The sequence below is a fragment of the Micavibrio aeruginosavorus genome (assembly GCF_051245535.1).
Taxonomy (GTDB): Bacteria; Pseudomonadota; Alphaproteobacteria; order Micavibrionales; family Micavibrionaceae; genus Micavibrio; species Micavibrio aeruginosavorus_D.
Map to the genome: position 1 here is coordinate 283,557 of NZ_CP195303.1, position 55,470 is coordinate 339,026.

Here is a 55,470-nt window from a genome sequence, read left to right on the forward strand (position 1 = left end):
CAACATTGTCTTCAGTCCTCTCCATACAAAGGATGAAATGTGCAAGGGGGTCAGAAATGCCACAGGCGTATGGGCCGGATCAAGGCCGGATTACACGAGAGAGAAATAAACCACAGGAAAATAAAACGCCATATTTATTAGGCTTTGCTTAGGTACTAGCCCTGGATGCAGCGTGGCCCGCCTTTGTTGCACTGGCAATTGCCACATCCGCCTGCACCGGCTTTGGGCGGGGTGCTGTCATTGGCGGCGGGGATGATGATTTGAACGCCGACCCCCAGCTTTTGCGCGATGGCCGCATTGTGGTCGTTGACGATGTCCATAAACGTGGTGCGCAGACATTTGCCGCAATTGGGCTTTTCGCCGTTGGAGCAGATTTCATACAACGCCTTGATATCCTTACGCTCAATCACGCGATCGGGCGCATAAGATTGAATGGCATTTTTAACCGCCGTGTCATTGAACGAATTACAGAGGCAAATCCACATGGCAAAACCCATCCCTTAAAAGCGTGTCCGGTTTAGTCCGAATCTGGGGTGAAGGATAGTGCAAATGCAAAACATTCTCAACAAAACCCTGAAAAGGCATTGTTTTTCATAATGTTATGCTGGGTGGTTCTGTCTATTAAAACACCCGCGCGAAAATCGCATCCCGCCGTGCGATATAGGGCGCGAAGTCGAACAGGGCGTCCAATTCTTCGGTGGTGAAGTGCAGGGCGACGTCCGGGGTTTCTTCCAATGCGGCGCGTAGTGTGATGGCGCCATTGCTGCCCCACACTTTCATGGCGCAGGCCTGCACGTCGCGGTACGCATCTTCGCGGCTGATGCCTTTTTGTGTCATGGCCAACAACACACGTTGAGAGAAGACAAGGCCGCCGAGGTGATTCAAATTGTCCATCATCCGGTCCGGATAGATCAGCAGGTTTTCAACCAACCCCGCCAAACGGTGCAAGGCGAAATCCAATGCCATGCACGCATCGGGCAATACAATGCGTTCAACGGATGAATGCGAAATATCGCGTTCATGCCACAACGTGACATTTTCCATGGCGGGCACAACGGCCGCACGCACCACGCGCGCCAACCCGGTCAGGTTTTCGGACAGCACCGGGTTGCGTTTATGCGGCATAGCGGATGAACCCTTTTGCCCGGTACTGAAAAACTCCTCCACCTCGCGCACTTCGGTGCGTTGCAGATGGCGAATTTCCGTCGCAATGTTTTCGACGGATGAAGCAATCACGCCCAGCGTGGCCAAAAACATCGCGTGGCGGTCGCGCGGGATGATTTGTGTGGAAACGGGCTCGGGTTTTAACCCCAATTTGGCGGCGACGTACTCCTCCACCGCCGGATCGACGGTGGCGAATGTGCCCACCGCGCCGGATATGGCACAGGTGGCAACATCGGCGCGCGCGGCGATCAAGCGGTCTTTCGCGCGGGCAAAGGCGGTGTAATGCCCGGCCAAACGAATGCCGAGTGTGGTCGGTTCGGCGTGAATGCCGTGGCTGCGCCCGACGCATAATGTGTCTTTGTGTTCGAGGCTGCGTTTTTTCAACGCTTCCAGAACGGCATCCAGCCCGGCGATCAGCAGGTCAGCCGATTGCGTCATCTGCACCGACAAGGCTGTGTCCAGTACGTCAGATGATGTCATGCCCTGGTGCATGAAACGCGCTTCGTCGCCGACATGTTCGGCAATGTTGGTCAGGAAGGCGATGACGTCGTGTTTGGTTTCTTTTTCAATTTCGGCAATGCGCGCGACATCGAATTTCGCCCGTTCGCGCAAGGCCGCGGGAACGCCCGCTGGAATGGTGCCCAGATCGGCCATTTTTTCGGCGGCCAGAATTTCAATTTCCATCATGATGCGGAACCGATTGTCCTGGTCCCAAATGGCGGCCATGGCGGGGCGGGTGTAGCGGGGGATCATTTTATTCGTCCTTCTTATTCAACTGCTTTTTTGTCATTCCCGCGAAAGCGGGAATCCATAGTGATTATCCGGTCCATCGTATGGATTCCCGCTTTCGCGGGAATGACACGAGAGATGTGTTCGTTTATGTGTCCAACAACCCCAAATTCTTGAAACTGGTGTGGCCACCCTTGGCCACGATGATGTGGTCGTGAATAACGATGTTAAACGGCTTGCCCGCGGCCACGATGGTATCCGTCATTTCGATGTCGGCGGCACTGGGGCGGGAATCGCCGCTCGGGTGGTTGTGGACCAGAATGATGGCCGTCGCCCCCACCTCTAACGCGCGTTTCATGATTTCGCGGGGGTAGGCGGGGGTGTGGTCGACCGTGCCGCTTTGCTGAATTTCATCGGCAATCAATTCGTTTTTCCGGTTCAGGAACAGGATGCGGAAATGTTCTTTGCGTTCATGCGCCATGCCGGCGGCCAGATAATCCATCAACCGTGACCATGAATTTAAAACCGGCTTGTTCATCATGTCCTGTTTCAACATGCGGTGCCCGGCGGCGGCGATGGACTTCACCATGATGGCGGATGTTTCGGATAAGCCTTCAACCGCCTGCAATTCATTGATCGGGGCGTTCAAAACACCAGACAGGCTGCCGAAAGTTTTGATTAAATCCTTGGCCAGCGGTTTGACGTCACGGCGCGGAATGGCCATGAACAACAGCAATTCCATCAATTCATAATCGGCCAGTGAATCGGGCCCGCCATTCACAAACCGTTCACGTAAACGGTCGCGATGCCCGTGGTAATGGGGCGCTTCTTTGTCTGAACTGTCTTTGGTCGCGGGCTCAGACATAGGGGGGTTTTGTATATCCCTTGGATGACAGGGTGAAAATTTCAAACCCGGTTTCGGTGACGGCCAATGAATGTTCGAATTGCGCCGACAATGACCGGTCCTTGGTAATGGCGGTCCATCCGTCATTCATTACCAATGTTTCCCATCCGCCCGCATTGATCATCGGCTCAATCGTGAAAATCATGCCGGGTTCCAAAATGGCCCCGGTTTTCGGGCGGCCATAATGCAAGACGGACGGCGCGGTGTGAAACACGCGGCCCAACCCGTGGCCGCAGAAATCCTGCACCACCGAAAACCGTGCGTTTTCCGCGACGGTTTGAATGGCGTAGCCAATATCGCCCAGCGTCGCGCCCGGCTTCACGGCTTCAATCCCCGCCATCATCGCGTCGTATGTCACGTCGACCAGACGCTTGGCCTTCACCGACAATTTTTTGCCGATCATGTACATGCGGCTGGTGTCGCCATACCACCCATCCAGAATGACCGTGGTGTCGATATTGACGATGTCGCCTTCGACCAGTTTCTTCGGTCCCGGAATACCATGGCACACAACATGGTTGATGGATGTGCAGATGGATTTGGGGAAGCCCTTGTAATTCAACGGGGCAGGGATGGCGCCGTGGGCGATGATATAATCATGGCACAGGCGGTCCAGTTCCTCGGTCGTGACACCGGGAACGCAATGGGGGGTGATCATGTCCAGCACGTCGGCGGCCAGTTTCCCGGCCTTGCGCATGCCTTCAAAGGCATCCGGCCCATGCAGTTCGATCCCGTCGGGGGAATATTGTGCGGCGCTCTTGCCCATTATGTGTCCATAAATTATTGTCGGTTTACGCGTGCGGGTTGTGTTTTGCCCCGCAACCGGGGCCAATATGCTATAATTGGCTTTCAAGTACAATCTTTCAAAGGGAAATCCGCCGTTTTCCGGCCTTTTTTACGAGTTTTGACCCATGCCGCAATACGAAAACCCCGATTTGTACAAAGCCGCGCTGGTGATTATCGGCAATGAGATCCTGTCCGGGCGGACGGCGGACGCCAACACCCCCTGGATTGCCGAGCGTTTGACCGAACGCGGCATCCTGCTGGCCGAGGTGCGGGTGATCCCGGATATTGAGGCCAAAATCATCAACACGGTGCAACAACTCAGCGCCGATTACGATTACGTCTTCACCACCGGCGGCATCGGCCCGACGCATGACGACATTACCGCCGAAAGCGTGGCCAAGGCGTTCGACCTGCCGCTGGAGCGCGATGACGAAGCGTTCGCGGTGCTGGAGGAATATTACGGCCTCGAAAACCTCACCCCGCCGCGCGCGAAGATGAGCATGGTGCCAAAGGGGTCCACATTGATCCCGAACCCGGTCTCCGGCGCGCCGGGCTTCATCACCAAAAACGTGCATGTCATGGCGGGCGTTCCCCGCATCATGCAGGCGATGATGGACCACGTTCTGGACCAGATCCAAGCGGGCAAACCGCTGCTCTCCAACACGGTCACCTGTTCTCTGCCCGAAAGCAAAGTGGCGGAGGAGCTCACCGCCCTGCAAAACAAATATCCGGATGTTGATATCGGGTCATACCCGCATTATCGCGGCGGCGTTCTGGGCCTGTCCCTCGTCATGCGCGCGACGAACAGCGACAGCCTCGACACCGTGACGCAGGACATCATCGCCCTGATCCGCTCCCACGGCGACGAACCCCGCGCGCTCAGCGTCGGGTCGCACGGGCGTAATCTGGACGTGGTGTAACGTAAAATCCGGGGATTCTGCCCCTTTTACGTCTTTCCACCGCCCTTATTTCCCGCTAATCTGCCCCGGCTTTCTACCGCCCATATCACCCGGCTGGCCCCGTGGCGGAACTGGTAGACGCAAGCGACTTAAAATCGCTCGCTCGTAAGGGCGTGCCGGTTCGATTCCGGCCGGGGCCACCAACTCAATGTGATTTCCTTTTTAGGCGGTCACGTCATTACCCGCACCTAATTTGGTAGCTACTTCTTTTCAATCAAGACATTCAGTGTCGTTACGTGACGTTGTGGTTTGCGGAAAACAGATTTTTCTGCAGCGGTGTTTTTTGTTTCGGGGTGGGGGATATAAAGATCAATTGTCTCGGTCTTTAACGCCGCACTGTCGGGGTATATGAGAGTTGTGTAGCTTGGCTTATTTTGCTGGGAGAATAGGAGTTCGTCCCCCATGCGAAATACAAATTCAGCATCATGCCTTGAAAACGTTGTTTCGATGTTGATGATGGTACCTTGTTCTGGCGATGTTCCGTCGTTGAGAAAGGCAGTGGATTGACAGATGGTTCCATCATCGGTGCATTCAAAGACAAGTATCGATTTATTATCATCAAGCTGACGCATGCCGATTTTGTAGGTGTCGGCATACGCACGCTTTCCTGCGGTGAAGGCAATCAACACAAATGTGCAAATGAAAAGAAGTTTTATTCTACCTTTTATAATCGACATATATGCCCCATTTGAAAATATAAGGAGTGTGGTCTTTACCCGGATATGGGGCAAACCTCCCCTAATTCCCCAACCAACGCCCGCCCCTTGGGGCTGAGTGACAATTCCTTCCGTCGCCGTTCCGTCGCCGAAATATCCACACGGATCAGGCCGTAGGATTTTCCTTTCGGGCGGTGGTCGGATAGGGCACCGACGATGCGCGATACGGTCGATAATGGCATCTGCGTGCGTGTGGCCAGGTCGGAGAGGGAGAGGCCTTCGTCCGCCGCAATTTCGATCAGGCACAGCATGTATTGCAGTGGAAATTCGCCATCAATCCGCTGCCACACCTGAAGCAGGGCACGGCAGCGTGTCAGTGTTTCCAATGTCTGTTGTTTGACCATGATGTGATCCGGTTCCCTTTTCGATGGGTGGGGGCATCCATGGTCGCGATAAAACCCGGCGCGGTGTTAAAACGACCTGACCAAAAGGTATATCGATAATGGTTTCGTTGTTGCAAGTATTTTTTGCAAAAACAGGCATGAATCCGAACCGTCGGTCCAGATCCAGGCTGAGGGCGTACAACCGCCCGAAACGCAGGTAAATCATTGAAATTCTCTCCCTTTTAACCGGCCACACACCGGTCCCATTGCGCAATCGGGTTGCAATGGTATGCACACACAAGCCTATTCATAGATTTTCATAAGGGTGGCCGTCAAGGAAAATTATTGGCCCCCATCATTAACGGCGCGGCCCCAATCTTTGGGTGGGGCGACGTCAGTCGCCGGGGGTTGCGTATCCGCCCCACGCATCAGGCGTAAATGCGCCAGCGCCAGACCATGGCTGGGCGATTTTTCAATCATGCTGTTGGTGCGCATCCATTCCGCAATGGTCATGGCCTTGTTGCCCATGATGACATGCGTGGTGGTAATGGCCATGATCAATGGCCCGCCCAGAATGGTAACGGGTGGGCGATTGATGGGGCAAGGAAGGCCACCCACGTCGACGAACATATTTTTTTCAAAGATATCGCAATCGTGAAAATGCAATTCCAATGCCGATTGTGTATCAAACCCGCATCCCCGGATGACCGCGCCAAAAATATCGGTTCCGCCAAATAAAACGCCACTGAAATCACAATCAATCAAATGGGACTGGGCCATGCAGGCCCCGTGTAGGGCGACGTTTTTGAGCGAAGCCCCTGTCATGCGGCATTCGGATAAATTGGTTCCGGTCATGTTGCTGCCATCAAAATTGACGTGGCGAAAATCGCCACCATCAAAATCGCCATGGCTTAGATCAAGACCGGACAAATCGGCGTGATGCAATGACACACCGTCCATCACCGCGTCCTCAACCGCGGCGCGGTGGTGTGTGCGGTTGCTTTTGTAAATCACGTGCCCCGATGCCGTGCGTAAAATAATCGTCCCCATAATGTGCTTCCCCATTTTTTGTTTTTGTCCCCCGCATGACGTGATCCGGCCCCCATAGCCGGGCGAGGGGCACAGCGTTACAAAAACAGTTGCAAGAATGCAAGTAAAATAATCAACTGTGGGTTGTGTAAGGCTGGATTGGTTAATTTTTGGCTGTTTTCTGCGGGTTCTGTGGGTGATTGCCCCGGTTCCGACAATGGCTTATCTGTATGGCATGGACGAAGAAGGCGAAAATTCTGAACAATCGGATGATGCAACGCTCCCCGCCGCCCTTGCGCGCGGGGTGGGGGTTGTTCGGGCGTTTGTGAAGACGTTGCCGGATGCGCCGGGCGTTTACCGGATGCTGAATGCGAAGGGCGATGTGCTGTATGTGGGCAAGGCCAAGTCGCTGAAAAAACGGGTGGCGAATTATACGCAAGTGGCCCGTCTGTCGCACCGTATTCAACGCATGGTCGCCGAAACATCCGAAATGATGGTGGTGCGCACGCATACAGAGGCTGAGGCCCTGTTGCTGGAATCCAACCTGATTAAAAAACTAAAACCCCGGTACAACGTTCTTCTGCGCGATGATAAATCGTTCCCGTATATTCTGATTACGGATGACCACGAATTTCCGCAGGTCATCAAACATCGCGGCAGTCGATCACGGAAAGGGCATTATTTCGGGCCCTTCGCCTCCGCCGGGGCGGTGAACAGGACCATTGCGGTTTTGCAGCGGGCCTTCATGCTGCGCAATTGTTCGGATTCCGTGTTTGCGCAACGCACGCGGCCTTGTCTGCAATTTCATATCAAGCGCTGCACCGCGCCGTGCGTGAATATGGTGTCGCGCGATGATTACGCGAAGCAGGTGGAACAGGCGCGCGCCTATCTGACCGGCAAAAGCCGGGAGATTCAGGAGCAAATGGCCGCCGCGATGCAGGCCGCCAGCGACCGGATGGATTATGAAGAGGCGGCGAAATTCCGCGACCGTCTGCGCGCCCTGACCAGTCTGCAGACACGGCAGGACATCAATTTTGACGGCATCGGTGATGTGGACGCCATCGCGCTGGCCATGCGCGAGGGGCGCAGTTGCGTACAGGTGTTCTTCTTCCGCGGCGGGCAAAATTTTGGCAACCGGGCGTATTTCCCGCGGCACGAGCGGGATGAGGAGCCAGAGACCATTCTGGCCGCCTTTATTGCGCAGTTTTATGAAAGCAAACCCATCCCGCCACATATCCTGATCAGCCATGACATTCCCGATGCGGACGTGATTGCCGATGCGTTGAATTCGCGGCCAAATGTGGATCGCAAAACGTCAATTGCTTATCCGCAACGCGGGGAACGCCGCCGCCTGATTGATTTTGTGGCGAACAATGCGCGCGATGCGCTGGATCGCCATTTGCTGGAACGGGCGGGCGATGCGCAATTGTTGGACGGTGTAACGGAATTGTTCGGGCTGGATGAACGCCCGGCCCGCATCGAAATTTATGATAACAGCCATATCAGCGGCACCGACATGGTCGGCGCGATGGTTGTGGCGGGGCCGGAAGGGTTCATGAAATCCGCTTACCGCAAATTCAACATCCGCGATGCCAGCGCATCCGATGATTACGGCATGATGCAGGAAGTGATGAGCCGCCGTTTCCGCAAAGCGCAGGAAGAGGGCAACGGGCCGGGGTCGGAAGACTGGCCGGATCTTCTCCTCATCGACGGTGGGTTGGGGCAATTGAATGCGGTGATGGAAACATTGGCCGATATGGGCATTGCCGAAGAATTGAATGTCGTATCGATTGCGAAAGGGCCGGACCGCAATGCGGGCCGCGAAAAATTCTTTATTCCGGGGCGTGAAATGTTCCAGTTGCCGGTGAACAATGCCACCCTACATTACTTACAACGCTTGCGGGATGAGGCGCACCGCTTTGCCATTGGCGCGCATCGGACACGGCGTGCAAAACATATTGGCGCATCACCATTGGATGATGTACCGGGCATTGGCGCGAAACGAAAGAAGGCCTTGCTGCTTCATTTCGGGTCGGCACAGGACGTTGCGCGCGCGGGAATCACCGATTTGGAAAAAGTCGAAGGAATCAGCCATGCCGTGGCCGAGCGCATATACGCGTATTTCCATGAGACGGATTCTTGAAAATACCGGTCAGATTCCCCATAAAACACCCTGTAACGCACTGAAAAATCACGCGAAATAAAGCGGGGGGAAACCCCCTGATTCCGGCTTGTCGCCCTATTGACCCAGTGCTAGTGTCATTATGTTCTCGAAATAAAAACAGGTGAAAAGCAAACAGCGCGCTTTCTTGCGTGAAAGCCGTATTGTCTTTTCCGCGTTTTAAAATGGGCAAGACAGAATTTAACCGTCGGAAACTTTAAGAGGGTAACCGAAAATGAATTTCCACCAGAACCAAAAGGACCAGGCACAGACCATGAGCAACGAAACAGAAAACAACCAAGGCGCATCTTCCAACCAAGCCGCTGGCCAAGCCCGCCCGATCGACATTCCGGGTGGCCAAGCCGCTGGTATGCAGCGCCCGGCCATGCAGCCGCCGCGCGTTCCGGGTGGTGGTTTCCCGGGTGGTCAGTCCTCCTATGGTTCCTCCCCGTACGGTCAACCGGCCGCGTCCTCCAACCCGTATGCTGCTGCTGCCCCGGGCGCAAAAGCTGGCGTGGTTGCTGATGGTCGTCGTCTGGTTATCGGCGAAGGCATCACCATCTCCGGTGAAATCGAAGCTTGCGACGTTCTGATCGTTGAAGGCACGATCGAAGCGGCCCTGAAAGGCGCACGCGTACTGGAAATCGCTGAGAGCGGCGTATTCTACGGTGCCGTTGAAATCGAAGAAGCCACCATTGCTGGCCGTTTCGAAGGCGACCTGACCGTGAATGGTCGTTTGACGATCCGCACGTCTGGTTCCATCACCGGCGCAATCGCATACAAAGAACTGGCTGTTGAAGCCGGTGCAACGCTTGACGGTAAAGTCACCCCGCTGTCCGCCAAAGGCGAAAAGCGTGATGGCAAGCCGGGTCAGGCCCGCACCAGCGGCAAACAAGGCGGTCAACGTGACAGCGGCGCAGAACTGCCGTTCGCTGACAAAACCGCTGCGTCGGCTTAATTGAGGGCCGGTGCCCGTTCATAAACATGAAAAATGGAATGAAGGGGCATCGATCACCATGATTACCAATTTTGAAACATTCGGGACGGGGCGTTTGAACGGCATTATGGGCCGGGCATTCGCCCCGTTCTGTTTCAATTCCCGTTTCCGGGTAACCTTGCGCTGGAATCGCCGTTTGACGTTGCGTCGCTGGCGCCGGTTTATGGTGCTGCCGGAAACGCTGCTGGTTGTGGCGTTGGTGGTGTTTGGTAATACGATTATGCCGGATTTCACACCGGGGCAAGCGGCGCAGGCCGCCATTGCGTCACCGTCCGATGTGGCGATGGTGTCCAAACGCGATGCGCGCGGGGTTCAGGCCCAGTTGCGCAAAGATCCCGCTTTGTTGTCGACCATGAACGCGGCTCAGGTCCTCGGTGCGTTTTCATACGCCGATCTGGAACGTGAAGAAGGCTCGGTGCAGGTTTTGCAATTCCGTGGCCATGAATGTGTGTTGCATGTGGTTGTGGATATGGATGCCGCATTGGTGTCGCATTATGAGTTCAACCCGCGCCAAACCGCCTTGTATGATGGGGCCGCGGGCGAACGCCGTGATGTGCAGGCCAATGATTGCGTGGCCGATATTCTGAAATCGCGCCGTATCTGATTAATATTCCGTTTTATCCTTGAATCCGCACACGTCGCGCACGGGGCATACCGGGCATGATGGTTTGCGCGCCTTGCAAATATAGCGCCCATGCAGGATCAGCCAGTGATGCGCATGGCGGCGGAATTCTGGCGGTACGACTTTCTCCAATTTGGCTTCGACCGCTTCGGGTGTGTTGCCGGGGGCCAGCCCTGTGCGGTTGGAGACGCGGAATAAATGCGTATCAACCGCAATGGTTTCGTGGCCAAACGCGATGTTGAGAACGACGTTTGCAGTCTTGCGGCCCACGCCCGGCAATTTCACCAATTCGTCCCGATCTTCGGGAATCTCTCCGCCATAATCACGCACCAGCATTTCGGCGGCGGCAATCACGTTCTTGGCCTTGGCATTAAACAGGCCGATGGTTTTGATGTGGTCTTTCAATCCATCTTCGCCCAGTTTCAGCATATCCTGCGGCGTCTTGACGATCTTGAACAGCTTTTCGGTGGCCTTGTTCACGCCCTTGTCTGTGGCCTGTGCCGACAGTGCGACCGCGACCAGAAGCGTATAGGGGTTGGTGTAATTCAACTCCCCCTTCGGCTCCGGGTTTTCGGCGCGCAGAATCTCAAAAAATCGTTGAATATCAGCTTTTTTCATACCGCCAATATACCAAAAAACGGATTGGAAGCGAGGCGCTTTCCCGCTAGTTTTATAAAATGAACAAAGATCAGGACGCCATTATTTCAGAATCCATTGATTACATCGCGGCCCATTGGCGCGATCAGCCGGATCTTGATTTTCTGGCGGCGCGGGCGGGGTACGAAGCAACCCATTTCCAAAAACTGTTCACCCGCATGACCGGGGTCAGCCCGAAGAAAATGGTGCAATATATGTCCGCGCACAATGCGCGTGATCTGCTGTTGCAGAATTATTCGACACTGGAAGCCGCGTATGAAAGCGGTCTCAGCGGCAATGCCCGCCTGCACGATGCGATGATCAATATTGTTGCGGCAACACCGGGTGAGGTAAAGCGCAAGGGGCGGGGCCTTGTCATCCGCTACGGGTATCACCCGACCCCGATGGGCGATATGTTGATCGCGCAAACGGATCGTGGTTTGTGCTGGCTGGGCTTTGTGGTGGATGAAGACCGCACGATCCCCATGGCGCGTTTGCGCCGCGATTGGGAATTTGCCGATTTGCTCGAAGATCAGAAAGGTACAGCGGGTACAGCGCGAAAAATTTTGGAAATCTGGCGTGGTGCGGACACGCATTTGACGCTGCATCTATATGGCACGAACTTCCAGCTTCAGGTCTGGCAAGCCTTGCTGAAAATCCCCTGTGGCACGAGCGTCAGTTACAAGGCCGTGGCGGACGCGATTGGTAAGCCCAAGGCATCACGTGCCGTTGGGTCGGCTGTGGGGGCCAACCCCGTATCATTATTGATCCCGTGTCACCGGGTGATTCAGTCATCTGGCATCGTTGAAAATTACGGCTGGGGCACGCCGCGCAAGAAATTGATTTTGGGCTTAGAGGTCCAAGACATCGCGCATTGAGTAAAACCCCGCTGGGCGCCCCTTCATCCACAAGGCGGCGCGCAGGGCGCCCTTGGCGAACAGGCTGCGGTCATGGGCACGGTGGCCCAGCTCAATCCGTTCACCGGAGCCAAAGAAGCTGACAGTATGTTCACCCACAACATCGCCACCACGTTGCACGGCATAGCCGACCGTACCCGTGTTACGCTTTCCTGTGCGATCCGTCGGCGCATTCGGACGGTCCGTGGCGCGGCCCAGCATCAACGCGGTGCCTGATGGCGAATCCATTTTATTGCGGTGGTGCGTTTCCATGATTTCAATATCAAATGTATCACCCAACCGCGCGGATGCTTGCTCCACCAACGCGGCGAGCAGATTGACGCCTACGCTCATATTCGCGGAATACAAAACAGGGCAGGTGGTGGCGGCCGATTTTAAAACCGTCATATCATTATCATTCAATCCGGTCGTGCCGATGATGATCGGTTTTTTATGCGCGACCGCAATGTCAACATGCGCGCGCGTGGCGAGGGGCGTGGTGAAATCAATCACCAGATCGTTTTCGGCAAACAGGCTGTTCGGGTTGTCGGATGACTCACTGCCCGAACCAAAAGCCAATCCCGGCCATTGGCCGGATTGCAATTCATGGACCAGCATCTGGCCCATGCGGCCCCGATATCCTGCAATTCCGACCTTGATCATGGTGATTTTGCCCCTGTGCGGTAAAAGTTCAACCTATTGTAATAGAATGATTTTTGGGCGCAACAGGGGATTTTGTTTGACGGCGGGGGCCAAAATCCTGTTCCATGGTGAGAACAAAGCCATAAAAAACAGGGTGTTGCACATGGGCTACGAAGAATCGCGCTTTATCCGTGAACTGAAAGAAACCTATCGCCAGAGTGCCGAAGGCATGGCCGTCGGCCAACGCTTCATGGGCATTGTCGAAGACATTGAAATTCACGCGGACAAGGGATTGATTGTTTTCGATGCGCATAATGGCGGCATCATTGTTTCATGCGGCATTCCATTTGCCGCCATGGCCAAACACGAAATTCCGATGCAGGGCGATTCCGTTCAAGGATATTTGAACCATGCGGTTGAGCCATTGGATCTGGGCCATCGTATGGTGATGGCCGTTTTGAAATTTGAAAATATTTCGGCGGGGGAACGCTCCCCCGATCCAACCGACCGGCCAACGGGCAATGTTGTCTGGCTGGACAGTTCGACCTTCGCCAAAAAGCCGAAACCGTAGATAAGAAAAAGGGGCCCGCAGGCCCCTTTAATTTATTCCGTCAGATCGCTCCAGATATCTTTCATCTTGCCAAAGAACCCGGAGGCTTCGGGGCTGTGCTTGCTGGCCTCGGACCCGCCGATGGATTTATCCAGTTCTTTCAGCAAATCCATCTGCTTGCGCGACAGGTTCACAGGCGTTTCCACGAACACATCAATGTACATGTCGCCCCGCGAGGTGGATTTCAAAACCGACATGCCTTTGCCTTTCAGGCGCAATTGCTGGCCTGACTGGGTTCCGGCGGGGATTTTGACTTTGGTGCGGCTTCCTTCGATCGTCGGCACTTCGACGTCACCACCCAATGCGGCTGTGGTCATCGGGATTGGCACGCGGCCAAACAAATCGGCGCCTTCGCGTTTGAAGAAACGGTGCGGCTTGATGGCCAGCAGGACGTATAGATCACCTGCGACGCCGCCGCGGAATCCGGCTTCGCCCTCGCCACCCAAACGGATGCGGCGGCCGTTTTCGACCCCGGGTGGGATTTTGATGCGCAGGGTTTTTTCCTTGCGCATGCGGCCCGATCCGCTGCACTTGTCGCACGGGTCACGAATAATTGCGCCTTCACCGTTACAGGTGGGGCAGGTGCGTTCGATGGTGAAGAAGCCTTGCTGCATCCGCACGCGGCCCTGACCGGAACAGGTGGGGCAGTTTTCGGTGCCTGTGCCGGTTTTCGCGCCGGAGCCGCTGCATTTATCGCATGTTTCGGCCAGCGGAACCTTGATGGTGGCTTCCTTGCCGGCGAAGGCCTCTTCCATGGAAATTTCCATGGTGTATTGCACGTCGGACCCGCGTTGCGGGCCACCGGCGCGGCCACGTCCGCCGCCACCGCCATTGCCCATGAAGTCGCCGAACATATCTTCGAAAATGTCGGAGAACGCGCCGCCGAATCCGCTGGCGTCAAAACCGCCTGCACCGGCACCGGGGCGGAACCCGCCGCCTTGTTCAAACGCGCTGGACCCAAAACGATCATAGGCCGCCTTTTTCTGCGGGTCCTTTAAAACGTCATAGGCTTCGTTGATTTCTTTGAATTTCGCTTCCGCGGTCGGATCATCTTTGTTCCGGTCGGGGTGGTATTGCATGGCCAGCTTGCGGAAGCCTTTTTTGATGTCTTCGTCGCTGGCGCCACGTTCGATCCCGAGTGTTTTATAAAAATCTTTGTCGGCCATTTATTTTTCTAACCACAAGGTTTTTCGGACGTTCAGAAAAGAACAGCGCAGAGGAAGGATTGTTATCCGTTTATCCTCTGCGCTGTGCCTTATCGTTTGTTACTTGCTTGCTTTCTTGTCGTCTTCGTCGTCCAGCTCCAGGAAGTCGGCGTCGACGATGTCGTCATCGGACGATTGCGGCGCATCAGCTTTCGCGGATGGTTCTGCGCCATCATTGTCCGGTGTGCCGGCTGATTGTTCCTGTGCACGACGGTACGCCAGTTCACCCAGCTTCATGCTGGCCTGAATCAGGCTTTGCGTTTTTTCTTCCAGCAAAGATTGATCTTCGGTGTCCAAAACAGCTTTCAGATCAGCCAGAGCGGATTCGACGTTGGATTTTTCATCCGCCGGAATGTCCCCGCCCAGTTCGGCCATGGTTTTTTCCGTCTGGTGGATGGTGGCTTCGGCCTGGTTGCGGGCTTCGACAACGCCACGGCGTTTTTTGTCGGATTCCGCGTTGGATTCGGCGTCCTTCACCATCTGGTCAATGTCCGCATCGGACAATCCACCGCTGGCCTGGATACGGATATTCTGTTCCTTGCCCGTGGCTTTGTCTTTTGCCGTCACGTGCACGATACCGTTGGCATCGATGTCGAACGTGACTTCGATCTGCGGAATGCCGCGCGGTGCGGACGGAATGCCAACCAGATCGAATTGACCCAGGAATTTGTTGTCCGCGGCCATTTCGCGTTCCCCTTGGAACACGCGGATGGTCACGGCGCTTTGGTTGTCTTCGGCGGTTGAAAACACCTGAGATTTTTTCGTCGGGATGGTGGTGTTGCGGTCGATCAAACGGGTGAACACACCGCCCAGCGTTTCAATCCCCAGCGACAGCGGGGTCACGTCAAGCAGCAGAACATCCTTCACGTCGCCTTGCAGAACGCCGCCCTGAATTGCCGCGCCATCGGCCACGACTTCATCCGGGTTGACGCCCTTGTGTGGTTCCTTGCCAAAGAAGTCCTTCACCGTTTCGATGATTTTCGGCATACGGGTCATCCCGCCAACCAAAACAACATCATCAATGTCAGACGCCTTCAGGCCCGCATCTTTCAATGCGGCTTTCAACGGATCGATCGTGCGTTTGACCAGATCTTCGACCAGGCTTTCCAGCTTGGCGCGGGTCATCTTCACGTTCAAATGTTTCGGGCCCGACGCATCGGCGGTAATGAACGGCAGGTTCACTTCCGTCTGCGTGGTGGAGGACAGTTCGATCTTTGCTTTCTCTGCCGCTTCTTTCAAACGTTGCAGAGCCAGCTTGTCATTGCGCAGGTCGATGCCTTGTTCTTTTTTGAATTCATCGGCCAGGAAGTGGATGATGCGATCATCGAAATCTTCACCGCCCAGGAATGTGTCCCCGTTGGTGGATTTCACTTCGAATACGCCGTCACCAATCTCCAGAATGGAAATATCGAACGTGCCACCGCCAAGGTCATACACGGCGATGATGCCGGAATTTTTCTTGTCCAAACCATAGGCCAGCGCAGCCGCCGTCGGTTCGTTGATAATGCGCAGCACATCCAGACCAGCGATTTTACCGGCGTCTTTGGTGGCTTGGCGTTGTGAGTCGTTGAAGTAAGCCGGAACGGTAATCACCGCCTGCGTCACTTCGTGACCCAGATAGCTTTCCGCCGTTTCCTTCATCTTCTGCAAAACCATGGCAGAGATCTGGGCCGGAGCGAATGTTTCGCCGTCAATTTCGACCCAAGCATCGCCGTTATCGCCCTTCACAATTTTGAACGGGGCGGTTTTGGACATTTTCTGGACTTGCGGGTCATCGAAGCGGCGGCCGATCAGGCGCTTCACTGCGTACAATGTTCTTTCCGGGTTTGTGACCGCCTGGCGTTTCGCCGGCTGGCCAACCAAACGCTCACCATCTTTGGTGAAGGCAATCATGGAAGGGGTTGTGCGGGTGCCCTCTGCGTTCTCCAGAACCCGGGGGTCCTTGCCATCCATAATGGCCACGCAGGAGTTGGTGGTGCCCAAGTCGATACCGATAATTTTGCTCATTCTTTCCTCACTTTAAGTTTGGCAAATGCAAAGGGCAGCCCGCCAGGCAGCGCCGCCCTCATTCCCTTAAGACCTGAATGTCAGGCTTTACAGAAAGGGAATATAGCACAAAGAGGGGGGCTGACCAGACCCGATCCCCCCGGAATCCCTTGATTTTTGTGTAAAAAAAGGCGGGATTTTCCCGCCTTTTGTGAAGATCGCCGCGAATGGCCTTTTTACCGTGGTGCCGGGCCGCTTTTGGGGGCCGGTTTGGCCACAACCAGATGCAAATCGACGATTTCCGCCCGGGTCAGGCCCAGATCCTTAACGGTGACCTTGCGGGTCACCATTTCGGCCCGAATGGCGGCGCGCAGATCATCGGCCACGTGGGCAATATCGCCGCGAATGGCTTCAATCACATTCCGGGTGCGGACGCTTTCATAGGCGTCCATCCGGTCGTGGGTCGCGCGGCCGGCATATTCCGGGCCGTAATGCGGGCCGGGGTAGGAGATCATGGCTTCGGAAAAGCTGCGGGCGATGGATTTGAAGACGTCCGTGATGCGTTTTTTCAGCGGCAGTTTCGGCGCGGTCAGGGATTCAAGTTCTTCTGCATGGCGGGCCTTCTGAATTTTTTCGGCGCGGTCCAGAACACATAACGCTGCGCCGGGGCATTTGGCTTCTAGTTTGTGCAGGATGGATGCGTTGGGCAGAGCGTCAAAAAGATCGGGTGCTGATGCGTTGTTTGTCGACATATCCAACTCTCCGGTTTTAATGCAGTGAGGGTGCTGTTTTATAATTCTGTATGGCCTTGTTAATGGCGTATTCCGCCATCGGGATCAATGATTGCAGAACCGGGCCAATATCCGTGCTTTCGCGCGTGCTGGCCAGTCGAACCATCGCGTTCAAACGGCTGGATGCCAAATTAAAAATGCGGCTCGCCGCGTGACGGTCTTCGGCGGTGTGTTCGAGAATAATATGAAAGTGGGGCAGGCTCTGCGGCTCGCGAACCGGGATTTGTGTCGCGGCGATAAAGGCGGTTGCGGCGCTCAATGTCGCGCTCAGAGCCGGGTTGGTTTCTTTCAGAATATTGTCGGTCACATTGCGCAGATAGGTGCGGCCCGTATCCGGATCGCGCGCAGCATCCGTCGCCCGATCAACCAGATCGGGGTCGTTGTCGGCCAGTTCGTCGAGCATTTTAAAGATTCTCTCTTGCTCGCTGGCCGGGCGCGTCGCGCTGCGGGAGGACCGTGGCCCACCTTTTTTGCCGGATTTGGATGTCATAATAATATATTCCTTGGGCCGGAATTTACGTAAAACCGGACCGAAATGCAAGTTTTTAAAAATTACGCAGTTTTATCAATATGCCCCGGGCCGGAATCCGGGCCTTCACCGCCATCAACGGCGCGGGAAACGCCCACCCGCGCGGGGCGGAGCAGGCGGTCATTCAGGACATATCCGGCCTCAATCAGCTGGATAATCGTGCCCGCCGGTTTGCCGGGCATGGGGGCTTCGAACATCACTTCGTGCTGGTGCGGGTCGAACGGAACGTTGATTGGCTCGATCTTTTTAATGCCGTTCTTTTCAAAGGCGCGCAGCATTTCGCGCTCCGTCGCCTCAATCCCGGTCAGCAGGTTTTTCAACAATTCATCGCCGCCGTTTTTCATCTCTTCCGGGACGGCATCCAAGGCGCGGCGCAAATTGTCGGCCACGGATAATAAATCACGGGCAAAACCGGTGACGGCGTATTTCGTTGCGTCTTCGCGTTCTTTCGCGGCGCGTTTGCGGGTGTTTTCCCCATCGGCCAGCGCGCGCAGAACATGGTCTTTCAACCGGGCGATTTCATCTTCCAACGCGGCCCGTTCATCGGCCGCGGGCGCACCATTGTCTGGCGCAATATTGTCTTCGCCTGCCGCGGTCGGGGCCAGCGGATCAATGTTGGCGGGATCGTTCGGATTATTGTTGTTTTGATCGTTCATTGGTCTGTGCTTACTTTATTATTGTGGTTTCTTTTGCTTATTCGTTCATACCGGGCTGGCGGCTATAGACGTCCATGGTACGGCCATCAATAACGGTTGTTCCAACGGATACCGGGTCTTTGCCCGCCACCGCGCCCAACGCGCCAGTTCCATCGATATAGTAGGCTTGCCCGGCTTTTCCAGCAATTGCGGAAAAACCATGCATAACGCTGTCCAATCGTTTCAGCCCGTGTTGGGATGCGAATTGGTCCAGCGGGTTGGTGGTGTCCGATCCGGCGGGTGCGGCGGGCACGGATAAAATCACCGTGCCTTTCGGATAGTACCAGAAGGTCAGGCCACCCGTGGCGGAATCCGCGCCGGTGGCGGGCTTCACACGCATCTGGCGGCGGGGCAGCAATTCCAGACGTTCCTCATTCAAATTGACCGTGTAATAATCCATTTCATTGTTCACGGTGAAACGGATTTCGGCCACGTTGTTTCCGTGCAGCAAGGCACGGTCCAGCGGAATATCGGCATACGCATATTGGCGCGCGGTGGCGCAGGCGCCGCGATGTGTCTCCAGATTATTCTGGTCGATGGTGTATCCATCAACCGTGATATCCAGATAAATCGAATTCACATTCATTTCGGTTTTCAATGGGCCAATCACCGGGCAACCGCTGATCGCGCTCGGGGCCATCAGGCGCAGGATCGCCTCACCACTGCCATCATCCGGGCGCAGCAGGCTGATGCCAACCGTGCGCGGGGTGATGGTTTTTACGTTTTCGTCCACCACGTCATCGGTTGCGGCCACAGCACCGCCCGCCATGCCAATCAGCACAGCAGCGGTCAGAAATACGCGATGAAAACGGTTGGAAAACATGGTTGTTCCGTTGCTCACGAATCGAGGTTGCAAACCACACGAAGCTATCGCAGGGGCGAATCGGTGTCCAGCCTTAAGGTCCCTTTGTTATCAATGTGTTGTGAATTTTTTAACCCAGAAGCCGCTCCACGACGCGGGACGTATAATCCACAATCGGGATGACCCGGCCATAATTCAGCCGGGTGGGGCCGATGACGCCGATGGCGCCGATAATGCGGTCTTCGGACCGATACGGGGAAATAACCATCGACCATCCCGAATGGCTGAACATCTGGTTTTCGGTGCCGATGTAAATTTGAATGCCCTGCGCGCCGTGTGTGGCGGACAGCAGACGCATCATCGTTTCCTGTTCTTCTAGGGCCGAGAGCAGGATGCGGGCGTTTTCCAAATCCTCCACCGCGCGCACATCGTCCAGCAATTTGGATTGGCCGCGCACGATGATGACGCCGTTATTTGTATCCTGCATCGGCAGGGCGATGCCGTCGCGGACCAGACGTGTGGTAATGGCGTCCAACTGGGCGCGGTTTTCGGCAATCTCGCGCTCAATCAACAATCGCGCATCATTCAACGTGCGTCCGGCCAGACGGTCATTCAGATAGTTGGCGGCCATGGTCAACGCCGATGGCGTAATGTCGCGGTCAATGTCCATGACGCGGTTTTCGACCAGCCCGTCCTGCATCACCAGAACGACCAAGGCTTGCGTATCCTTCAACCGCACGAATTGAATCTGGCGGATGGGTTTGTCGGTTTTGGGGGCAATGACAATGCCCGCACTGCCCGACAGGCCAGAGATCATCGTGCTGGCCTGTTCCAAGATCTGGTTCACCGAACGGCCCGATGGCACGCAGGATGTTTCGATATATTGGCGTTCATCCGCGCTCAGATGCCCGACCTGCATCAACCCGTCGACGTAGAAGCGCAAACCCTGTTGCGTCGGCATCCGCCCGGCGGAGGTGTGGGGGGCGTAGAGCAGGCCCGCTTCCTCCAGGTCCGCCATGACATTGCGGATGGTGGCGGGGGAGATGCTAAGACCCAGATTCATATCCATATATTGGGCAATGGTCTTCGACCCCACCGGGTCGCCCCCGGCCAGGTAGGAATCCACTATATAGCGGAAGATATCGCGCGATCGTTGGTTCAGTTCCGGGATCATGGAGGGGATAATAATGTGTCCCTCTGGTATTGTCATCCCCGCGAAAGTCACCATTTTTCGTCATACCGGCGAAGGCCGGTATCCATCGGATAGGTCGTATGGACCCCGGCCTGCGCCGGGGTGACGGAGGGAGGGGAGATTGGGTGACAAAATGGCCCGAATATGGTTAAAGTGCCCTCCGTTTCACTATAAAAGGACCAAAAGAATGACCAGACCTTCCGGCCGGACCCCCGATTCATTGCGCGTTGTTGAAATTATCCCGAACGTGTCCAAACATGCCGAAGGGTCATGCATGGTCAAATTCGGTGATACGCATGTCCTGTGCACCGCGACGGTTGAGGAAAAGGTTCCCGGCTGGATGAAAAATTCCGGGGCCGGATGGGTGACCGCCGAATACGGCATGTTGCCGCGGTCGACATCCAGCCGTATGGACCGCGAAGCGGCCAAGGGCAAACAATCGGGCCGGACGCAGGAAATTCAGCGCCTGATCGGTCGCGCGTTGCGCGCAGTGGTGGATATGAAAGCACTGGGCGAACGTCAGGTGCGGATTGATTGCGACGTGATTCAGGCCGATGGCGGCACACGCACGGCGGCGATCACGGGCGGTTATGTCGCATTGTGGATGGCCTGTGAACATTTGACCCGCATTGGTGCCTTGAAACAATCCCCCATCACCGATTCCGTGGCGGCCATTTCGTGCGGCCTTTATAACGGCGTTGCGGTTCTGGATCTGGATTATATCGAAGATTCATCCGCTGATACGGATGCGAATTTCGTTATTACTGGACGCGGCGGCATCGTTGAAATTCAGGGCACAGCGGAAAAAGATCCGTTTACCGAAGATCAATTCATGGCGCTGCTGTCGCTGGCGAAGCAGGGATGCAACGATCTGAAAGCCCTACAACACGCGACGAAACAAGCGTTGAAGGCGGCGTAAACGCCATGGCTTTGCCAACAATCGAAAAGCTGATTATGGCCACGCATAATGCGGGCAAGGTTGCCGAAATCGGGGCGATGTTGGCTCCGCTCGGCATCCATGTTGTGTCGGCCGGGGAATTGGGCTTGCCCGAGCCGGACGAAACCGAAACCACGTTTGTGGGCAATGCGTTGCTGAAGGCCCATGCGGCGGCGAAGGCCACCAACCTTCCATGCCTGGCGGATGATAGCGGTTTGTGCGTGAATGCCCTGAACGGCGACCCCGGCGTGTATTCCGCGCGTTGGGCCGGACCGGGCAAGGATTTTGCCATAGCGATGCAAACCGTGCATGACAAACTGGGCGCGAATGATGATCGCTCCGCCTATTTTATCTGCGTTCTGGCGCTGGCCTATCCGGACGGGTCCGAATATGTGTTTGAAGGGCGTGTGAATGGCACGCTGGTCTGGCCTGCGCGTGGTGTGGGTGGGTTCGGCTATGACCCGATGTTCGTGCCGGATGGCGACACCCGCACTTTCGGTGAAATGAACCCGGCGGAAAAAAAGAAATACAGCCACCGCGCCATCGCCTTTGCTGCGCTGGTTGATGCGTTATGATGATCGTCCCGGATTCATCCGATCTGTTTGGTGTTTATATTCATTGGCCGTTCTGCGCGTCCAAATGCCCGTATTGCGATTTTAATTCCCATGTCCGTGAACGCATTGACCATGCCGATTGGCGCAATGCGCTGGTGCGGGAAATTGAACATTATGCGGGTCTGACGCGGGGGCGGCGCGTGACGTCCATTTTCTTTGGTGGCGGTACGCCGTCATTGATGGAACCGGAAACGGTGCAAGCCGCGATTGATGCGGTGGTGAAGAACTGGCACGTTGCCAACGATCTGGAAATCACGTTGGAAGCCAACCCGACCTCCATCGAAATTGAAAAATTCCGTGGGTTTAGATCCGCTGGCGTGAACCGTGTGTCGGTGGGCGTGCAATCGCTGCGCGATGATGATTTAAAATTTCTCGGGCGGTTTCATTCCGTTGAAAACGCGAAGGGCGCATTGGATATCGCGGCCAAGGTCTTTGACCGCTATACGTTCGATCTGATTTATGCGCGCCCCGGTATGACCGTGGATGCATGGCGCACGGAATTGGGTGAGGCGTTGGCCATGAATGGCGGGCATCTCTCCCTCTATCAACTGACCATTGAACCCGGCACGCCGTTTTTCACACGGCACCAACGCGGTGAATTTCAGATCCCGGATGAAGACACCGCCGCCGATCTGTATGAATTAACGCAAAGCATGATGGCCGATGCCGGATTGCCCGCCTACGAAGTTTCAAACCACGCCGTGCCGGGGCAGGAATCGTTCCATAACCTGACCTATTGGCGCTATGGCGATTATGTTGGTGTGGGGCCGGGGGCGCATGGGCGGTTGACGTTGGATGGTGTAAAAACCGCCACGCGCGCGCACCGCGCGCCGGAAATCTGGCTGGACCGGGTGCGTGATTCCGGGCACGGGTCACATGATTTTGAACCCGTTTTGCCGGAATCCCGATTGAATGAATGTGTGATGATGGGCTTGCGTCTGGACGAGGGTGTGCCCATCGCACGCATTGAACGCGAAAGCGGCATGGATTTTTCATCCGCCATCGACCCCGCCAAAATCACCGCCATGGTGGGCGAGGGGTATCTGATCCAAACCGATACCCACATCATCGCCACGCCCAGCGGGCGGCAGCGGTTGAATGCGTTGTTGGGCTACCTTCTGGCCTGATTACGGCTGTTTCATCAGGCTGGGCAGGGTGGTCATATCCGTGCCGTTCATCAACATCTGGCCTTCTTTGGTCAGTTCGATATCATAGGTGCGCACGGCGCGGCCCTTGGCATCGGTGCCCGGTTGTTGTTGTCCCACCATTTGCAACATGGTCAGTCCGGCCAGAACTTCACCCGCCTGTTTTTTAACCGCGGGGTCGGTGGCGGTTTCGGATTGTTTTTTCACTTCCGCGATCAGCTTGTCCATGCCCGCCACTTCAATCCGGGCCTTGCCCGTGGCGCTTAAAACACTTTGCATGTTGGCAATAACGTCACCGTTCATTTTTAAACCGTACAGGTCGTTGCCAAAGGTTGTGTCCTTAATATTCACCGACGTTCCCGCATTGGTCAAAAGTTGGGGGATCAGCATCAAGGCTTGCAGCCCGGCCAGTTCCGCACCGGCCCCGCCCGTCATGCTGCTCTTTAATGTGGAGCGACCCAGTTCGGTCAGTTCGTTATACGGGACTTTCTTAATCGTAATATCCACACGGCTTTCGGTTGGAATGGTTTCGGCCTGATCCAGTTTTGGTTCCGCCGTAAAGCCATTGTAATCCAGCGCCATGTTCAGGCTGACATCATTGCTGCGGAAACCCTTCATGCCAAAGGCGGCGCTGATGGTTTTCAGGCCGAATTTTTGGGCGGGCTCTTCGCCTTTGGCGGGCGCGTTCACTTGGAAATCATGCACGGAAAATTGCGTGCTCATGGAATCGCAGATATTGCCGATATAGGTCAGGACCAGATCATACATGCCCTGCACATGGCCCGCACTCGGCACGGCACCGGTGGTGGCCATGCTCTCGCTCATGGCGCTGATTTTGTCTTCGAAATCCTTGGCCATCGCGGGGGAAAAATCGGTGATTTCACCAATGGCGTCAATCTTGCCGATTTTTACAAAACCCGGCTCCTGCGGGCTTTCCACGGTGATGTTGCTGGCGGTGTAGTGGCTGGGGCCGGACCAATTGCCGTTGGCCCCTTGTTTCAAATTGATCCCGAAACGCGCCTCCGGCAGGGTGACGGTGACGTCGGGCGCATTCTTTTCGTCATAAACGGTCGTAACGATATTCTTATACTGGGCGTTCAACTGCACGAACGTGTTGATATCGGAATGCCAGACGCCGCTGAGGGCCTGATCATCAAATGTGACGCGGGCTTCGGGCTTTTTATTGGCCCCGATCATCGTCATCGGCTGGGGCAGGGCCCAAGTCATTTTCCACAAATTCGGCGCATCACCCGGTGTAATATTGGCGGTGATGGTGCCAATTTCAAAGACGCTGCCATCATCATATTGAATGCTGATATGCGGCAGGGTGGTGGCGTAATAATCGCCCGCGGGTTTGACGGTAATGTCACCCTTGGTCACCATGGTCATATCGCCATCGGCGTTGATGGTGTTTTTCTGATTATCCAGATAATTGGCAACCAGTTTTTTCACCGCATCTGCCCCGGCGGGGTCCACGGCGGCGGATGCCGGGGCCGTTGAAATCATCAAAACGCTCAACAGGGACAGGGAAAACAAACGCGCGGTCATCATGGGTGCGGACTCCGATGGATTGGGAAAAGGCGGGGGAAAGACTAGCAGAAAGGAAACCGTGCATATAGCCCGCGAAGGGGCTTTTTCGGCTGATAATCCCGGAAAATATCGTATATCAATAGAGATTATGACAGGGACGCGAACAAACACAGCCGTACGCACACCCGGGCGGATTCTGGCCGTTTTGGGGCCAACCAATACGGGAAAAACATACACGGCGATTGAACGGATGCTGACACACCATAGCGGTGTGATCGGGTTTCCGTTGCGCCTGCTGGCCCGCGAAAATTATGACCGTATTGTGGAGCGTAAGGGCGTGCAGGCCGTGGCCTTGGTCACGGGCGAGGAAAAAATCATTCCGCCCCATGCGCGCTATTATGTTTGCACCGTTGAATCCATGCCGGTGGATCAGAAATTTGATTTTTTGGCGGTCGATGAAATCCAACTGTGCGGCGACCCGGAACGCGGGTTTATTTTTACCGACCGCCTGTTGCGGTCACGTGGCATCGTCGAAACCATGTTCATGGGCGCGGAAACAATCCGCCCGTTGATGCAGGCGCTGATCCCCAATATCGAATTTGAAAGCCGCGCTCGCCTGTCGCAATTGACCTATCGCGGGTACAAAAAACTCACCCGCTTGCCAAAACGCACGGCGGTGGTGGCGTTTTCGGTGGATGATGTGTACGCCAATGCCGATTTGATCCGACGGCATCGCGGTGGTACGGCGGTGGTGCTGGGTGCGTTGTCCCCACGCACGCGGAACAAACAGGTTGAAATGTATCAATCTGGCGAGGTTGATTTTCTGGTCGCCACCGACGCCATCGGCATGGGGTTGAACATGGATATTCACCATGTCGCTTTGGCCGCCACGCGGAAGTTTGATGGCGCGCATATCCGGTCATTGGACAAGGCGGAGATCGCGCAAATCGCGGGCCGCGCCGGACGCCATGTGCGCGATGGCACGTTCGGAGTCACGGGCCCGGTGCCGGGGTTGGACCCGGATATGGTCGAGGCGATTGAACATCATATCTTCGATCCACTGCCCTTCATCTACTGGCGGAACGCCGATCTGGATTTTTCGACCATCCCGAATCTGCTCCGGTCGTTGGAGGTGGGGTCGGGGTCCAGCCTGCTGCAACGGGGCCGCCCGGCGGATGATTACGCCGCTTTGGCCCATCTGGCCCAGCGGGAGGGCATTTTACAGGCCGTTCAGGGGCCGGAGATGATCCAGCTCCTGTGGGAAGTCTGCCAGATCCCGGATTTTCGCAAAACCCTGTCCGAATCGCACCAAGCCTTTGTTGAACAGGTGTTTTTACACCTGAAAGGCCGGGGAACCCTGCCCGAAGACTGGGTGGAAACCCACATTTCCCGGCTGGATCGTGTGGATGGCGAGGTCGATTCCCTGATGGCCCGCATTGCACATATTCGCACCTGGACGTATATTACGCATAAATCGGAATGGCTGCAGAAAGCTGCCCCGTGGCAGGCACGAACACTGGCGATCGAAGATCGCCTGTCCGATGCCCTGCATGATTGTCTGACCCAGCGTTTTGTCGATCGCCGTTCGGCGGTGTTGATGCGCTCGCTGGAATCGGGTGGTCCTCTTCTGGCTGGTGTGCGGGGCGATGGCTCCGTCGTGGTCGAAGGGCACGAGGTCGGGCATTTACAGGCCTTCCGTTTTATTCCAGACGAAGCCGCCGGCGGATCAGACCGCAAGGCGGTGATGACAGCGGCGCGCAGCGCCCTGAAACCGGAAATAGAGAGAAGATTAAAGATTATGCTGAATTCCGTACCGAAACAATTTCGCCTGACCGATGATGGTCAAATTTTCTGGCAAAAGGATGCAACCAATCCGTTGCCGGGCGAAGCGGTCGCGCGCGTGCGCAAGGGCGCATCTCTGATGAAGCCGGATGTCGACGTGATCGACAGCGATTTGCTGCAGGGACAGGACAAGGTCGCGGTGACGGATCATATCCGTGAATGGCTGCACACGCACCATATCGCCACTGTGCTGGAGCCTTTGAAAGCGCTGGAAGCCGAAGATGACAAAATCAACGCATCCGTACGCGGTATTGCGTGGCAGGTGTATGAAGGGCTGGGCATCGTTCCGCGCGCACAGGTCGAAGAATTGATCGGCACACTGACCCCGGAAGATCGCGCGGCGCTGCGTGCACGCAAAATCCGTCTGGGTCCTGTTCTGGTGTTCCTGCCCGCGCTGAACAAACCGGCGGCGGTGCGCTTGCGTGCGTTGCTCTGGTCGTTGTGGCACGACAAAGCCTTGCCCGCCGATGTGCCGAATGACGGCATGGTGTCAAAAATTATTGATGAAGCCGCGATTGACCCGGTGTATTTCCGCTCCATCGGGTATCCGGTCTATGGCGGCCGCGTGATCCGCGTCGATATGCTGGATCGTTTGATCAGCGCGATTTACGATAACGCCGTGAAGGGTGAGTTTCAGGCCAAGCATGAGATGGCCGAATGGCTGGGTTGCTCCATCCCTGACCTGTACAAGGTTCTGGAATCAATGGGCCACAAAAAGGTCGAAGACAAACCGGCTCCGGTTGAAGTTTCTGCTGAAGTCCCGGCTGAGGCTCCTGCCGAAACGCCTGTGGTTGAGGTAACAGCGGAAGCGCTGATTGCCGAAGTCAAATCGGATGATACGGCAGAGGTAAAAACGGAAGAGGGCAAGGCCGAAGTGGCTGCGAAGCCGGTTCTGGCCACGTTCCGCTTGAAACGCGGCAAAGCCAATGAATCCCGTCCGCCCCGCCGCGAACATAACGAAAAACGTCCGCACGGCGACCGTAAACCGGGCGGTGAAAAGAAATTCGGCGATAAAAAACATAGCGATCGCAAGCCGTTCAATAAAGGCAAAGGCGGCAAGCCGGAACCGCGTGAACGCAAAGAATATGTGATTTCCGCCGAAGCCAAAACCAAGGCGGATTCACCGTTTGCAATCCTGCAGCAATTGAAATCCGGCGACGGCAAATAATGGTCGCACCAACCATCAAAACCCTCTTATGGGCGGCCACGATGGTTGCGGTTCTGGGCGTCGGCGCATCCGATGTCCGGGCCGAAGGCGCGCGGTTTTCCGGGGCCTATCTGCGCTACGTCTGTGGTGTTGATGGTGAGGGCAAGGAAGCGGTGCGCGGCGGTCATGCGGCGTGTCAGGCGTATATTTCCGGCGTGGTCGATTACCACAATCTGATGCTGTCCATGAAAATGGCACCCGAGGTGCGCTTCTGCCTGCCCGTGAATACATCGATGAACCGTTTGCATGCCGTTGTTTTGGCCTATCTCAATAAAAACCCGCAGCACGATACATTTGTCGCGGCCCCGGCGGTTGTGATGGCATTGTATGAATCGTTCCCCTGTGGCGGGAAGAAGAAAAAGTAATGTTCTCGCGTCGCCCGCAAAAACAATCATTTGATATACAACCTGATGAAAACGCGCGGTTTGTGCCGCGCGATTTTTACGACATCATTGTCCGCCGCTATCTTCCGGTGGTCAGCCTGACTTACATTGCCTCCATCATCGGCATCGCGTGGCGGGTCGATGGGTGGGGTGGGTTCCTGCATTATTTGTTCGAAGATTCCTTCGCCTATAACACGGCGTTGTGGATGGCGGTGTTTGTGTCTATTCCGGCCTTGTTCTGGATTTTCATTCGCGTGTCGGTGCGGTTTTCCGATTATGCCGATGTCTGGTACAAGGGCATGGCGGGCCTGTTATGCCTGACTTTGATCATCAGTTTGGTACTGTTCCCTGAATGGAACATGGTCACGGGCTTGCGCCTGCGCATGTTTATGGTCGCATCCATCCCGATGTTTTTCATCCAGTACTGGTTTTTCGTGCGCGGTGGTTTACCCGGCAGCGTGGCGTGGCCTCTGACGATTATCGCCAGCGTGTTGCTGATTTATGGCTTGGTGATTGTTTAAACCCTTGCTGTGGCATCCCCGCGAAAGCGGGGATCCATACGGAACGGCGGATAGCCCCCATGGATTCCCGTTTTCACGGGAATGCCCAACGGGGTGATGTTAACCACCCGCCCCGAACTGGTTCATAATCCACCCCAGCACCAGAATTTGCGGCACGGTCAGCAGCGGCAAAGACAGCGCAATCTTCCACGATTTCGTCATATCGCGCAGGACCATCATCTCGGTATAATCCGTCGATACCCCGGCCATCAGGAAGGCAAAGCCATTCCCCGGCGCGGCGGCGCGTGTGACTAGATCGGCCCCGATCGGTGTGGACCCTTCGGAACACACCTCAATCAACGTCGTGGCGAGCAGGGTCAGGAACAAACCGGCAATGGTCGGGCCAAACCATGTGGCGAATGTATCCATCGGCACAAAGGTGCGGATCAACGCGGCCAGAACAATACCGAACGCCAGCCACCGCAAAACCATTTTCCCGTCAATCCAGCCATGGCGCAAAACATCCACGGCAAAGGCGCGGGTGAATTTAAAATGTTTCAAACGCGCTTTGGCATCCGCCATCATGTTAAACCCGTCCGGCAATTCCGTTTTATGCGGGTTCTCCGGCAAAACACCCGCGCGGGTCAGGGCGAGATACATAAAGCCCGTTACAATCGCGATGACGGCAGAGGCCGCGATAAACACCAAGGTCCATTTCACCCCAATCATGGCCAGCAGGATCAGTGTCAGTGAGAACGAGTTCCACGGGCTGGCGATCAGGAAGGTCATGACCTGCCCCAAACTGGCCCCGCGTTCATACAATTTCGCGCCCACCATCAAAATACCGTGGGAGCAGAGGTCGAGCAGCAACCCGGCGGCGGCGGCACGGAAAATGCCACCCACGCTGTCGCCACGGCCCAGCATGGCGGTGAAATATTCACGCGGTACACGGCTCATCAAACCAACGGCGACCAAGCCCAGAATAACACCCCACCACATCATGCTGGCCAGTTCGAGAACCGAATGGCCAAAATGGTGAATCAATGGTGCATCAATGCTCAGGCTGTTACAGATCAGGTGCGCGGATATACCGCCCACGATAATCGTGCCAGACCCCCAGAGCAGGTAATCCGGCCGTTGTTTATCCGACGGCATGGCGCAGCACCCGGCGGTGTCAATCGGGGCCGGAGGCGCGGTTTCAAATACATCTTTGCCGGAGCAACAATTTTTCATGATTTAATCCAGTTCAAAACGCTTAAACAAGTCTTTGATTTCTTCGATCATTGTCGCGGCTTCGTCTTTGTCGCCGCTGGCAATCGTTCCGGCGACACAGGAATGCAAATGCCGCTCCAGAATATTGGCTTCGATGGTTTTGATCGCGGCGCGAATGGCGCGCAATTGCGTGATGATGTCGGGGCAATACCGCTCTTCGACAATCATCTTCTTCACCCCTTCGACCTGTCCGGCAATACGGTTCAGGCGCGGAATCTGGTCCGTGTGGGCGGCGTGTTCGTGGGGATGGGCGGCATCACTCATTGGTTCTCTCCCTATGCCCTTATTATATACCCTCTGGGGGTATATCGGTCAAGTACCCCCGGAGGGTATATAATAAGGCATATGAAGGCACAAAAAGCCCCCGGTTTTGCGCCGGGGGCTTTTGAAGGGATTATGCGCCGTGGTCTATTTCATGAAATGAATGACCGTACGGCGGTTTTGCGGTTCGCGAACATTATCTTCCGTGGGCACTTTCAGGTCGTTTTGACCGTGTGCCTCCAGATCCATGGCCGTGTTCGGAATGCCGCGTTTGGTAAGCGCAGCAGACACCGCCATAGCCCGGTTGGCTGATAACTGATCGTTATAAGCGGGGGTACCGGATGTGTCCGTGTAACCCGCAACCACAACGCCACTGGGTTGATACAACGCAATGTCGGACGCGGCTTTATCAACCATGGCATGGGCTTGCAGATCCAGAGCCGTGCTGTCCAGCGGGAAGAAAATTTCATAGCTGGACACGACTTGCGGCACAGGGGCCGGTGTCGGAGCCGGCGGCGGTGGTGGATCTGGGATTGCTACGCGGTGATACAGCTTACAATCCACGTACATTACCTCTGCCGGTAATGTGCGGTAATTTTGGCATGGTTCACGTTCTTCATAATCTTTGTAGATGCGCAACATGCCACGTTCTTTTTCGGAAACGCTTTGCAGATATTGGTAATCAACGCGCTTCCATTCATACCCGGCCGCATTGGCCGCCGTCGATGCCAACAGCATCACAGCCACCACGCCGGGCAAAATATACGCTGGTCTAAACATTTTTTTGTCCTTTCGATCTTCGGTGTACACCTGATATCGACCATTAAGGGTAGTACGTTCAGTCTATAGGGAAACCTTAAGGATAATATTTCGAGGGATAGGTTTCTTGCGTGACCGTTGCATTTTTCACACGGTGAGGCGAATGGCGCAGAAATCTGCGGCATTCGGTGGTCATGTTGTGATGGCTTGAATTTGTTTCAAATGTTTGTGAATGCGCTTGTAATGCGCATTTTTTGATGGGCCTATATTTGACCCATCAACATCAGAACAAGAAGGACGATGAGAGCAAGGCCCAAACCGCTGCTGGGGTACACACCCCAATTGCGGCTGTGAGGCCAGCTTGGCAAAGCGCCAATCACCATCAACAATAAGACAATGATCAATAATGTTGTGAGGCTCATAATAATTCCTTTCTACCGCTACGATGAGAAACGGTTACTATTTTCTCCAGACGGGTTTCCCAAGATCAATGTCATCTTCGTCCGTCAGGCCACCAGCCGCTGCGCCGACAGCACCACCAATGACAGCCCCGGTCAGCGCACTGCCACCGGTTACGGAACTACCAACCGCACCAACGCCCGCGCCAATGGCACCGCCGCTGATCGCGCGGTCTGATGTCGATGTTCCGCAAGCAGAAAGTATGATCACAAGTCCCGAATAAATGATGAGACGTAACATATTAGGCCTCCTCTGGTTCTGGGTTTGAATGGTTTGTGTACACCAACGCACAGAGCCATGCTTTCGTTCCATACGCGAAAGCGGCAACACCGATCAAATTCGGCATTGCAAATTCATGTTCAACAAAAAGGGGGCAATATTGTCGGTGCGGCCAATACGGTCGCGCATGAACCAACGATGGTGTCAGTTATTTATATAGGGCGAAATGGATGCGTATGAACAACGCGGTGCGGCGCCAACATTTTCGCGGAAAGATGCAATAAAAAAGCCCCCAAACGGGGGCTTTTTTATAAATGGTCGGGGCGAGAGGATTCGAACCTCCGGCCTCTACGTCCCGAACGTAGCGCTCTACCAAGCTGAGCTACGCCCCGATCCAAGCAAGGCCAGAGAGGTAGCGTAAATCGGGGCGGGCTGTCAATTGGCTTATTGAAAAACAGGGCAAAAAGGCCATGAAAAAACCCCCTGATCCGGGGGTTTCATCGGTTTTCGCTGTATGGCGGGCTTAGCGTTTCAGCTGATACACGAAATAAGAGCCGCTGCGGTTGTCCTGCGGGACGGAGCATGTGCCGGCGTCACGATCAACCGGGAACGCTTTTTCCGTGCCTTCGCGGAGCAGGGCGCCATCAAATGCGCTGATAATCTGCACCGGGTATTTGGCGTCGTTGTCGATCTGGCAGAAGGCTTTGTCGGCGGATACATCGCTGTCGCCACAGGCCACAAGGCCGCAGGCCAAAGCAAAGACGGAAGCCGCGCCGATCAATTTGTTGTTTGCACTCATAATACGCACCCTCGGTTGGAAATTTTGTTTAACATAATACAGATTTTTCCGCACTGCAAGCGTTTTTATAGGCTTTCGTGGGCTCCGGCCATAAAAAACGTTGAAAATCTGCGGTTTATAGCCCTTGGCATAGGGGGAGGGCTTGGGGAGCGGATTTTAAGGTTTGGGTAACTTAATGGGCCTATATTTATGTAAATTTTGACAATCCTCTCTGCGTAAGTGAGTGCCCATGGAAAAAGACGAGAAAGACCAATCCCCTGCGCCGGCCAGCCCTCCGGTCTCCACCGGCCCGCTGCAAATGCCGATCTCGCCGAGTGGCAACGTCACATTACAATTTGAAGAATCGCAGGTGTCTGTCGGTCCGAAGGGCGATGGTGTGCGTGTCGGCCTTAACGGCGACAATGCGCCGGAAGTTTTTTACCAACGCGGTGGCGCGGATGGCAAACTCGCGCAGGGTGGTGTGCTGATTGGCACGACGGGTGATTTCAATTCATCGATCAGCCTGTCCAACGACCCGTTTGAACATCATGCCGAATCCGAAACATTGGTGGGGGCGCGTCTGTCCGATGAAACATTTCTGGGCAGGGCGTTCCGCGCATCGGCCACGGCGGGCGTCACAGTGGATGGCACGGCGCACGCCAGCGCCAATATTCGCAAAACCCATGACGATTTTCTGGGTGTGGATGCCGCCGTTGCATCCAGCGCGGCGCAAGTGTCGCTGACAGAAAAAGATGGCGTGCGTGTCGATGTGCGTGAAGGAGCGCAATACCAATTCAAAACCCCATGGGATACAAAAGCCGAAGCAACCGTTGCGGCACAGGCGACGTTCAGCGAACGGCGTGGCACGTCCTATACCGCATCCACCGATCTGGATGTGCGTCTGGGCAAGGAGGGCCGGATGGAAAAACTGTCTGCCGTTTTTGGGGCCAGCGCCGGATCAGAAGGCGTGGGCGCGCGGGCGGGTGTGTACCACGATGTGGGCCCGGGCCGTGCGGGGCTGGAGGTCGAGCAGAACAAAGACCACGGCACGACCGTGGGGTTCGCGATCAAGGCCGGGTTCTAGGGGCTATTCAATATTGATCATGCACCAAAAATATTGTCATGCCCGCGAAGGCGGGCATCCGGCACAATAACGTGCGCGGCGTTGCCGCGCGCATAACCGGATCCCCGCCGTTTAAGCCCCGCTGGCGCGGGGCCGCGGGGATGAGGGCAGGGGACAATCTATCACTTAATGATCACGCCCAACGGCGAACGACAAAACGTCATCCAGCGCATCGCGGATGGCGTTTTTCGGGGCGGTGTGCAGGGCGGCGCGCGCTTTGGCTTCGTATTCGCGGGCCAGCGCTAATCCACGGTTCAGCGCATCATGCTTGACCAGCAGGGCTTGCGCGGTGGCCAGGTCGGCATCGGTTTGTTCGCGGCGTTCCATCGTGCGGGCCCAGAATTCGCGTTCGGTCGCATCGGCGCGTTCCAATGCCATCAATACGGGCGCGGTCAATTTGCCTTCACGGAAATCATCACCGACGGTCTTGCCCAATTTTTCGCGGTTGGCGCTGTAATCCAAAACATCATCCGCAATCTGGAACGCCATGCCGAGGTAATACCCGAAATCGCGCATGGCTTTTTGCGCCGTTGTATCCGCGCCCGCAATAATCGGGCCGACTTCGCACGCGGCGGCGAACAGGGCAGCGGTTTTGGCCTCGATAATTGCCGTATATTTTTCCATGCCCGTGGACAAATCATTGGCGGCGGAGAGTTGTAGCACTTCGCCCTCGGCAATGGTCGCCGATGCGTCGGACAGGATGCGCAACACGTCAATCGATCCGTCCGCCACCATCAACTGGAACGAACGGCAGAACAGGAAATCACCGACCAGCACGCTGGCCTGATTGCCAAACACCATGTTGGCGGAGGGTTTGCCCCGGCGCTCAACACTCTCATCCACGACATCGTCATGGAGCAGGGTGGCGGTATGGATAAATTCAACGGCGGCCGACAAACCAAACGGGCGGTCGCCGGTGTATCCGTAAAGACGCGTGCAGCCGAGTGTGAGGAGCGGGCGAATGCGTTTGCCGCCCGCGGCGATCAACCATGCTGCCAGTTGCGGGATCAGGGCCACATGGGAATCCATGCGCGCGATAATCAGCGCGTTCACCTTGGCCAGATCATCGCCCAGCAATGACGACAAATGATCCAGCGGGTGGATCGTTTCGGTATCGTTTTTGGGTGCGGCTTGTGGCGTCATCATCATGCCCAAAGTGTTAATGGATGGGGGGCGTTTAATCAAGCCACCCTAAATTATGTGCTGGCCTGCACGGCCTGTCCCGTGGCAATCAGGAAACATTCAATGTTCCATAAAACGAGAAGGATGGAGAACGCGGGCGCGGCGGCCTGGCCATCCTGGGTGCGGACGGCCAGGAACCAGTAACCGATCATGGCCATCAAAGCGGGGATGATCACGGTGATAAACGTGACCGCCGTCGTTGCTAAAAACCCCATCAGCCAGGCCTCATTGCCCGTCACAATATCATAGGCTCCGGCGGCGATGCCAAGGGCGGTGCTGAGGATCGCGGTCCACAGGGCGGTGGTGCCCACATGGCTGTCCAGTGTGACTCTGCTTTTTCTATGTAAATAAACGGCGGGACCAAAGCAGAGCAGGGTGAGGATTCCCAGGCTGGTCAGCAACCCCATCTTGGTTCCGTCCAGCATGAAGGCCTTTACGGCCCCGACCTCGGCGGTGGCGGCTTTGGCCACCTGTGGGGCCTGAAAGGCGAAGCACAGGATAAGGGGCACGAAAATAATCGCGGCCATGATCAGCCAGGCCAGCAGGGATTTTCCGGTGAAGAGCGTTTTGAGTGTGTTCATGGTTTTCATGCGTCCCTTTAATGCTCCTCAAAAAACAAACCCCTCGCCCCCTGTCAAGGGGGAGAGGGATGCGGCGGCTTAGGCGGTACGCCTTAGCCGGAGCTGGGTGAGGGCGCTCTATCCCCCCACCCAACCCTCCCCCCTTTCCAAGGGGGAAGGGCTCGTTTTATAGTGAAGGCATGAAAGCCGCACCTGAAGAGATTTATGTCCTCAACCAATCCGTCCGTCTGTTGCAACCGGGTGAGGGTGGGTTCCGCACGTCTTTGGATTCCGTGATGCTGGCCGCTGCGTGTCCGGCGAAGGCGGGCGACCGGGTGCTGGACCTTGGATGCGGGGTTGGTGGAGCGATTTTCTGTGTTCTCAAACGCTTGGCCGGCGTGTTTGGCTGCGGGATTGAGATTCAGGATGAATATGTTGAATTGGCACGACAAAATGCGGCCCTGAATAACAATACGGATCGGTGCGAATTTATTCATGGCAATATTGCTGAATTCGAAGTTTCTGATCCAAAACAACGCTTTGACCATGTGATCTTCAACCCACCTTTTATGGAGGCGGGAACGTGGACTCCATCGCCCGATACGGGCCGCGCCACGGCGCTGGGCCATGCGGATTTTGATCTGGATATCGGTGTGTGGGTGGATTGCGCGTTCCGGAATTTGAAATCCGGCGGGTCGATGACCATCATCCACCGCGCCGATCGGACCGATGAAATCATTCAGGCCATGTGCGGGCGGACGGGCAATCGGCGGTTTGGTGCGGTGGAAATTTTCCCCCTCTGGCCCCGGGATGGGCAGGCGGCGAAGCGGGTGGTGATCCGCGCGGTGAAGGACCGGAAGACCCCGGCGACAATCCATGCCGGGCTGATCCTGCACGAAGCCAATGGTGATTATACGGAAAAAGCCGACGCCGTGTTACGAAACGGTGAACGGTTGTTCTGATGCCTGTTTAGGGGTGGGGGCGAATCTGGTATGAATCGAAGCATGAACGCACATGATGATTTTGACCGGAATGACCATGGGGATTTTGACCGCGACACAGGCCGCGACGATCCCCCAATGATCAATGTGAAAAAGGCCGAAGGCTTGCCCGTCATCGGGCCGCTTCTGGCGAAGATTTTCGATAAGGGCTCGCGCGTCGGCGTGGTGCGCCTGTCCGGTGTTTTGACCGATATGGGCGGAATGCGGAAAAACACCCTGTCCTATGCCCGCGTGTCCAAGGCGGTGGAGAAGGCCTTTTCCATCCGCGGTGTCCGCGCCGTGGCGCTGGTGATCAATTCCCCCGGCGGCGCGCCGGCGCAAGCCTCCCTCATTGCCGGGCTGGTTCGCCAATTGTCGGACGAAAAAGACATTCCCGTTTTCGCCTTTGTCGAGGATGTGGCCGCGTCGGGCGGGTACTGGCTCGCCTGCGCCGGGGACAAGATTTACGCGCAGGATTGTTCCATCGTCGGGTCCATCGGCGTGATTTCCGCCGGGTTCGGCATGGACCGCCTGATCGCCAAATTTGGCGTGACCCGCCGCCTGTACACGGCGGGGCGGGACAAATCCATGCTCGACCCGTTTTCGCCGGAGAAGCCGGAGGATGTGGAGCGGCTGAAGGATCTTCAGGCGGGCATCCATGAACAATTTATCGACTGGGTGCGGTCGCGCCGTGGCGATGCCATTCGCGCCGCCGGACCGGAATTGTTCGAAGGGCGGTTCTGGATCGGCCGGCCTGCCATCGATCTGGGCTTGATCGACGGCATTGGCGATGTGCGCGGCGTGATGCGCGAAAAATTCGGCCCCGATGTGCGGTTGATTGAAACCAGCGCGAAACCGCCGTTCATTCCGGCGTTTCTGGCGGCCCGTGGCGGTGGCATTGCGTTTGATGAATCTGCGCTGGTCAACGGCGCGATCGCCGCGATTGAAGACCGCAGCCATTGGGCACGCTACGGGTTATAAGGGGCGGATATTGCCATGAGCTTTTACACCAATATCTTTACCGATGCGGCTGGCTTGATGGCCATGGCGGCCAAGCACCCGGACAATCAATTTATCCTGTCGCCCGCATCCAAGCGCGGCACGCCGGACCCCATGCCATTACTGCAGATGGATCACACGGCGCTGTATGCGTTGCGCGTCAATGATGCCGGGGTGATTGTGGCGGCGGCGACGTATAGTGATGAATCGTCCCAGAACATTTTGAAATTACAGCAGGTCAGCACACGATCCGGTTATAAGCGGGCCGGGCATGGCAGTGTGATGGTCCATTTAATGTTTGGACATGCGGCGGGGGCCGGACGTGTACTGGCCCTGACACCGTTTGAACAGGACGGCGCGGCAGCCGCTGTACCGGGATTGCCTGATCTGCATGTCACGCATTATCCAACTTTGAAAATTCTCTATGATGGGCAAACCACGCCCGTTGCTGGCCGCAGCCGCTATCGGCTGGAATACACGCCCTGTGGGTTGGTTCCGGTTTTTTAAGCGGTCAATGTCGTAATCGTCATTTTTGCTTTTCACATTTCACCCCGCCTTCATTGTCATACCGGCGAAGGCCGGTATCCATTGGATGGATCGTATGGATTCCCGCCTTCGCGGGAATGACGAAGAAGAAAAATAATGCACAAACCTCGTGGCGTTCGTCGCGCCCGTGGCGGTTAAATCTTAATCTATTTTGATGAAGATCCCGGCCTGCGCCGGGATGACGATGGGGTGGGTATGACACGCAATCAAAAAACACATCCCCCGGACAAGCCGGGGGATGACGATATTGGATAAAATTTTTGTGTCGAGCTTCGTTACATGCTCATCCCGCCGGATTGGGTGATCTGGCGATCCCATCTGCGGTTTTGTTCGCTGTCCGATGTGTTGGCGCGATCCAGCGCACTGTCGACATCTTTCAACAATTGCGGTGTGACATCGACGGACTTCACGGCATCGGCGGCTTCTTTAAATGATTCTTTGGCTTTGCCGACCAGTTCATCCAAAAATCCCGGTGTGCGTTCAATCCCGGCGTAACAATTCGCCACATCGGTGCGCACGGTCTGGTACTTGTCGGTGTCGTATTGGTCGTTGATCTTTTTATCGATCGCGCTGTAACCGTTTTCGTCGACCTCACCCATGGCCAGGGCGCGGCTTTCGTTATCGGTGGCTTCGCAGGCTTCGGCCTTTTCGATTTTGGCCTGATACTCTTCAAAACTCTCTGCCATCACGGCCCCCTTCAAACCCCTGATTCCGGGTTTTGGTGTATAGAACTGGCCCTATTATGGGGGCAAGGGGGTGAAGTTATGGTTAATATTTGGCGAAAATCGGCCTGTTCCATGGGATAGGCATGAAAAAAAGCCCCCGGCCAAGGCGAGGGCTTTTTTGAAAGGCTGAAACGCTTAAAGGCTGCGAATATTTTTCCGCAAATACTCGGCCACATGGTCCAGGCCAATACGCTCCTGCGACATCGTGTTGCGTTCGCGCACCGTCACGGTTTGGTCGGATACCGTCTGGTCATCAATGGTGAAGCAATACGGCGTGCCGATTTCGTCCTGACGGGCGTAGCGTTTACCGATGTTTTGTTTGATGTCCAGATCCACCGCAAATTCGTTGCGGATATCCATGTACAGTTTCGTGGCGATGACCGGGTGCTGGTCCTTCGCCGTCAACGGCAGGATGGCGGCCTTCTTCGGTGCCAATGCCGGGTGCAGGTTCAAATACACGCCGGACGGACGGTTCGGGTCCGGGGTATAGGCTTCGCACAGCAGGGCCAGAACGCCGCGGGTCAAACCGGCGGCGGGTTCGATGACATCCGGAATGAATTTGTTTTTCGGGTCCATCGGGTCGGTGTATTCCATTTTAACGCCGGAATGCTTCTGGTGCTGCGTCAAATCGAAATTGCAACGGTGGGCAATGCCCTCCAATTCGCCAAAGCCCGGCGCGGTGAAGGGGAAGCGATATTCAATGTCGGCGGTGCCCAGACCTTCCTTCGCATAGTGGGACAATTCATCCTTGTCATGATCGCGCATGCGGACATTTTCGCTGACCAGACCGATGGCGGTCCAGAATTTCTGGCGCTGTTCAAACCAGAAATCGCGCCACATTTTGGCTTCGCTCGGGTGGCAGAACCATTCCATTTCCATTTGTTCAAATTCGCGGGAACGGAAGATGAAGTTGCGCGGGTTGACCTCGTTGCGGAAGGCCTTGCCCACTTGCGCAATACCAAACGGCACGCGCACGCGGGATGAATCCAGCACGTTTTTGAAGTTCAGGAAGATGCCCTGCGCCGTTTCCGGGCGCAGATACGCCTTGTTATCATCGCCGCCCGTGGCGCCGACGAAGGTGTGGAACATCAGGTTGAATTGTTTCGGTTCGGTCAGGGTGCCGGGCGTTTTCGTGTCCGGGCCGACGATGGTGGCGTAGGCCGTAACCGGCAGGTTGACCAGCGGGGTGGCTTCGAAATTGCCAATGCTCTTGCCACCGGACAGGTTTTTGATGCGCTTGGCGATCACATCTTCTTCTTCATTTTCCATGAAGGCGTAACCGTTGCCTTCGCCGTTCTTCGGCATGTATGCAATCAAATGGTCGGCGCGATACCGCAATTTGGTTTCGCGGCAATCCACCATCGGGTCGGAGAATCCGCCGACGTGGCCCGATGCTTCCCATGTTTTCGGATTTTGGATGATCGAGGAATCGAGGCCGACAATATCCACCGGCTGGCCATCTGGGCCAACGGGCGGGCAGGTGACCATCCATTTCCACCACAAATCGCGCAAATTGTTTTTCAGCTCAACACCCAGTGGGCCGTAATCCCAAAACCCGTTCAGGCCGCCATAAATGTCGGACGCCGGAAAGACGAAGCCACGGCGTTTGCACAGGGCGACGATTTCCTTCATATCCTTTACGGAATTGGCGATTTCTGCGGATGTTTTTTCTTGAGCGACAGACATGGTTTTCCTGCGGTTTTTGCAATAAATTGGGAACCGACACATTACCGTTTCGGGAAAACCCTGTAAAGCGGGTTTGCGCCCCGCACAATGGGCAAAAATATAAGGGAAACAAGGCGATGGCCGAAACAATCACAATCCGCATGGCCATTGATGCCGATGGGACCGCTTTAAACGCCCTGCGCCCGCAGATGGACCGGGTGCGGGATGATCGATATTTCGCGCAATGTATGGGTGAAATTGCCGCCGAATGCCGGGTGATGTTTGTGGCGGAAACGGGCGCGGGCATCGTCGGGTATGTCATGCTGAATCGCCAATCGCGCTATCAACCGTTCCGCAGCGCCGGGATCTATGAAATTCAGGATCTCTACGTCCTGCCCGATCACCGCCGTGGCGGTGTGGGCGAACAATTGGTGCAGGCGTGCGAAGATCAGGCGCGATCAGAAAAATGCGACATGATCGGTCTGGCCGTGGGCCTGCATGCCGGATTTGGCTCGGCCCAACGCCTGTACACACGGCGCGGGTATGTGCCGGATGGTTTCGGTCTCGTCTATGACATGGACCGCGTATCCGAAGGTGCGTTTGTGTGCGTGGATGATGATTTGAATTTGATGATGGTGAAAGATTTTTAAGGGCTGTGGTTTTTTTGACCACGAATAAACACGAATACAGGGGCATAACATCCAGAGGCCGTCATCCCGGCGAAGGCCGGGATCTTCCAGCCATAATGGACGAAGACCCCGGCCTTCGCCGGGGTGACGAAATTCATTTGTGTTTATTCGTGTCCATTCGTGGTTTGAAACATTGAATTTTCCCATATTCCAGATGTGGAAAACCTCACCGCAATATCCCCCGTCTCTGCCCCGAATCGGATAGGATAACCCCGACATTTTTCGATCCGGGGAGATCATGCCAATGACCACGCAATGGGTTTACAGTTTCGGTGCCAAGGAAAGCAATGCGCGGCCGAATACGCCGGGGCCTGTAAAAAACTTGCTGGGTGGCAAGGGGGCCAATCTGGCCGAAATGGCGTCGTTGGGTTTGCCCGTTCCCCCCGGTTTCACGATCACGACCGAAGTGTGCACGGCGTTTTATAAAAACGCTGAACAATACCCCGCCGCATTGCGCGCGCAGGTGGATGCGGCGCTGAAGAAAATTGAAAATGCCGTCGGTGTAAAATTTGGCGATGCCAAAAACCCGTTGCTGCTCTCTGTCCGGTCCGGTGCGCGTGTGTCTATGCCGGGCATGATGGATACGGTTTTGAATCTCGGTTTGAACGATGAAACCGTAATCGGCTTGGCCACATCGTCGGGCGATGAGCGGTTTGCGTGGGATTCATACCGCCGCTTCGTTCAAATGTATGGCGATGTTGTTCTGGGCGTATCGCACCATGATTTCGAAGACATTCTGGATCAGCAAAAACGCGACGATAACGTGTTCAACGACACCGATTTGTCGGCGGATGCGTGGAAAAGCGTGGTCGCCGCCTACAAGGCTTTGGTGAAGCGGGATACCGGTGCCGATTTCCCGATGAACCCGGTTGACCAATTGTGGGGTGCCGTTGGTGCCGTATTTAAGTCATGGATGACGGCGCGCGCCGTTTCATACCGTGCCATTCACGATATTCCCGAAGATTGGGGCACCGCCGTCAACGTTCAGGCGATGGTGTTTGGCAATATGGGTGATGATTGCGCCACGGGCGTGGCCTTCACCCGCGATCCATCCACGGGTGAAAATTATTTCTACGGCGAATATTTGATCAACGCGCAGGGCGAGGATGTCGTGGCCGGTATCCGCACGCCGCAATCTCTGACCATTCTGGGGCGTGAGAAGGAAGGGTCAAACCTGCCGTCGATGGAAGAAACCATGCCGGGCGTGTTCAAACAATTGGACGACGTGCGCAAGGTCTTGGAAAAACATTACCGCGATATGCAGGACATTGAATTCACCGTGCAAAGCGGCACGCTGTATATGCTGCAAACCCGCACCGGAAAGCGCACCAGCGCGGCGGCCCTGAAAATCGCCGTGGATATGGTGGGCGAGGGGTTGATTACCAAGGAAGAGGCCCTGTTGCGTCTGGAGCCGCAGGCGCTGGACCAATTGTTGCACCCCACATTGGACCCCGCCGCGCATAAAACGATTTTGACACGCGGCCTGCCGGCATCGCCGGGCGCAGCCAGCGGCATCGTGGTGTTCAGCGCCGATGATGCCGAAGCGATGGCGAAGGACGGGAAGAAAGTTATCCTCTGCCGCCGCGAAACCAGCCCGGAAGATATTCACGGCATGCATGCCGCCGCCGGTATCCTGACCACGCGCGGTGGCATGACCAGTCACGCCGCCGTCGTTGCGCGCGGTATGGGCCGGGCTTGTGTCGCCGGGGCGGGCGCGTTGCAGATTGATTACGAAACCGCAACCATGCGCGTCGGCGACCGTGTGGTGAAGGCGGGCGATGTCATCACCATCGATGGCGGAGCAGGCGAAGTAATGCTGGGCGCGGTTCCGACCGTGCAAGCGGAATTGTCCGGTGATTTTGCGAATGTGATGCAATGGGCGGATGATGTGCGCCGCATGGGCGTGCGCGCGAATGCCGAAACGCCGCTGGATGCCAAAACCGCGCGCGGGTTCGGGGCGGAGGGGATCGGTTTGTGCCGGACCGAACATATGTTCTTTGACCCGACACGCATTCAACATGTCCGCGAAATGATTTTCGCCAACAATGCGCCCGCGCGGCGTGATGCGCTGGCGAAATTGTTGCCCGCGCAACGGGGTGATTTTGCCGAATTGTTTGAAATCATGCGCGGCCTGCCCGTCACCATCCGTTTGCTGGACCCGCCATTGCATGAATTCCTGCCGCAAAGCGATGCGGATATTGCGGAATTTGCTCGCATCGCCACTATCGGCGCGGATCAGGTGCGGATGCGCCTGCGCGAACTGCATGAAACAAACCCGATGCTGGGGCATCGCGGGTGCCGTCTGGGCATGACCTATCCGGAAATTTATGAAATGCAGGTCCGCGCGATTTTCGAAGCGGCGATCAAGGTTGATGTGACGCCGGAAATCATGATCCCGTTGATCGCCACGCACCGTGAACTGGCCGTGTTGAAAAAACTGGTCGATGAAACGGCGCAGGCTGTATTTGGCGAAACCGGAAAAACAATATCCTACACGGTCGGCACCATGATTGAATTGCCGCGCGCGGCGTTAACGGCGGATGAAATCGCCCCCGATGCCGCGTTCTTCAGCTTTGGCACAAACGACCTGACGCAAACCACATTGGGCCTCAGCCGCGATGATTCCGCCACGTTCATGAATGATTATTTGCGCCAAGGCGTATTCGCGCGCGATCCGTTTGCCACGCTGGACATTGACGGGGTGGGGCAGTTGGTGCGCATCGCGGTGGAAAAAGGTCGTAAAGCCCGCCCGGATATCAAACTGGGCATTTGCGGCGAACATGGCGGTGACCCGGCCTCGATCGCGTTCTGTGAATCGGTGGGGTTGGATTATGTGTCCTGTTCCCCGTACCGCGTGCCCATCGCACGACTGGCCGCGGCACAAGCGACAATTCGGGAGAATACCGGAAAAAAGCCTGATGCCGTCAAACGGGCGGCGTAGGTTCTCTCAATGTCATTCCCGCGAAGGCGGGAATCCATGGTGATTATCCGTTCTACCCTATGGATCCCCGCTTTCGCGAGGATGACAATGGAGGGATTAGAGGGGAAGAACGTGGAGTGGCGCTAAGCGATCCACCGCATCTCTTTTTATCAACGCTAATCCAATCGTCCTGCACGAACTGCGCATTTCACCAATCTCCCCAGCGTCATCGGCGATGATGGTGCCCGGTGTCGGCGGTGTGCCGGCGAAGGAGAGGGCCATCAAAACCTTCTTCCCCAAATTGCGGTGATACATGCGGGCGGTGATTTCTTGGCCGACGAAGCATCCTTTGGTGAAGGATACGCCGTGCAACAGGTCCATATTATTTTCCATCAACAAGGATTGTTCCGGCACCAGATCGCGTGACCCGTCGGGGATGCACAGGCGGATGCGGTGGTCATCCCAGCGGGAAAAATCGGCTGGCGTGTCGTTGGTGGGGGCGGTGGGTCCGCGCCAACCCAGATCCGCATGGCGGGGGTCGGTGTAATTTCCATCGGGAACCGGGCCGGTTCCGGCGTAAACGGTGATGACGGGTTCGCAATCCAGCGTCACGGCGGAGCGGAGTTTATAGCGTTTCAATCGCGCGGCCAGATCCTCCGCCCGCGTGCCGCCTTCGCATTCCAACAGGTAATCATCCCCCTGTTTTGTCACAAAAAAATCGTGCAGGAAGCGGCCTTGTGCGGTGAGGAGGCAGGCATAAACGGCCCGGGTTTCCGATGCGGCTTCAATATCCCCGGTGACAAGATCCTGTAAAAACCGGGTGGCATCGCTTCCGCCAACGCGTGCGCGGCCCCGGTTTGGCATCTGGCAATAAAAATGGTTCATGCTACAATCCGCCCTTATGAACATTCTTTTTATCACATCCAACCGTTTGGGCGATGCGGTTTTATCAACCGGCATTCTCGACCATCTGGCCAAAACCCACCCGGATGCAAAAATCTGTGTCGCGTGTGGCCCGATCCCGGCGTCTCTGTTCGAAGGGGCGCCGAATGTGCGGTGTGTCATCCCGTTTAAAAAAGAGAAATATAATCTGCACTGGTTCAAACTCTGGCGCAAGCTGGTCGGGACGCGGTGGGACATTGTGGTCGATCTGCGCAATTCGGCCGTATCGCGCGCGCTGACGGCGAAGAAGCGTTATATCTACGGCAAACATATCGATGCGAAGAAGCATAAGGTGGAACAGAACGCCGCCGTTCTGGGGTTGAAAACAACCCCGGCCCCGAAACTCTGGCCCACCAAGGGGCAGATGGAGAAGGCGGAAAAAATCGCCCCTGCCGGCGGCCCGATTCTGGCCATTGGCCCAACGGCCAACTGGCGCGGGAAAACGTGGCCGATTGACCGTTATATTGAACTGATCCGCGTACTCACTGCGCCGGATGGAATTTTACCCGGAGCCCGCGTCGCCGTTTTCGCCGCACCGGGGGAAGAGGCACAAGCCAAACCCGTATTCGACTCCATCCCCGAAGATCGTCGCATTGATGTGATTGCCAAGGGTACGCCCGGTGATGTGGCGGCGGTGTTGAAACGGTGCGCGTTGTTCGTCGGGAATGATTCCGGATTGATGCATTCGGCGGCGGCGGTGGGTATTCCGACCGTTGGGCTGTTTGGGCCGAGCTGGCCATATCTGTATCGCCCGTGGGGCGCGCACGCGGCCTATGTCCGCACGCCGGAAACGTTTGATGAGTTGATCGATATTCCGGGTTACGATCCGCGCAAGGTGAAGTCATTGATGACCACCCTGTCGCTGGATGCGGTGGTGCGCAGTGTCGGGCAATTCTGGTATCTGCACCATCCGAAGAAGTCGGCGTGATCAAACCACATTAAATCTATGTCGTCATTCCGGCGAAAGCCGGAATCTTCCAGCCATAAGGGATGAAGACCCCGGCCTTCGCCGGGGTGACGAATATGGGTGCAATAAAAAACCCCGCCGAAGCGGGGTTTTTCTTTATTCGTTGACCTGATATTGCGGCGCGGTTTTGGGCTTGGTGTTTTTGCCCATTTCGTTCGAGCGGCGTTTTTGGTCGATGATGGTTTCGACATAGGTGTCGCGTGCTTCGTCCGCAATCTTGTACGGCATGTATTCTACGCGTTCCCATCCCTTGGCCTGCATGCAGGTTTCGAAATCATGGTAATCCAGATGTTCGGCGTACAGGTGGCCATCACGCTCCGGTGAATCCCACTGGGCCAGACGACCTTCCGGTGTGTTGGTGTCGGGGACGTTGCCGTTTTTATCGTTGTCGCCCGGCATCGCGGTGCGGATCGCGCCGAGGCGTTGCAATTCGCGGATTTCACCGGTGCAACGGGCAATGTCCTGATTCAGCATCTGCTGTGCCTTCGGCCCGCGCATATACAGAGCGGATGTCGTTTCCGCCCGTTGCCAGTATTGGCCGTTGGCCTTGGCCAATTGGTCTTTGGTTGACGGGGTGGTGCTGTGGCAGCCTGCAATCGTAACCAAGGCCGCGCCGCAGAGGGCAAGTGTAACCAGAGAGCGTTTCATGAATTCATGGTCCATATAGGAGAAAGGTGTCAGACCCGGAAAATGTAGCAAGACCGGGCCGGGTACTCAAGCCGGGAAAGGGGGAATTAAGGGGTTTTGCCCGATTCGTCCCACCATGTTTCCAATACCATACCATAAAGCGGCATGGTTTCCGGGTGTTTCAGGGTGGCCCGGCGGGCCACGAAATCGACCCCGGGGTGGAACAGGGGGATCATATACCGCCCGGACATCAAAACCCGGTCCAGCGCCCGGGCGGCGGTGATCAGCCCGTCCCGGTCGTTGGCGGTCGCAATCTGCATGCTGAGGGCATCGACCACCGGGTCACAAATCCCGGCATAATTCCAACGCGCGGGTTGTTTGGCGGCTTCACATCCCCAATACAAAATCTGTTCCGACCCCGGCGACAGGGTGGACAGCCAGAAATACAACACCATGTCGTAATCATATTCGTTCAGGCGACCCAGGAACGCGGCGGAATCCAGAACACGCACCCGGGCATCAATACCCAACCGTTTCAAACCACGGGTGAAGGACAGCGCCAATTTTTCATCATCCGGTGATGACAACATGATTTCGAAGGTGAAGGGCGCGCCAGTTTTTTCATTCACGCGCACGCCGTCCTTAACAATCCATCCGGCGTCTTTCAACAACGTATCGGCACGCAGCATGGCGTCGCGCCCCGTCGGGTCCGGTGTATCGGCGTCAAAAACACTGGCGCGCAATTGGGCGCGATGGGGTTCCAGCAAGGCCAGTTCCGCCGCATCCGGCGCGGCCGCTGGTGCGCCCAGTTCGGCATTGGGGTAATAGGAATCAATGCGTTTATAAAGCCCATGGAACATATTCTGGTTGATCCATGGCGCATCGAGGGACAGGGATAACGCCTCGCGCACACGAATATCATCGAACGGGGCCTTGCGCGTGTTGAAGATCAGCGCATTGGTGCGATCCGGCCGGCCATGGGGCAGGGCTTCTTTCACAATCTCCCCCCGCGCTACGGCGGGAATGTCGTATCCCTTGGCCCATTTTCCGGCGTCCCATTCCCGGCGCAAATCCATGCCGCCGGATTTGAAAGATTCAAACGCCACGGAATCATCGCGATAATAATCGAACACGATGCGGTCGAAATTATAATGGCCGACATTGACGGGCAGATGGGCGCCCCAATAATTCGGGTCGCGTTCATAGATAATTTTGCGGCCCGGCTCGACCGATGTGATTTTGTACGGGCCGCTGGCCACCGGAACATCCAGCGTGGCGGAGTCAAACGAACGGCCCGACCACCATGCTTTGGATAATACGGGCATCATCGCGATAATCATCATGGTTTCGCGGTCATAGCCTTCGCCAAAGGAAAACTTGATCGTGTGCGCATCAATTCGGTCGACGGATTTCACCAGCTTGTACACGCGGCGCATGTTCGGGCGGCCATGGTCGCGCAGCGTTTCAAAGGTGAAGATGACGTCGTCGGCGGTAATCGCGCTGCCATCCTGAAACTTCGCGGCTTTGTTCAGATAGATGGTGATGGAAGAACGATCCTCCGGCACATCCACTTTCTCAGCGATCAGGGGATAGAGGGTGAAAGCCTCGTCCCACACCCGGGCCATCAGCCGGTCATGGACGAAGGCCAGCCCTTGCACCGCCGTGCCCTTGATGGCGTAGGGGTTCAGAGAGTCGAACGATCCAATCGCGGCCTGCGTCAACGTGCCGCCTTTGGGGGCGTTCGGATTGGCGTAATCCAGATGGGTGGCCTCGGTTCCGTATTTGGGGGTTCCGTGCATGGCCAGACCGTAATATTCTTCTGCCCATACAGCCCCGCTGGCGGATGAAACCGTCAGGAAAAAGGCCATTACCATAAAGGTCTTGCGTAGGATCGTTTTCATGTCTGAAGTGATAGCAGAGGGCCAGAGCCCTTCCAACCACCATCTGATCAACCGGATCGATCTGATCCACGGGGATTTGGTGGCACAGGACGATGTGGACGCGATTGTGGCGGCGATTCCCCATAATCTGGATATGAGCGGGTCCCTCAACCGGGCGATTCTGGGCGCGGCGGGGGAACAGATCGACAATTTTATTCTGGAACACATCTACAAACCCCGGCCCGGGGATGTGTTTGCCGTGCCACCCTTTGGGTTGCCCGTATCGCATATATTGTTTGCCGTGACGCCGGATTGGAACGATGCCATCACACGCGAAGATCGCGATTTGACCCGCTGTTTCCGCGGCGCGATGCAGGTGGCGGCGCAAATGGGGCTCCAGCGTGTGGCGTTCGCCGCGTTGGGGACGGGCAAACATAAATTCCCCGTCATGCGCGCGGCGCGGCTGGGGTTGAATGCGATTCTTGATCGTCTGGATGATCGCTTTGTCGAGGTGCGGATCGTCGCCAACCGTGATGACGTTTTCGCCGCATGGAATGAACGGCTGCACCATCATGGGTGGACGGGATACTTTGATCCGACGGCGTAATATATAAACAACACGACGCCCACGACGGGCACAACGATATTGAGAAGAAAACCGTCGTGATCGTCGTGGGCGTCGTGTTTAAAGATCTCGCTTACGCGGCCTTCGCAACTTTCGTTACGAAATCGGCATAGGCCATTTCCGGGCGCGGGCCCATGTGGCTGATCACTTCGGCGGCGGCCAGTGAACCCAGTTGGCCGCACATCTGCATATCCATGCCTTGCGTCAAACCATACAGGAACCCGGCGGCGTATTGATCGCCTGCGCCTGTGGTGTCCATCAATTGCGCAACCGGGGCGGCGGCGATTTCGATGAATTCGCCATTGGCCACAATCACCGATCCTTTTTCACTGCGGGTCAGGGCGGCGATGCCGACTTTCCCGGCAACGATTTTGGCGGCCTGTTCGAATGTTTCGGTTTGATAGAGGGAGATGATCTCCGCCTCGTTCGCGAACAGAATGTCGGTGTGGTTCTCAACGAAATTCTGGAAGTCTTCGCGGTGACGATCAACACAGAACGGGTCGGACAGGCTCAACGCCACGCGGTTGCCGGATTTGTGGGCAATGTCGGCGGCGGCGCGGAACATGGCTTTGGCCTGTTCCGGGTCGAACATGTATCCTTCCAGATATGTGACTTGGGCATTCTGGATCAGCGATGAATCCAGATCATCCACGCCCAGTTCCAGACACGCGCCCAGATAGGTGTTCATGGTGCGTTGGGCATCCGGTGTTACGAACACGAGGCACCGCGCCGTCGGCGCACCAACGATCAGCGGGGTGGTGTTGTACACAACGCCCATATCGCGCATTTCCTTGCGGAACACTTGGCCCAGCGTATCGTCGGCCACTTTACCGATATACGCACCCTTGCCACCGAAGGACGCCACGCCTGCAATCGTATTCCCGGCCGACCCGCCAGAACGTTCAACCGTTTCGTTCATCAGCGCATACAGTTCCACCGCGCGCGATTGCTCGATCAGCATCATGGCACCCTTGATCATGCCGGATGCGGATTGCGACTGGATGAAGGCTTCGTCTGCGTGGGCCAGAACGTCAACAATGGCGTTACCAATGGCAACAACGTCAAAAGAACGGGTGGACATGGGTGGTTGGTCCTTGTTTTAAAACGGGTTTAATGGTTTGATTTTACGCGTCATTCATAAGGGATTAAGGGCATCATGGCCAAGAAAAAAGCGCAGGAATCCAAGAAAAAAACCGCACCCAAGGTGGCCCCAAAGGCCAAAAAGGCCCCGGTTTCCGCCATTCCTGTGCGCACGATCCCCATTCGGGACCGTGTGGTCCATGCGGCACTGGCGCTGGCCGCCGATTTGCGCTGGGTCGATGTCAGCCTGAATGACATTGCCCGCCATGCCGAAATTGATCTGGCGACCTTACGCGAACACTTCATGGACAAGGACGATATTCTGGTCGCCTATGGCCGCATGGTCGATTGCATCGTGCTGGACCGTTTTCCCGCGGGCACGTTCGATGCCGAAACACCGCACCGTGATCGCCTGTTCGATATTCTGATGGAACGCTTCGATGTGCTGAACGATGACCGCGATGCGGTTTTATCCTTCCTCGATTCATTCAAGGGCGACCCGAAACAAGCCATCATCGGCCTGCCACATCTGGGCCGTTCAATGGAATGGATGCTGGCCGCCGCGGGCATCGATATGCCCGGCTGGATGGGCGCGGTGAAGGTGACGGCGGTGACGGGTGTTTACCTCTACGCCGCCCGTGCATGGATGCACGATGACAGTGCCGACCTGTCCAAAACCATGGCGGCGTTGGATCGTGGTCTGGCGCGGATTGATGGTTGGGCGGAACGGGTTTTTGGGCGTTAACCTTCCAAATTTGTCATACCGGCGAAGGCCGGTATCCATAGGATAGATAGTATGGACCCCGGCCTGCGCCGGGGTGACGATGGATGGTTTACATCGCTGATGAATTATGCCGCCGCGTACTGCGCCACGTGCTGTTCTTCCCACAAATCGCGCAGGATGTCGGCGAAGGCGTCGACTTCGTCCAGGCTGTGGGCTGCGGTGGCGGTCAGGCGCATGCGTTCGGTGCCTTTGGGCACGGTCGGGTAGTTGATCGGCTGAACATACACATTGTATTCGTTCAGCAGAATATCGGTCACCAGTTTGCAGCAGCTTGAATCACCCACGACCAGCGGCACGATATGGCTTTCACCCTGCATGAACGGCAGATTGTCGCGGGTCAGGCGGTCTTTGAACCGTTTGACGTTGGCGCGCTGGCGTTGGCGTTCGATGGATGAATTCATCAGATATTCCACGCTGGCCTTCGCGCCCGCCAGAACGGCCGGGGGCAGGGAGGTGGTGAAAATAAAGACGGAGGCGAAAGAGCGCACGGCATCAACAATCGAGGCGCGGCCCGCGATGTAACCGCCGATCAGGCCATAGGCTTTGCCAAACGTGCCTTCGATAATATCGATGCGATCCATCAGGCCGCGTTCTTCGGCCACGCCAGCACCGTGCGGGCCATACAGGCCGACACCATGCACTTCGTCCAGATAGGTCAGTGCGCCATATTTTTCAGCCAGTGCGATGATCTCCGCCATCGGGCAAATATCACCCTCCATCGAATAGACGGATTCAAAGGCGACGATTTTCGGGCGCTTCGGATCGGCTTTCTGCAACAACTCTTCCAAATGCGCCAGATCATTGTGGCGGAAGACGGCTTTCTCCGCGCCGCTGCTTTTCATGCCATGGATCATGGACGCATGGTTCAGCGCGTCAGAGAAAATAATACAGTTCGGCAACATGCGGCCAATGGTGCCGAGGGCCCCTTCGTTCGCGGTATAGCCGGAGGTGAAGACGAGGGCCGCTTCCTTGTTGTGCAGGCGGGCCATGGTGGCTTCCAGTTCGACGTGATAGCGCGTCGTGCCGGAAATATTGCGCGTGCCGCCCGCACCGGAACCACATTCATCAATGGCTTCGTGCATGGCGTTCAGGACAACGGGGTTTTGCCCCATGCCCAGATAATCATTGCTGCACCAGATGGTGACTTCGCGGGATGTGCCGTCGGGGGCGTGGTACAGGGCTTGCGGAAAACGGCCGGCAATGCGCGACAGGGTGGCGAAGGTGCGGTAACGCCCTTCGGCTTTCAGCTCAGTGATGCGGTCAGCAAAAAATCCGGTGTAATCAAAGCCAGTCATACGCGTGGGCCCCTCTATTTTTATGCCTGCACCGTAACCAAAACATCCCGAGAAAACAACATTATGATGACCTCTCATATAGGGGCATTGTGGGGCACAAAGCGGACCGATTTGGTCCCCATTGCGGGGCGCGGGACGGAGAGGTACACTTTTCCCCGTATTTGAAGGATTTACCCCGGCAATTTCAGGCCGGAGAAAAGTAGTTGAGAATGCTTATCATTTTCGGTTCAGTGAACATGGACATGACCCTGCCGGTGCCGTCGATGCCGATCCGGGGCGAAACCATGGTGATTCCCGCGTACGAAATCACCCCGGGGGGCAAGGGCGCGAACCAGGCGCTGGCCGCCGCGCGTATGGGTGTGCAGGCCGTTTTGGTCGGGCGCGTGGGCAAGGATGTCTATGCCTATGACACGATTACCACCATTCGGCGTCAGGGCGTGATTACATCCGGCGTGTCCGAAGATGAAACATTGCCCACGGGCACGGCCGTGATTTTGCGTGAACCGGATGGTGCCAATCGCATCATTGTGGCCAACGGTGCGAACAAGGCGTTGGAACATGATCAAGTTCCCGATGAAATTTTAAAACCAACCAACATGCTGTTGGCGCAGATGGAAGTGGCCCCGGAACAGGTCTTCACCCTGATCCGCCGCGCGCATGAAAAGAAGGTGAAGATTCTTCTGAACGCGGCACCCGCCTGTGATATTCCGGCGGATGTTTTGCGCATGGTTGATGTCTTGATCGTGAACGAGGTCGAGGCGGCGCGTCTGGCCGATTTTTGTCGATTGAAACATGACAACACACCCGAAGGCATGGCGCATGCGCTGGCCGGGGTAACGCATAAAACATGCATTATTACACTGGGTCCGGATGGATCGGTGGCGGTGCTGGATGATGGGTCGGTTGTGCGTGTTCCGGCGTTGCCGGTTGACCGCGTGGTCGATACGACCGGAGCAGGGGATGCGTATTGCGGCACGCTGGCCGCATTGCTGGCGGATAAGATGGCGATGCGCGAAGCCTTGCGCTGGGCTGCGGTTGCGGGCTCGCTCGCCTGCACGAAAAAAGGCGCATTGAGCGCCTTTGCCTATTCCGATGATATTCGTGATGCGTTGAAGGATTTGCCGCTTGTATAAATCACGCGGCGATATTCACAGCGGTGCCGCGGGACGTGGATACCGGAACGGATGCGACAGATTCCTGTAACATCTGCACCATCTGTTGCTGCATGTCGGCGGCTTGTTTGATCATTTCCAGCGCCATGGCTTGTTGCGTCATAGCCATATTGGCGGCGATCATTGCGGGCAATTCAGTCATTTCAACCAATCCTTGGTCATTCAAGACGTTCTGTTGAAATTATATTAGCAGGGTCTTAACAAACGCTAAACCCCTGAATTATGCCTTTTTAATCTGATGCTTACGGTAATAGCGTTTGCACGCGGAATACAGCTCCTCGGCCAGTGCCCGGCCTTCTTTCCCGCCGGGGCCCTTCAGATTCGATGTGGCGATGACCGTCATGCTTTTGTGGTGAATGGACACAATATCCAGCGCGTCTTTATCCAGCCGCTCGACGCTTTCAAGAAAATCCAGCAACACACCAGCAATTTCCGACATCAGACGATAGCCGAACATGCCGCCTCCGGCTTTGAGTTCCATTGTCGGGCGGCTGAGCAGGTCGCGGCATTCCGGTGTTGGTGTTTTCAAACTCTGTGAAATGCGCCGTTCCAGTTGCGATAGATATTCGCGGGCATAGGGCAGGAAGTCGAAATCATTGGTTTCAATAAATCGTTCGGCCCGTTCCATGCGCAGGGCATCAATGCCGCCATGGCCAATTTTTTGGCGCAGGACATTGGGCGGTGTGATGTAGCGCACGCCGTCGGGTTTGTGATCATCCGTGGATGAAAAATCGCTCATTCGCCTGTTCCTGTGACGTCTTTTGTTTCCTGCCGCAGACGTTTCAGAATGTTCTGAATACGCTCATCATTCGCGGTTTTGATCGTGTCTGTATGCCGATCACCACCGCGTTTAAAGGGGCCTTTGAATTCATCATTTTTACGGCGGCGGCGGTCGGGGCCAAAAAATTCGTTGGCATCAACGAAGCGTCGCGGCTTTTCAATCAATTGTTCAATGCGGGTGTACAAATCTTTGGCCGTGAACGGCTTGACCAGAAATTCGGTGATGCCGACATCGCGCGCTTGTTCCACACGCACACGGGCGCTGTACCCAGTCATCAGAACAATGGGCACATACGGGTTGGGGCATTTGGGGTCGGTGCGAATGCGATTGCATAAATCGATTCCGTCCTGCGGCTCCATCAACCAATCGGTGATGACCAGATCGGGATTGTTGACGCACATGACGGCAAAGGCCTCGTCCGCATCGACAGCCGTATAGACATTTTTGAATCCAAAAATTTTCAAAAGGGATGCGGTCAGCGCCAGCATGGGGCGCATATCATCAACGACCAGAACGGACGCCTTTTCAAATTGGTAGGTCATTGTCGGAGCATGTTCCGTTAAGTCTGAAAATATAGTATTGGTCAGTATCCGATGGTTGGCTGATGAAACCGTAAATGTCGGGCAAATTCAGTCAGTTGGCTGGGGAAAACAATAATTTTTAAGGGACGGACGGGGCAAAAATGGCGGAAATCAAGGGAAGCGGCGGATTGGTTCTGGTTGATGCACTGCACCGTTTGGGTGCGCGGCGAATCTCCTGCGTGGCCGGGGAAAGCTATCTGCCGGTTCTGGATGCCCTGTTGGATTACCCAGATATTGACGTTATCACCTGCCGTCACGAAGGTGGGGCCGGGTTTATGGCCGAAAGCTGGGGCAAGCTGACCGGGCAGCCGGGTATTTGTTTTGTCACGCGCGGGCCGGGTGTGTGCAATGCGTCCATCGCCGTGCACACCGCGAAACAGGATTCAACGCCGCTGATCGTTTTCATGGGACAGGTGCGCCGTTGGGAACGCGGCCGCGAAGCGTTTCAGGAAGTGGACGTGCGCGCCGTGTTTGGCGATCTGGCCAAATGGGCGGTGGAAATTGATGATCCATCCCGCATTCCCGAAATCGTCAACCGTGCGTGGCATGTGGCGACGACGGGGCGTCCGGGGCCTGTGGTCATCGGCCTGCCCGAAGATATGCTGAGCGAAATGACCACAGCGGTGCAGGCGGATTATGCCGCGCCGGAACCCATCGGCATCACGCCCGCGGCACTGGATAAAGTGGCAACGATGATCCGTGAATCATCGCGCCCGCTGGTCATTATTGGTGGAGCCGGATGGGATGATGCGGCGTGTGCCGAATTTGCAAGTTTTGCCAGCGCGGCACATTTGCCCGTTGCGGCGGCGTTTCGTCGCCATGATCTGATTGATCACCGTCATGCGTGTTATGTCGGTGAATTGGGTACCGGGCCGAACCCGAAATTGCTGGACCGTGTCAAACAATCCGATCTGCTGATCGTTGTTGGCGCGCGGCTGGATGAAATCACGACGCAGAGCTATGCGCTGATCGACGCGCCAGTACCAACGCAGAAACTGATCCATATTCATGCCGATGCGGCGGAGTTGGGTAAGGTCTATACGCCGACATTGGCCATTCAGGCCGAT

At 56.0% G+C, this 55,470-nt stretch carries 59 protein-coding genes and 2 tRNA genes (1 of these 61 cut by a window edge); 24 read left to right on the forward strand and 37 right to left on the reverse strand.

Features of this window, described 5'->3' with window-relative positions; all coding sequences use genetic code 11:
* Window positions 1-155: 155 nt before the first annotated feature.
* From ACSC94_RS01420 to map, 4 genes are all read right to left on the reverse strand, one after another.
* On the reverse strand, window positions 156-485 hold the full coding sequence (locus tag ACSC94_RS01420; RefSeq protein WP_435641292.1) for a hypothetical protein: 330 nt from the start codon (window positions 483-485) through the stop codon (window positions 156-158).
* A gap of 136 nt (window positions 486-621) precedes the next feature.
* Window positions 622-1,917, reverse strand: coding sequence for an adenylosuccinate lyase (gene purB, locus ACSC94_RS01425; RefSeq protein ID WP_435641293.1), 1,296 nt, complete (start codon window positions 1,915-1,917; stop codon window positions 622-624).
* A gap of 124 nt (window positions 1,918-2,041) precedes the next feature.
* Entirely contained in the window at window positions 2,042-2,758 is a 717-nt protein-coding gene (gene radC / locus ACSC94_RS01430; protein WP_435641294.1) for a RadC family protein, read from the reverse strand.
* Window positions 2,751-3,563: a type I methionyl aminopeptidase gene (gene map, locus ACSC94_RS01435; protein ID WP_435641295.1), complete on the reverse strand. Its 813-nt coding sequence runs from the start codon at window positions 3,561-3,563 to the stop codon at window positions 2,751-2,753. The genes radC and map overlap by 8 nt, the downstream gene beginning before the upstream one ends.
* A gap of 145 nt (window positions 3,564-3,708) precedes the next feature.
* Here map and ACSC94_RS01440 point away from each other — a divergent pair, with 145 nt between their 5' ends.
* Both ACSC94_RS01440 and ACSC94_RS01445 read left to right on the forward strand, forming a co-directional pair.
* Entirely contained in the window at window positions 3,709-4,503 is a 795-nt protein-coding gene (locus tag ACSC94_RS01440) for a competence/damage-inducible protein A (protein WP_435641296.1), read from the forward strand.
* A gap of 95 nt (window positions 4,504-4,598) precedes the next feature.
* Window positions 4,599-4,685: transfer RNA gene (locus ACSC94_RS01445), tRNA-Leu, on the forward strand.
* A gap of 57 nt (window positions 4,686-4,742) precedes the next feature.
* Here ACSC94_RS01445 and ACSC94_RS01450 read toward each other — a convergent pair.
* The 3 genes from ACSC94_RS01450 to ACSC94_RS01460 form a co-directional block, all read right to left on the reverse strand.
* Window positions 4,743-5,219, reverse strand: a complete 477-nt coding sequence (locus tag ACSC94_RS01450) for a hypothetical protein (RefSeq protein ID WP_435641297.1) — start codon at window positions 5,217-5,219, stop codon at window positions 4,743-4,745.
* A 35-nt stretch (window positions 5,220-5,254) separates the two neighbouring features.
* Window positions 5,255-5,602 (reverse strand): MarR family winged helix-turn-helix transcriptional regulator, encoded by a 348-nt coding sequence (locus ACSC94_RS01455; RefSeq protein WP_435641298.1) that lies wholly within the window; start codon window positions 5,600-5,602, stop codon window positions 5,255-5,257.
* Window positions 5,603-5,923: 321 nt separating this feature from the next.
* A complete protein-coding gene (locus tag ACSC94_RS01460) occupies window positions 5,924-6,646 on the reverse strand; it encodes a pentapeptide repeat-containing protein (protein ID WP_435641299.1) in 723 nt (240 codons plus the stop codon).
* Window positions 6,647-6,827: 181 nt separating this feature from the next.
* On the opposite strand from ACSC94_RS01460, the gene uvrC reads away from it, so the two are divergent.
* The 3 genes from uvrC (at window position 6,828) to ACSC94_RS01475 (ending at window position 10,372) form a co-directional block, all read left to right on the forward strand.
* The gene (uvrC, locus tag ACSC94_RS01465) at window positions 6,828-8,753 is read left to right on the forward strand and encodes an excinuclease ABC subunit UvrC (protein ID WP_435641300.1); all 1,926 of its coding nucleotides are present in this window, start codon (window positions 6,828-6,830) and stop codon (window positions 8,751-8,753) included.
* Window positions 8,754-9,045: 292 nt separating this feature from the next.
* Window positions 9,046-9,729 carry a bactofilin family protein gene (locus ACSC94_RS01470; protein WP_435641301.1) on the forward strand — a complete coding sequence of 228 codons (684 nt, stop codon included), beginning with the start codon at window positions 9,046-9,048 and terminating at the stop codon, window positions 9,727-9,729.
* A gap of 58 nt (window positions 9,730-9,787) precedes the next feature.
* A complete protein-coding gene (locus tag ACSC94_RS01475) occupies window positions 9,788-10,372 on the forward strand; it encodes a hypothetical protein (RefSeq protein WP_435641302.1) in 585 nt (194 codons plus the stop codon).
* Here the strand turns inward: ACSC94_RS01475 and nth are convergent, their stop codons facing one another.
* Window positions 10,373-11,008, reverse strand: a complete 636-nt coding sequence (gene nth, locus ACSC94_RS01480) for an endonuclease III (RefSeq protein ID WP_435641303.1) — start codon at window positions 11,006-11,008, stop codon at window positions 10,373-10,375.
* 59 nt (window positions 11,009-11,067) lie between these two features.
* Between nth and ACSC94_RS01485 the strand changes: the two genes are divergently transcribed.
* On the forward strand, window positions 11,068-11,904 hold the full coding sequence (locus ACSC94_RS01485; RefSeq protein WP_435641304.1) for a methylated-DNA--[protein]-cysteine S-methyltransferase: 837 nt from the start codon (window positions 11,068-11,070) through the stop codon (window positions 11,902-11,904).
* On the opposite strand, the gene dapB is transcribed toward ACSC94_RS01485, so the two are convergent.
* Window positions 11,878-12,585, reverse strand: a complete 708-nt coding sequence (gene dapB / locus ACSC94_RS01490) for a 4-hydroxy-tetrahydrodipicolinate reductase (RefSeq protein ID WP_435641305.1) — start codon at window positions 12,583-12,585, stop codon at window positions 11,878-11,880. The genes ACSC94_RS01485 and dapB overlap by 27 nt on opposite strands.
* 142 nt (window positions 12,586-12,727) lie before the next feature.
* Between dapB and ACSC94_RS01495 the strand changes: the two genes are divergently transcribed.
* Entirely contained in the window at window positions 12,728-13,135 is a 408-nt protein-coding gene (locus tag ACSC94_RS01495) for a hypothetical protein (protein WP_435641306.1), read from the forward strand.
* A 32-nt stretch (window positions 13,136-13,167) separates the two neighbouring features.
* On the opposite strand, the gene dnaJ is transcribed toward ACSC94_RS01495, so the two are convergent.
* The 7 genes from dnaJ to hrcA all read right to left on the reverse strand — a co-directional run bounded on the left by dnaJ (window position 13,168) and on the right by hrcA (window position 20,356).
* Window positions 13,168-14,340, reverse strand: coding sequence for a molecular chaperone DnaJ (gene dnaJ / locus ACSC94_RS01500; RefSeq protein ID WP_435641307.1), 1,173 nt, complete (start codon window positions 14,338-14,340; stop codon window positions 13,168-13,170).
* Between the two features lie 99 nt (window positions 14,341-14,439).
* Window positions 14,440-16,386: a molecular chaperone DnaK gene (dnaK, locus tag ACSC94_RS01505; protein ID WP_435641308.1), complete on the reverse strand. Its 1,947-nt coding sequence runs from the start codon at window positions 16,384-16,386 to the stop codon at window positions 14,440-14,442.
* Between the two features lie 215 nt (window positions 16,387-16,601).
* Complete coding sequence (locus ACSC94_RS01510; protein ID WP_435641309.1) at window positions 16,602-17,117, reverse strand: hypothetical protein; 516 nt, start codon at window positions 17,115-17,117, stop codon at window positions 16,602-16,604.
* 16 nt (window positions 17,118-17,133) lie between these two features.
* Window positions 17,134-17,646, reverse strand: a complete 513-nt coding sequence (locus ACSC94_RS01515) for a hypothetical protein (RefSeq protein WP_435641310.1) — start codon at window positions 17,644-17,646, stop codon at window positions 17,134-17,136.
* Window positions 17,647-17,708: 62 nt separating this feature from the next.
* Entirely contained in the window at window positions 17,709-18,341 is a 633-nt protein-coding gene (gene grpE, locus ACSC94_RS01520; protein WP_435641311.1) for a nucleotide exchange factor GrpE, read from the reverse strand.
* A 37-nt stretch (window positions 18,342-18,378) separates the two neighbouring features.
* Window positions 18,379-19,203 (reverse strand): hypothetical protein, encoded by an 825-nt coding sequence (locus tag ACSC94_RS01525; RefSeq protein ID WP_435641312.1) that lies wholly within the window; start codon window positions 19,201-19,203, stop codon window positions 18,379-18,381.
* 109 nt (window positions 19,204-19,312) lie between these two features.
* The gene (gene hrcA / locus ACSC94_RS01530; protein ID WP_435642136.1) at window positions 19,313-20,356 is read right to left on the reverse strand and encodes a heat-inducible transcriptional repressor HrcA; all 1,044 of its coding nucleotides are present in this window, start codon (window positions 20,354-20,356) and stop codon (window positions 19,313-19,315) included.
* A 205-nt stretch (window positions 20,357-20,561) separates the two neighbouring features.
* Here hrcA and rph point away from each other — a divergent pair, with 205 nt between their 5' ends.
* The 3 genes from rph to hemW are packed head-to-tail and all read left to right on the forward strand — an operon-like array spanning window position 20,562 to window position 23,052.
* The gene (rph, locus tag ACSC94_RS01535; RefSeq protein WP_435641313.1) at window positions 20,562-21,293 is read left to right on the forward strand and encodes a ribonuclease PH; all 732 of its coding nucleotides are present in this window, start codon (window positions 20,562-20,564) and stop codon (window positions 21,291-21,293) included.
* A gap of 5 nt (window positions 21,294-21,298) precedes the next feature.
* Window positions 21,299-21,886 (forward strand): RdgB/HAM1 family non-canonical purine NTP pyrophosphatase, encoded by a 588-nt coding sequence (gene rdgB / locus ACSC94_RS01540; protein WP_435641314.1) that lies wholly within the window; start codon window positions 21,299-21,301, stop codon window positions 21,884-21,886.
* A complete protein-coding gene (gene hemW / locus ACSC94_RS01545; protein ID WP_435641315.1) occupies window positions 21,883-23,052 on the forward strand; it encodes a radical SAM family heme chaperone HemW in 1,170 nt (389 codons plus the stop codon). The genes rdgB and hemW overlap by 4 nt, the downstream gene beginning before the upstream one ends.
* On the opposite strand, the gene ACSC94_RS01550 is transcribed toward hemW, so the two are convergent.
* Window positions 23,053-24,621: a hypothetical protein gene (locus ACSC94_RS01550; RefSeq protein WP_435641316.1), complete on the reverse strand. Its 1,569-nt coding sequence runs from the start codon at window positions 24,619-24,621 to the stop codon at window positions 23,053-23,055.
* A 58-nt stretch (window positions 24,622-24,679) separates the two neighbouring features.
* Between ACSC94_RS01550 and ACSC94_RS01555 the strand changes: the two genes are divergently transcribed.
* The 3 genes from ACSC94_RS01555 to ACSC94_RS01565 are packed head-to-tail and all read left to right on the forward strand — an operon-like array spanning window position 24,680 to window position 28,553.
* The gene (locus tag ACSC94_RS01555; RefSeq protein WP_435641317.1) at window positions 24,680-27,610 is read left to right on the forward strand and encodes a helicase-related protein; all 2,931 of its coding nucleotides are present in this window, start codon (window positions 24,680-24,682) and stop codon (window positions 27,608-27,610) included.
* The gene (locus ACSC94_RS01560) at window positions 27,610-28,014 is read left to right on the forward strand and encodes a Rap1a/Tai family immunity protein (RefSeq protein ID WP_435641318.1); all 405 of its coding nucleotides are present in this window, start codon (window positions 27,610-27,612) and stop codon (window positions 28,012-28,014) included. The genes ACSC94_RS01555 and ACSC94_RS01560 overlap by 1 nt, the downstream gene beginning before the upstream one ends.
* Window positions 28,014-28,553: a hypothetical protein gene (locus ACSC94_RS01565; protein WP_435641319.1), complete on the forward strand. Its 540-nt coding sequence runs from the start codon at window positions 28,014-28,016 to the stop codon at window positions 28,551-28,553. The genes ACSC94_RS01560 and ACSC94_RS01565 overlap by 1 nt, the downstream gene beginning before the upstream one ends.
* Window positions 28,554-28,652: 99 nt before the next feature.
* Here ACSC94_RS01565 and ACSC94_RS01570 read toward each other — a convergent pair whose 3' ends face one another.
* The 7 genes from ACSC94_RS01570 to ACSC94_RS01600 all read right to left on the reverse strand — a co-directional run bounded on the left by ACSC94_RS01570 (window position 28,653) and on the right by ACSC94_RS01600 (window position 32,301).
* Window positions 28,653-29,765 (reverse strand): permease, encoded by a 1,113-nt coding sequence (locus ACSC94_RS01570; protein WP_435641320.1) that lies wholly within the window; start codon window positions 29,763-29,765, stop codon window positions 28,653-28,655.
* 3 nt (window positions 29,766-29,768) lie between these two features.
* Entirely contained in the window at window positions 29,769-30,068 is a 300-nt protein-coding gene (locus tag ACSC94_RS01575) for a metal-sensitive transcriptional regulator (protein ID WP_435641321.1), read from the reverse strand.
* 144 nt (window positions 30,069-30,212) lie between these two features.
* Window positions 30,213-30,845 carry an OmpA family protein gene (locus tag ACSC94_RS01580; protein ID WP_435641322.1) on the reverse strand — a complete coding sequence of 211 codons (633 nt, stop codon included), beginning with the start codon at window positions 30,843-30,845 and terminating at the stop codon, window positions 30,213-30,215.
* Between the two features lie 242 nt (window positions 30,846-31,087).
* Window positions 31,088-31,246, reverse strand: coding sequence for a DUF3309 family protein (locus tag ACSC94_RS01585; protein WP_435641323.1), 159 nt, complete (start codon window positions 31,244-31,246; stop codon window positions 31,088-31,090).
* Between the two features lie 37 nt (window positions 31,247-31,283).
* Entirely contained in the window at window positions 31,284-31,523 is a 240-nt protein-coding gene (locus ACSC94_RS01590; protein ID WP_435641324.1) for a YMGG-like glycine zipper-containing protein, read from the reverse strand.
* 294 nt (window positions 31,524-31,817) lie between these two features.
* Window positions 31,818-31,894: transfer RNA gene (locus tag ACSC94_RS01595), tRNA-Pro, on the reverse strand.
* Between the two features lie 131 nt (window positions 31,895-32,025).
* Window positions 32,026-32,301 carry a hypothetical protein gene (locus ACSC94_RS01600; RefSeq protein ID WP_435641325.1) on the reverse strand — a complete coding sequence of 92 codons (276 nt, stop codon included), beginning with the start codon at window positions 32,299-32,301 and terminating at the stop codon, window positions 32,026-32,028.
* A gap of 229 nt (window positions 32,302-32,530) precedes the next feature.
* On the opposite strand from ACSC94_RS01600, the gene ACSC94_RS01605 reads away from it, so the two are divergent.
* On the forward strand, window positions 32,531-33,364 hold the full coding sequence (locus tag ACSC94_RS01605; RefSeq protein ID WP_435641326.1) for a hypothetical protein: 834 nt from the start codon (window positions 32,531-32,533) through the stop codon (window positions 33,362-33,364).
* Between the two features lie 165 nt (window positions 33,365-33,529).
* Here the strand turns inward: ACSC94_RS01605 and ACSC94_RS01610 are convergent, their stop codons facing one another.
* Both ACSC94_RS01610 and ACSC94_RS01615 read right to left on the reverse strand, forming a co-directional pair.
* Window positions 33,530-34,552, reverse strand: a complete 1,023-nt coding sequence (locus tag ACSC94_RS01610) for a polyprenyl synthetase family protein (protein ID WP_435641327.1) — start codon at window positions 34,550-34,552, stop codon at window positions 33,530-33,532.
* Window positions 34,553-34,599: 47 nt separating this feature from the next.
* Window positions 34,600-35,166 carry a hypothetical protein gene (locus ACSC94_RS01615; RefSeq protein ID WP_435641328.1) on the reverse strand — a complete coding sequence of 189 codons (567 nt, stop codon included), beginning with the start codon at window positions 35,164-35,166 and terminating at the stop codon, window positions 34,600-34,602.
* Window positions 35,167-35,345: 179 nt separating this feature from the next.
* On the opposite strand from ACSC94_RS01615, the gene ACSC94_RS01620 reads away from it, so the two are divergent.
* Genes ACSC94_RS01620 through ACSC94_RS01630 form a run of 3 tightly spaced genes read left to right on the forward strand, consistent with a single transcriptional unit; the run spans window position 35,346 to window position 37,631 of the window.
* Entirely contained in the window at window positions 35,346-36,107 is a 762-nt protein-coding gene (locus ACSC94_RS01620) for a tRNA1(Val) (adenine(37)-N6)-methyltransferase (RefSeq protein ID WP_435641329.1), read from the forward strand.
* Window positions 36,108-36,149: 42 nt separating this feature from the next.
* Window positions 36,150-37,106, forward strand: a complete 957-nt coding sequence (locus ACSC94_RS01625) for a S49 family peptidase (protein ID WP_435641330.1) — start codon at window positions 36,150-36,152, stop codon at window positions 37,104-37,106.
* 15 nt (window positions 37,107-37,121) lie between these two features.
* On the forward strand, window positions 37,122-37,631 hold the full coding sequence (locus ACSC94_RS01630) for a signaling protein (RefSeq protein ID WP_435641331.1): 510 nt from the start codon (window positions 37,122-37,124) through the stop codon (window positions 37,629-37,631).
* Between the two features lie 314 nt (window positions 37,632-37,945).
* Here ACSC94_RS01630 and ACSC94_RS01635 read toward each other — a convergent pair whose 3' ends face one another.
* The gene (locus ACSC94_RS01635; RefSeq protein WP_435641332.1) at window positions 37,946-38,356 is read right to left on the reverse strand and encodes a hypothetical protein; all 411 of its coding nucleotides are present in this window, start codon (window positions 38,354-38,356) and stop codon (window positions 37,946-37,948) included.
* 174 nt (window positions 38,357-38,530) lie between these two features.
* Window positions 38,531-40,081 (reverse strand): glycine--tRNA ligase, encoded by a 1,551-nt coding sequence (locus ACSC94_RS01640; protein WP_435641333.1) that lies wholly within the window; start codon window positions 40,079-40,081, stop codon window positions 38,531-38,533.
* Between the two features lie 116 nt (window positions 40,082-40,197).
* On the opposite strand from ACSC94_RS01640, the gene ACSC94_RS01645 reads away from it, so the two are divergent.
* Window positions 40,198-40,710 (forward strand): GNAT family N-acetyltransferase, encoded by a 513-nt coding sequence (locus tag ACSC94_RS01645; RefSeq protein WP_435641334.1) that lies wholly within the window; start codon window positions 40,198-40,200, stop codon window positions 40,708-40,710.
* Here the strand turns inward: ACSC94_RS01645 and ACSC94_RS01650 are convergent.
* Complete coding sequence (locus ACSC94_RS01650) at window positions 40,707-40,847, reverse strand: hypothetical protein (RefSeq protein WP_435641335.1); 141 nt, start codon at window positions 40,845-40,847, stop codon at window positions 40,707-40,709. The genes ACSC94_RS01645 and ACSC94_RS01650 overlap by 4 nt on opposite strands.
* Window positions 40,848-40,993: 146 nt before the next feature.
* Between ACSC94_RS01650 and ppdK the strand changes: the two genes are divergently transcribed.
* Complete coding sequence (gene ppdK, locus ACSC94_RS01655) at window positions 40,994-43,690, forward strand: pyruvate, phosphate dikinase (RefSeq protein WP_435641336.1); 2,697 nt, start codon at window positions 40,994-40,996, stop codon at window positions 43,688-43,690.
* A gap of 96 nt (window positions 43,691-43,786) precedes the next feature.
* Here the strand turns inward: ppdK and ygfZ are convergent, their stop codons facing one another.
* Window positions 43,787-44,554, reverse strand: coding sequence for a CAF17-like 4Fe-4S cluster assembly/insertion protein YgfZ (gene ygfZ / locus ACSC94_RS01660; protein ID WP_435641337.1), 768 nt, complete (start codon window positions 44,552-44,554; stop codon window positions 43,787-43,789).
* Window positions 44,555-44,570: 16 nt separating this feature from the next.
* Between ygfZ and ACSC94_RS01665 the strand changes: the two genes are divergently transcribed.
* Complete coding sequence (locus tag ACSC94_RS01665; protein ID WP_435641338.1) at window positions 44,571-45,539, forward strand: glycosyltransferase family 9 protein; 969 nt, start codon at window positions 44,571-44,573, stop codon at window positions 45,537-45,539.
* A gap of 135 nt (window positions 45,540-45,674) precedes the next feature.
* Here the strand turns inward: ACSC94_RS01665 and ACSC94_RS01670 are convergent, their stop codons facing one another.
* Together ACSC94_RS01670 and ACSC94_RS01675 are read right to left on the reverse strand one after the other, a co-directional pair.
* Window positions 45,675-46,226, reverse strand: a complete 552-nt coding sequence (locus tag ACSC94_RS01670; protein WP_435641339.1) for a hypothetical protein — start codon at window positions 46,224-46,226, stop codon at window positions 45,675-45,677.
* Between the two features lie 86 nt (window positions 46,227-46,312).
* Window positions 46,313-48,073 (reverse strand): extracellular solute-binding protein, encoded by a 1,761-nt coding sequence (locus ACSC94_RS01675; protein WP_435641340.1) that lies wholly within the window; start codon window positions 48,071-48,073, stop codon window positions 46,313-46,315.
* Between the two features lie 31 nt (window positions 48,074-48,104).
* Here ACSC94_RS01675 and ACSC94_RS01680 point away from each other — a divergent pair, with 31 nt between their 5' ends.
* Window positions 48,105-48,692 carry a macro domain-containing protein gene (locus ACSC94_RS01680; protein ID WP_435641341.1) on the forward strand — a complete coding sequence of 196 codons (588 nt, stop codon included), beginning with the start codon at window positions 48,105-48,107 and terminating at the stop codon, window positions 48,690-48,692.
* 91 nt (window positions 48,693-48,783) lie between these two features.
* Here ACSC94_RS01680 and ACSC94_RS01685 read toward each other — a convergent pair whose 3' ends face one another.
* On the reverse strand, window positions 48,784-49,791 hold the full coding sequence (locus ACSC94_RS01685; RefSeq protein WP_435641342.1) for an adenosine kinase: 1,008 nt from the start codon (window positions 49,789-49,791) through the stop codon (window positions 48,784-48,786).
* A 75-nt stretch (window positions 49,792-49,866) separates the two neighbouring features.
* Here ACSC94_RS01685 and ACSC94_RS01690 point away from each other — a divergent pair, with 75 nt between their 5' ends.
* The gene (locus ACSC94_RS01690; protein ID WP_435641343.1) at window positions 49,867-50,535 is read left to right on the forward strand and encodes a TetR family transcriptional regulator; all 669 of its coding nucleotides are present in this window, start codon (window positions 49,867-49,869) and stop codon (window positions 50,533-50,535) included.
* A gap of 104 nt (window positions 50,536-50,639) precedes the next feature.
* On the opposite strand, the gene hemA is transcribed toward ACSC94_RS01690, so the two are convergent.
* Window positions 50,640-51,869, reverse strand: a complete 1,230-nt coding sequence (gene hemA, locus ACSC94_RS01695) for a 5-aminolevulinate synthase (RefSeq protein ID WP_435641344.1) — start codon at window positions 51,867-51,869, stop codon at window positions 50,640-50,642.
* Between the two features lie 209 nt (window positions 51,870-52,078).
* On the opposite strand from hemA, the gene ACSC94_RS01700 reads away from it, so the two are divergent.
* A complete protein-coding gene (locus ACSC94_RS01700) occupies window positions 52,079-53,002 on the forward strand; it encodes a ribokinase (RefSeq protein WP_435641345.1) in 924 nt (307 codons plus the stop codon).
* A 1-nt stretch (window position 53,003) separates the two neighbouring features.
* Here the strand turns inward: ACSC94_RS01700 and ACSC94_RS01705 are convergent, their stop codons facing one another.
* The 3 genes from ACSC94_RS01705 to ACSC94_RS01715 form a co-directional block, all read right to left on the reverse strand.
* Window positions 53,004-53,183, reverse strand: a complete 180-nt coding sequence (locus tag ACSC94_RS01705) for a hypothetical protein (RefSeq protein ID WP_435641346.1) — start codon at window positions 53,181-53,183, stop codon at window positions 53,004-53,006.
* Between the two features lie 78 nt (window positions 53,184-53,261).
* Window positions 53,262-53,780, reverse strand: coding sequence for a hypothetical protein (locus tag ACSC94_RS01710; RefSeq protein ID WP_435641347.1), 519 nt, complete (start codon window positions 53,778-53,780; stop codon window positions 53,262-53,264).
* Complete coding sequence (locus ACSC94_RS01715; RefSeq protein WP_435641348.1) at window positions 53,777-54,364, reverse strand: response regulator; 588 nt, start codon at window positions 54,362-54,364, stop codon at window positions 53,777-53,779. The genes ACSC94_RS01710 and ACSC94_RS01715 overlap by 4 nt, the downstream gene beginning before the upstream one ends.
* A 140-nt stretch (window positions 54,365-54,504) precedes the next feature.
* Between ACSC94_RS01715 and ACSC94_RS01720 the strand changes: the two genes are divergently transcribed.
* Window positions 54,505-55,470, forward strand: the 5' portion of a protein-coding gene (locus tag ACSC94_RS01720) for a thiamine pyrophosphate-dependent enzyme (RefSeq protein WP_435641349.1). Its footprint extends 687 nt past the window's final position; 966 of the gene's 1,653 nt are visible here — the first part of the coding sequence; the start codon lies at window positions 54,505-54,507; its stop codon lies beyond the right edge, outside the window.

Coding starts and splice junctions, on each gene's coding strand:
- ACSC94_RS01420 (WP_435641292.1), bottom strand. CDS start 485: ATGTGGATTTGCCTCTGTAATTCGTTCAATGACACGGCGGTTAAAAAT.
- purB (WP_435641293.1), bottom strand. CDS start 1,917: ATGATCCCCCGCTACACCCGCCCCGCCATGGCCGCCATTTGGGACCAG.
- radC (WP_435641294.1), bottom strand. CDS start 2,758: ATGTCTGAGCCCGCGACCAAAGACAGTTCAGACAAAGAAGCGCCCCAT.
- map (WP_435641295.1), bottom strand. CDS start 3,563: ATGGGCAAGAGCGCCGCACAATATTCCCCCGACGGGATCGAACTGCAT.
- ACSC94_RS01440 (WP_435641296.1), top strand. CDS start 3,709: ATGCCGCAATACGAAAACCCCGATTTGTACAAAGCCGCGCTGGTGATT.
- ACSC94_RS01450 (WP_435641297.1), bottom strand. CDS start 5,219: ATGTCGATTATAAAAGGTAGAATAAAACTTCTTTTCATTTGCACATTT.
- ACSC94_RS01455 (WP_435641298.1), bottom strand. CDS start 5,602: ATGGTCAAACAACAGACATTGGAAACACTGACACGCTGCCGTGCCCTG.
- ACSC94_RS01460 (WP_435641299.1), bottom strand. CDS start 6,646: ATGGGGAAGCACATTATGGGGACGATTATTTTACGCACGGCATCGGGG.
- uvrC (WP_435641300.1), top strand. CDS start 6,828: ATGGCTTATCTGTATGGCATGGACGAAGAAGGCGAAAATTCTGAACAA.
- ACSC94_RS01470 (WP_435641301.1), top strand. CDS start 9,046: ATGAGCAACGAAACAGAAAACAACCAAGGCGCATCTTCCAACCAAGCC.
- ACSC94_RS01475 (WP_435641302.1), top strand. CDS start 9,788: ATGATTACCAATTTTGAAACATTCGGGACGGGGCGTTTGAACGGCATT.
- nth (WP_435641303.1), bottom strand. CDS start 11,008: ATGAAAAAAGCTGATATTCAACGATTTTTTGAGATTCTGCGCGCCGAA.
- ACSC94_RS01485 (WP_435641304.1), top strand. CDS start 11,068: ATGAACAAAGATCAGGACGCCATTATTTCAGAATCCATTGATTACATC.
- dapB (WP_435641305.1), bottom strand. CDS start 12,585: ATGATCAAGGTCGGAATTGCAGGATATCGGGGCCGCATGGGCCAGATG.
- ACSC94_RS01495 (WP_435641306.1), top strand. CDS start 12,728: ATGGGCTACGAAGAATCGCGCTTTATCCGTGAACTGAAAGAAACCTAT.
- dnaJ (WP_435641307.1), bottom strand. CDS start 14,340: ATGGCCGACAAAGATTTTTATAAAACACTCGGGATCGAACGTGGCGCC.
- dnaK (WP_435641308.1), bottom strand. CDS start 16,386: ATGAGCAAAATTATCGGTATCGACTTGGGCACCACCAACTCCTGCGTG.
- ACSC94_RS01510 (WP_435641309.1), bottom strand. CDS start 17,117: ATGTCGACAAACAACGCATCAGCACCCGATCTTTTTGACGCTCTGCCC.
- ACSC94_RS01515 (WP_435641310.1), bottom strand. CDS start 17,646: ATGACATCCAAATCCGGCAAAAAAGGTGGGCCACGGTCCTCCCGCAGC.
- grpE (WP_435641311.1), bottom strand. CDS start 18,341: ATGAACGATCAAAACAACAATAATCCGAACGATCCCGCCAACATTGAT.
- ACSC94_RS01525 (WP_435641312.1), bottom strand. CDS start 19,203: ATGTTTTCCAACCGTTTTCATCGCGTATTTCTGACCGCTGCTGTGCTG.
- hrcA (WP_435642136.1), bottom strand. CDS start 20,356: ATGATCCCGGAACTGAACCAACGATCGCGCGATATCTTCCGCTATATA.
- rph (WP_435641313.1), top strand. CDS start 20,562: ATGACCAGACCTTCCGGCCGGACCCCCGATTCATTGCGCGTTGTTGAA.
- rdgB (WP_435641314.1), top strand. CDS start 21,299: ATGGCTTTGCCAACAATCGAAAAGCTGATTATGGCCACGCATAATGCG.
- hemW (WP_435641315.1), top strand. CDS start 21,883: ATGATGATCGTCCCGGATTCATCCGATCTGTTTGGTGTTTATATTCAT.
- ACSC94_RS01550 (WP_435641316.1), bottom strand. CDS start 24,621: ATGATGACCGCGCGTTTGTTTTCCCTGTCCCTGTTGAGCGTTTTGATG.
- ACSC94_RS01560 (WP_435641318.1), top strand. CDS start 27,610: ATGGTCGCACCAACCATCAAAACCCTCTTATGGGCGGCCACGATGGTT.
- ACSC94_RS01565 (WP_435641319.1), top strand. CDS start 28,014: ATGTTCTCGCGTCGCCCGCAAAAACAATCATTTGATATACAACCTGAT.
- ACSC94_RS01570 (WP_435641320.1), bottom strand. CDS start 29,765: ATGAAAAATTGTTGCTCCGGCAAAGATGTATTTGAAACCGCGCCTCCG.
- ACSC94_RS01575 (WP_435641321.1), bottom strand. CDS start 30,068: ATGAGTGATGCCGCCCATCCCCACGAACACGCCGCCCACACGGACCAG.
- ACSC94_RS01580 (WP_435641322.1), bottom strand. CDS start 30,845: ATGTTTAGACCAGCGTATATTTTGCCCGGCGTGGTGGCTGTGATGCTG.
- ACSC94_RS01585 (WP_435641323.1), bottom strand. CDS start 31,246: ATGAGCCTCACAACATTATTGATCATTGTCTTATTGTTGATGGTGATT.
- ACSC94_RS01590 (WP_435641324.1), bottom strand. CDS start 31,523: ATGTTACGTCTCATCATTTATTCGGGACTTGTGATCATACTTTCTGCT.
- ACSC94_RS01600 (WP_435641325.1), bottom strand. CDS start 32,301: ATGAGTGCAAACAACAAATTGATCGGCGCGGCTTCCGTCTTTGCTTTG.
- ACSC94_RS01605 (WP_435641326.1), top strand. CDS start 32,531: ATGGAAAAAGACGAGAAAGACCAATCCCCTGCGCCGGCCAGCCCTCCG.
- ACSC94_RS01610 (WP_435641327.1), bottom strand. CDS start 34,552: ATGATGATGACGCCACAAGCCGCACCCAAAAACGATACCGAAACGATC.
- ACSC94_RS01615 (WP_435641328.1), bottom strand. CDS start 35,166: ATGAACACACTCAAAACGCTCTTCACCGGAAAATCCCTGCTGGCCTGG.
- ACSC94_RS01620 (WP_435641329.1), top strand. CDS start 35,346: ATGAAAGCCGCACCTGAAGAGATTTATGTCCTCAACCAATCCGTCCGT.
- ACSC94_RS01625 (WP_435641330.1), top strand. CDS start 36,150: ATGAACGCACATGATGATTTTGACCGGAATGACCATGGGGATTTTGAC.
- ACSC94_RS01630 (WP_435641331.1), top strand. CDS start 37,122: ATGAGCTTTTACACCAATATCTTTACCGATGCGGCTGGCTTGATGGCC.
- ACSC94_RS01635 (WP_435641332.1), bottom strand. CDS start 38,356: ATGGCAGAGAGTTTTGAAGAGTATCAGGCCAAAATCGAAAAGGCCGAA.
- ACSC94_RS01640 (WP_435641333.1), bottom strand. CDS start 40,081: ATGTCTGTCGCTCAAGAAAAAACATCCGCAGAAATCGCCAATTCCGTA.
- ACSC94_RS01645 (WP_435641334.1), top strand. CDS start 40,198: ATGGCCGAAACAATCACAATCCGCATGGCCATTGATGCCGATGGGACC.
- ACSC94_RS01650 (WP_435641335.1), bottom strand. CDS start 40,847: ATGAATTTCGTCACCCCGGCGAAGGCCGGGGTCTTCGTCCATTATGGC.
- ppdK (WP_435641336.1), top strand. CDS start 40,994: ATGACCACGCAATGGGTTTACAGTTTCGGTGCCAAGGAAAGCAATGCG.
- ygfZ (WP_435641337.1), bottom strand. CDS start 44,554: ATGAACCATTTTTATTGCCAGATGCCAAACCGGGGCCGCGCACGCGTT.
- ACSC94_RS01665 (WP_435641338.1), top strand. CDS start 44,571: ATGAACATTCTTTTTATCACATCCAACCGTTTGGGCGATGCGGTTTTA.
- ACSC94_RS01670 (WP_435641339.1), bottom strand. CDS start 46,226: ATGAAACGCTCTCTGGTTACACTTGCCCTCTGCGGCGCGGCCTTGGTT.
- ACSC94_RS01675 (WP_435641340.1), bottom strand. CDS start 48,073: ATGGCCTTTTTCCTGACGGTTTCATCCGCCAGCGGGGCTGTATGGGCA.
- ACSC94_RS01680 (WP_435641341.1), top strand. CDS start 48,105: ATGTCTGAAGTGATAGCAGAGGGCCAGAGCCCTTCCAACCACCATCTG.
- ACSC94_RS01685 (WP_435641342.1), bottom strand. CDS start 49,791: ATGTCCACCCGTTCTTTTGACGTTGTTGCCATTGGTAACGCCATTGTT.
- ACSC94_RS01690 (WP_435641343.1), top strand. CDS start 49,867: ATGGCCAAGAAAAAAGCGCAGGAATCCAAGAAAAAAACCGCACCCAAG.
- hemA (WP_435641344.1), bottom strand. CDS start 51,869: ATGACTGGCTTTGATTACACCGGATTTTTTGCTGACCGCATCACTGAG.
- ACSC94_RS01700 (WP_435641345.1), top strand. CDS start 52,079: ATGCTTATCATTTTCGGTTCAGTGAACATGGACATGACCCTGCCGGTG.
- ACSC94_RS01705 (WP_435641346.1), bottom strand. CDS start 53,183: ATGACTGAATTGCCCGCAATGATCGCCGCCAATATGGCTATGACGCAA.
- ACSC94_RS01710 (WP_435641347.1), bottom strand. CDS start 53,780: ATGAGCGATTTTTCATCCACGGATGATCACAAACCCGACGGCGTGCGC.
- ACSC94_RS01715 (WP_435641348.1), bottom strand. CDS start 54,364: ATGACCTACCAATTTGAAAAGGCGTCCGTTCTGGTCGTTGATGATATG.